Source organism: Sinorhizobium medicae (assembly GCF_007827695.1).
In the GTDB taxonomy this organism is placed as follows: domain Bacteria; phylum Pseudomonadota; class Alphaproteobacteria; order Rhizobiales; family Rhizobiaceae; genus Sinorhizobium; species Sinorhizobium medicae.
In genome coordinates, this window is record NZ_VITA01000016.1 from 1 (window position 1) to 56,002 (window position 56,002).

The 56,002-nt window shown below is 60.3% G+C and carries 56 protein-coding genes (1 of these 56 cut by a window edge); 21 read left to right on the forward strand and 35 right to left on the reverse strand.

What is annotated here, in order from left to right:
- Positions 1-43 precede the first annotated feature (43 nt).
- Positions 44-1,090, forward strand: a complete 1,047-nt coding sequence (locus FB009_RS23445; protein ID WP_145161982.1) for a hypothetical protein — start codon at positions 44-46, stop codon at positions 1,088-1,090.
- A gap of 1,186 nt (positions 1,091-2,276) precedes the next feature.
- Here the strand turns inward: FB009_RS23445 and FB009_RS23460 are convergent.
- Positions 2,277-2,495, reverse strand: a complete 219-nt coding sequence (locus tag FB009_RS23460) for a hypothetical protein (RefSeq protein WP_011975828.1) — start codon at positions 2,493-2,495, stop codon at positions 2,277-2,279.
- 364 nt (positions 2,496-2,859) lie between these two features.
- Positions 2,860-3,033: a DUF3606 domain-containing protein gene (locus FB009_RS23470; RefSeq protein WP_011975829.1), complete on the reverse strand. Its 174-nt coding sequence runs from the start codon at positions 3,031-3,033 to the stop codon at positions 2,860-2,862.
- A 462-nt stretch (positions 3,034-3,495) separates the two neighbouring features.
- On the opposite strand from FB009_RS23470, the gene FB009_RS23475 reads away from it, so the two are divergent.
- Positions 3,496-4,134, forward strand: a complete 639-nt coding sequence (locus tag FB009_RS23475; RefSeq protein ID WP_011975830.1) for a membrane protein — start codon at positions 3,496-3,498, stop codon at positions 4,132-4,134.
- Positions 4,135-4,239: 105 nt separating this feature from the next.
- Here the strand turns inward: FB009_RS23475 and FB009_RS23480 are convergent, their stop codons facing one another.
- Positions 4,240-4,488, reverse strand: a complete 249-nt coding sequence (locus FB009_RS23480; RefSeq protein WP_127581540.1) for a hypothetical protein — start codon at positions 4,486-4,488, stop codon at positions 4,240-4,242.
- Positions 4,489-4,891: 403 nt separating this feature from the next.
- Between FB009_RS23480 and FB009_RS23485 the strand changes: the two genes are divergently transcribed.
- The 4 genes from FB009_RS23485 (at position 4,892) to FB009_RS23500 (ending at position 7,276) form a co-directional block, all read left to right on the forward strand.
- Positions 4,892-5,128, forward strand: coding sequence for a DUF982 domain-containing protein (locus tag FB009_RS23485; RefSeq protein WP_011975832.1), 237 nt, complete (start codon positions 4,892-4,894; stop codon positions 5,126-5,128).
- Positions 5,129-5,600: 472 nt separating this feature from the next.
- Positions 5,601-5,807 (forward strand): hypothetical protein, encoded by a 207-nt coding sequence (locus FB009_RS23490; protein WP_011975833.1) that lies wholly within the window; start codon positions 5,601-5,603, stop codon positions 5,805-5,807.
- Positions 5,808-5,995: 188 nt separating this feature from the next.
- Positions 5,996-6,682: a fumarylacetoacetate hydrolase family protein gene (locus FB009_RS23495; protein ID WP_011975834.1), complete on the forward strand. Its 687-nt coding sequence runs from the start codon at positions 5,996-5,998 to the stop codon at positions 6,680-6,682.
- A 63-nt stretch (positions 6,683-6,745) separates the two neighbouring features.
- Entirely contained in the window at positions 6,746-7,276 is a 531-nt protein-coding gene (locus tag FB009_RS23500; protein ID WP_011975835.1) for a gamma carbonic anhydrase family protein, read from the forward strand.
- A 26-nt stretch (positions 7,277-7,302) separates the two neighbouring features.
- Here the strand turns inward: FB009_RS23500 and FB009_RS23505 are convergent, their stop codons facing one another.
- The 3 genes from FB009_RS23505 to FB009_RS23515 are packed head-to-tail and all read right to left on the reverse strand — an operon-like array spanning position 7,303 to position 9,426.
- Positions 7,303-7,701, reverse strand: a complete 399-nt coding sequence (locus tag FB009_RS23505; RefSeq protein ID WP_011975836.1) for a Fur family transcriptional regulator — start codon at positions 7,699-7,701, stop codon at positions 7,303-7,305.
- Positions 7,701-8,528, reverse strand: coding sequence for a zinc ABC transporter permease subunit ZnuB (znuB, locus tag FB009_RS23510; RefSeq protein ID WP_011975837.1), 828 nt, complete (start codon positions 8,526-8,528; stop codon positions 7,701-7,703). Before znuB ends, FB009_RS23505 begins: the two co-directional genes overlap by 1 nt.
- The gene (locus FB009_RS23515; protein WP_011975838.1) at positions 8,521-9,426 is read right to left on the reverse strand and encodes an ATP-binding cassette domain-containing protein; all 906 of its coding nucleotides are present in this window, start codon (positions 9,424-9,426) and stop codon (positions 8,521-8,523) included. The genes znuB and FB009_RS23515 overlap by 8 nt, the downstream gene beginning before the upstream one ends.
- Before the next feature lie 143 nt (positions 9,427-9,569).
- Here FB009_RS23515 and FB009_RS23520 point away from each other — a divergent pair, with 143 nt between their 5' ends.
- Positions 9,570-10,613, forward strand: a complete 1,044-nt coding sequence (locus tag FB009_RS23520) for a zinc ABC transporter substrate-binding protein (RefSeq protein ID WP_011975839.1) — start codon at positions 9,570-9,572, stop codon at positions 10,611-10,613.
- Positions 10,614-10,626: 13 nt separating this feature from the next.
- Here the strand turns inward: FB009_RS23520 and FB009_RS23525 are convergent, their stop codons facing one another.
- From FB009_RS23525 to FB009_RS23560, 7 genes are all read right to left on the reverse strand, one after another.
- The gene (locus tag FB009_RS23525; protein ID WP_011975840.1) at positions 10,627-11,340 is read right to left on the reverse strand and encodes a PIG-L deacetylase family protein; all 714 of its coding nucleotides are present in this window, start codon (positions 11,338-11,340) and stop codon (positions 10,627-10,629) included.
- An 11-nt stretch (positions 11,341-11,351) separates the two neighbouring features.
- On the reverse strand, positions 11,352-12,419 hold the full coding sequence (locus FB009_RS23530; RefSeq protein WP_011975841.1) for an ABC transporter ATP-binding protein: 1,068 nt from the start codon (positions 12,417-12,419) through the stop codon (positions 11,352-11,354).
- 11 nt (positions 12,420-12,430) lie between these two features.
- The gene (locus FB009_RS23535) at positions 12,431-13,276 is read right to left on the reverse strand and encodes a carbohydrate ABC transporter permease (RefSeq protein WP_145161985.1); all 846 of its coding nucleotides are present in this window, start codon (positions 13,274-13,276) and stop codon (positions 12,431-12,433) included.
- A complete protein-coding gene (locus FB009_RS23540; RefSeq protein ID WP_024311603.1) occupies positions 13,273-14,175 on the reverse strand; it encodes a carbohydrate ABC transporter permease in 903 nt (300 codons plus the stop codon). The genes FB009_RS23535 and FB009_RS23540 overlap by 4 nt, the downstream gene beginning before the upstream one ends.
- Before the next feature lie 27 nt (positions 14,176-14,202).
- Positions 14,203-15,471, reverse strand: a complete 1,269-nt coding sequence (locus FB009_RS23545; protein WP_011975844.1) for an extracellular solute-binding protein — start codon at positions 15,469-15,471, stop codon at positions 14,203-14,205.
- A gap of 282 nt (positions 15,472-15,753) precedes the next feature.
- Positions 15,754-16,953 carry a mandelate racemase/muconate lactonizing enzyme family protein gene (locus FB009_RS23555; protein WP_018208220.1) on the reverse strand — a complete coding sequence of 400 codons (1,200 nt, stop codon included), beginning with the start codon at positions 16,951-16,953 and terminating at the stop codon, positions 15,754-15,756.
- Between the two features lie 12 nt (positions 16,954-16,965).
- Entirely contained in the window at positions 16,966-17,733 is a 768-nt protein-coding gene (locus FB009_RS23560) for an SDR family NAD(P)-dependent oxidoreductase (RefSeq protein WP_011975846.1), read from the reverse strand.
- Positions 17,734-17,834: 101 nt separating this feature from the next.
- Here FB009_RS23560 and FB009_RS23565 point away from each other — a divergent pair, with 101 nt between their 5' ends.
- Positions 17,835-18,470 carry a GntR family transcriptional regulator gene (locus FB009_RS23565; protein ID WP_011975847.1) on the forward strand — a complete coding sequence of 212 codons (636 nt, stop codon included), beginning with the start codon at positions 17,835-17,837 and terminating at the stop codon, positions 18,468-18,470.
- Between the two features lie 83 nt (positions 18,471-18,553).
- Here the strand turns inward: FB009_RS23565 and FB009_RS23570 are convergent, their stop codons facing one another.
- Positions 18,554-18,958 (reverse strand): RcnB family protein, encoded by a 405-nt coding sequence (locus FB009_RS23570; protein WP_011975848.1) that lies wholly within the window; start codon positions 18,956-18,958, stop codon positions 18,554-18,556.
- Positions 18,959-19,086: 128 nt separating this feature from the next.
- Positions 19,087-20,712 (reverse strand): glycoside hydrolase family 43 protein, encoded by a 1,626-nt coding sequence (locus tag FB009_RS23575; RefSeq protein WP_011975849.1) that lies wholly within the window; start codon positions 20,710-20,712, stop codon positions 19,087-19,089.
- Positions 20,713-21,054: 342 nt separating this feature from the next.
- Between FB009_RS23575 and FB009_RS23580 the strand changes: the two genes are divergently transcribed.
- Both FB009_RS23580 and FB009_RS23585 read left to right on the forward strand, forming a co-directional pair.
- Positions 21,055-21,630: a TRAP transporter small permease subunit gene (locus FB009_RS23580; RefSeq protein ID WP_011975850.1), complete on the forward strand. Its 576-nt coding sequence runs from the start codon at positions 21,055-21,057 to the stop codon at positions 21,628-21,630.
- On the forward strand, positions 21,627-23,417 hold the full coding sequence (locus FB009_RS23585) for a TRAP transporter large permease (RefSeq protein WP_011975851.1): 1,791 nt from the start codon (positions 21,627-21,629) through the stop codon (positions 23,415-23,417). The genes FB009_RS23580 and FB009_RS23585 overlap by 4 nt, the downstream gene beginning before the upstream one ends.
- A 154-nt stretch (positions 23,418-23,571) precedes the next feature.
- Here the strand turns inward: FB009_RS23585 and hisD are convergent, their stop codons facing one another.
- Complete coding sequence (gene hisD / locus FB009_RS23590) at positions 23,572-24,870, reverse strand: histidinol dehydrogenase (protein WP_011975852.1); 1,299 nt, start codon at positions 24,868-24,870, stop codon at positions 23,572-23,574.
- A gap of 180 nt (positions 24,871-25,050) precedes the next feature.
- On the opposite strand from hisD, the gene FB009_RS23595 reads away from it, so the two are divergent.
- The 5 genes from FB009_RS23595 to FB009_RS23615 all read left to right on the forward strand — a co-directional run bounded on the left by FB009_RS23595 (position 25,051) and on the right by FB009_RS23615 (position 29,882).
- On the forward strand, positions 25,051-25,599 hold the full coding sequence (locus tag FB009_RS23595) for a cupin domain-containing protein (RefSeq protein ID WP_011975853.1): 549 nt from the start codon (positions 25,051-25,053) through the stop codon (positions 25,597-25,599).
- Between the two features lie 118 nt (positions 25,600-25,717).
- Entirely contained in the window at positions 25,718-26,758 is a 1,041-nt protein-coding gene (locus FB009_RS23600) for an ABC transporter substrate-binding protein (protein WP_145161988.1), read from the forward strand.
- A gap of 99 nt (positions 26,759-26,857) precedes the next feature.
- Entirely contained in the window at positions 26,858-27,922 is a 1,065-nt protein-coding gene (locus tag FB009_RS23605) for an ABC transporter ATP-binding protein (protein WP_024311608.1), read from the forward strand.
- The gene (locus tag FB009_RS23610; protein ID WP_011975856.1) at positions 27,919-29,100 is read left to right on the forward strand and encodes an ABC transporter permease; all 1,182 of its coding nucleotides are present in this window, start codon (positions 27,919-27,921) and stop codon (positions 29,098-29,100) included. Before FB009_RS23605 ends, FB009_RS23610 begins: the two co-directional genes overlap by 4 nt.
- On the forward strand, positions 29,097-29,882 hold the full coding sequence (locus tag FB009_RS23615; protein ID WP_011975857.1) for an ABC transporter permease: 786 nt from the start codon (positions 29,097-29,099) through the stop codon (positions 29,880-29,882). Before FB009_RS23610 ends, FB009_RS23615 begins: the two co-directional genes overlap by 4 nt.
- A 74-nt stretch (positions 29,883-29,956) precedes the next feature.
- On the opposite strand, the gene FB009_RS23620 is transcribed toward FB009_RS23615, so the two are convergent.
- From FB009_RS23620 to FB009_RS23665, 9 genes are all read right to left on the reverse strand, one after another.
- Positions 29,957-31,063, reverse strand: coding sequence for a TRAP transporter substrate-binding protein (locus FB009_RS23620; protein ID WP_011975858.1), 1,107 nt, complete (start codon positions 31,061-31,063; stop codon positions 29,957-29,959).
- 292 nt (positions 31,064-31,355) lie between these two features.
- The gene (mgrA, locus tag FB009_RS23630) at positions 31,356-32,384 is read right to left on the reverse strand and encodes an L-glyceraldehyde 3-phosphate reductase (protein ID WP_024311610.1); all 1,029 of its coding nucleotides are present in this window, start codon (positions 32,382-32,384) and stop codon (positions 31,356-31,358) included.
- An 87-nt stretch (positions 32,385-32,471) separates the two neighbouring features.
- Positions 32,472-33,605 carry a Gfo/Idh/MocA family protein gene (locus FB009_RS23635; protein ID WP_011975861.1) on the reverse strand — a complete coding sequence of 378 codons (1,134 nt, stop codon included), beginning with the start codon at positions 33,603-33,605 and terminating at the stop codon, positions 32,472-32,474.
- A gap of 15 nt (positions 33,606-33,620) precedes the next feature.
- Positions 33,621-34,382, reverse strand: coding sequence for a sugar phosphate isomerase/epimerase family protein (locus tag FB009_RS23640; protein ID WP_011975862.1), 762 nt, complete (start codon positions 34,380-34,382; stop codon positions 33,621-33,623).
- A 49-nt stretch (positions 34,383-34,431) separates the two neighbouring features.
- On the reverse strand, positions 34,432-36,906 hold the full coding sequence (locus FB009_RS23645; protein ID WP_028054171.1) for a beta-mannosidase: 2,475 nt from the start codon (positions 36,904-36,906) through the stop codon (positions 34,432-34,434).
- A 90-nt stretch (positions 36,907-36,996) separates the two neighbouring features.
- On the reverse strand, positions 36,997-38,082 hold the full coding sequence (locus FB009_RS23650; protein ID WP_011975864.1) for an ABC transporter ATP-binding protein: 1,086 nt from the start codon (positions 38,080-38,082) through the stop codon (positions 36,997-36,999).
- Positions 38,083-38,088: 6 nt separating this feature from the next.
- Positions 38,089-39,030, reverse strand: a complete 942-nt coding sequence (locus FB009_RS23655; RefSeq protein WP_011975865.1) for a carbohydrate ABC transporter permease — start codon at positions 39,028-39,030, stop codon at positions 38,089-38,091.
- Complete coding sequence (locus FB009_RS23660) at positions 39,023-39,931, reverse strand: carbohydrate ABC transporter permease (RefSeq protein WP_011975866.1); 909 nt, start codon at positions 39,929-39,931, stop codon at positions 39,023-39,025. The genes FB009_RS23655 and FB009_RS23660 overlap by 8 nt, the downstream gene beginning before the upstream one ends.
- 192 nt (positions 39,932-40,123) lie before the next feature.
- Positions 40,124-41,359 carry an ABC transporter substrate-binding protein gene (locus tag FB009_RS23665; protein ID WP_011975867.1) on the reverse strand — a complete coding sequence of 412 codons (1,236 nt, stop codon included), beginning with the start codon at positions 41,357-41,359 and terminating at the stop codon, positions 40,124-40,126.
- Positions 41,360-41,463: 104 nt separating this feature from the next.
- Here FB009_RS23665 and FB009_RS23670 point away from each other — a divergent pair, with 104 nt between their 5' ends.
- Both FB009_RS23670 and FB009_RS23675 read left to right on the forward strand, forming a co-directional pair.
- Positions 41,464-41,718, forward strand: a complete 255-nt coding sequence (locus tag FB009_RS23670) for a hypothetical protein (protein ID WP_011975868.1) — start codon at positions 41,464-41,466, stop codon at positions 41,716-41,718.
- 129 nt (positions 41,719-41,847) lie between these two features.
- Positions 41,848-42,909, forward strand: a complete 1,062-nt coding sequence (locus FB009_RS23675) for a LacI family transcriptional regulator (RefSeq protein ID WP_011975869.1) — start codon at positions 41,848-41,850, stop codon at positions 42,907-42,909.
- Between the two features lie 63 nt (positions 42,910-42,972).
- On the opposite strand, the gene FB009_RS23680 is transcribed toward FB009_RS23675, so the two are convergent.
- Both FB009_RS23680 and gndA read right to left on the reverse strand, forming a co-directional pair.
- Positions 42,973-43,236 (reverse strand): hypothetical protein, encoded by a 264-nt coding sequence (locus FB009_RS23680; protein ID WP_011975870.1) that lies wholly within the window; start codon positions 43,234-43,236, stop codon positions 42,973-42,975.
- Positions 43,237-43,342: 106 nt separating this feature from the next.
- Positions 43,343-44,773, reverse strand: a complete 1,431-nt coding sequence (gene gndA, locus FB009_RS23685; RefSeq protein WP_011975871.1) for an NADP-dependent phosphogluconate dehydrogenase — start codon at positions 44,771-44,773, stop codon at positions 43,343-43,345.
- Positions 44,774-45,139: 366 nt separating this feature from the next.
- Here gndA and FB009_RS23690 point away from each other — a divergent pair, with 366 nt between their 5' ends.
- The 3 genes from FB009_RS23690 to FB009_RS23700 all read left to right on the forward strand — a co-directional run bounded on the left by FB009_RS23690 (position 45,140) and on the right by FB009_RS23700 (position 46,956).
- Positions 45,140-46,057 (forward strand): helix-turn-helix domain-containing protein, encoded by a 918-nt coding sequence (locus FB009_RS23690; RefSeq protein WP_011975872.1) that lies wholly within the window; start codon positions 45,140-45,142, stop codon positions 46,055-46,057.
- A gap of 118 nt (positions 46,058-46,175) precedes the next feature.
- A complete protein-coding gene (locus FB009_RS23695) occupies positions 46,176-46,622 on the forward strand; it encodes a polyketide cyclase (protein WP_011975873.1) in 447 nt (148 codons plus the stop codon).
- On the forward strand, positions 46,603-46,956 hold the full coding sequence (locus tag FB009_RS23700) for a VOC family protein (protein WP_127581552.1): 354 nt from the start codon (positions 46,603-46,605) through the stop codon (positions 46,954-46,956). The genes FB009_RS23695 and FB009_RS23700 overlap by 20 nt, the downstream gene beginning before the upstream one ends.
- A 271-nt stretch (positions 46,957-47,227) precedes the next feature.
- On the opposite strand, the gene FB009_RS23710 is transcribed toward FB009_RS23700, so the two are convergent.
- The 6 genes from FB009_RS23710 to FB009_RS23735 form a co-directional block, all read right to left on the reverse strand.
- Positions 47,228-48,151, reverse strand: a complete 924-nt coding sequence (locus FB009_RS23710) for a lipid A biosynthesis lauroyl acyltransferase (RefSeq protein ID WP_011975875.1) — start codon at positions 48,149-48,151, stop codon at positions 47,228-47,230.
- 10 nt (positions 48,152-48,161) lie between these two features.
- A complete protein-coding gene (locus tag FB009_RS23715; RefSeq protein WP_011975876.1) occupies positions 48,162-49,190 on the reverse strand; it encodes a zinc-binding dehydrogenase in 1,029 nt (342 codons plus the stop codon).
- Between the two features lie 43 nt (positions 49,191-49,233).
- The gene (locus FB009_RS23720; RefSeq protein WP_011975877.1) at positions 49,234-50,517 is read right to left on the reverse strand and encodes a beta-ketoacyl-ACP synthase; all 1,284 of its coding nucleotides are present in this window, start codon (positions 50,515-50,517) and stop codon (positions 49,234-49,236) included.
- A 12-nt stretch (positions 50,518-50,529) separates the two neighbouring features.
- On the reverse strand, positions 50,530-51,732 hold the full coding sequence (locus FB009_RS23725) for a beta-ketoacyl-ACP synthase (protein ID WP_011975878.1): 1,203 nt from the start codon (positions 51,730-51,732) through the stop codon (positions 50,530-50,532).
- A gap of 2 nt (positions 51,733-51,734) precedes the next feature.
- Positions 51,735-52,211, reverse strand: coding sequence for a 3-hydroxyacyl-ACP dehydratase FabZ family protein (locus FB009_RS23730; RefSeq protein WP_011975879.1), 477 nt, complete (start codon positions 52,209-52,211; stop codon positions 51,735-51,737).
- Between the two features lie 216 nt (positions 52,212-52,427).
- A complete protein-coding gene (locus FB009_RS23735; RefSeq protein ID WP_010969581.1) occupies positions 52,428-52,715 on the reverse strand; it encodes an acyl carrier protein in 288 nt (95 codons plus the stop codon).
- A gap of 531 nt (positions 52,716-53,246) precedes the next feature.
- On the opposite strand from FB009_RS23735, the gene FB009_RS23740 reads away from it, so the two are divergent.
- A complete protein-coding gene (locus FB009_RS23740; protein WP_011975880.1) occupies positions 53,247-53,975 on the forward strand; it encodes a helix-turn-helix domain-containing protein in 729 nt (242 codons plus the stop codon).
- A gap of 55 nt (positions 53,976-54,030) precedes the next feature.
- Here FB009_RS23740 and cbiB read toward each other — a convergent pair whose 3' ends face one another.
- Together cbiB and cobD are read right to left on the reverse strand one after the other, a co-directional pair.
- On the reverse strand, positions 54,031-55,014 hold the full coding sequence (cbiB, locus tag FB009_RS23745; protein WP_018012414.1) for an adenosylcobinamide-phosphate synthase CbiB: 984 nt from the start codon (positions 55,012-55,014) through the stop codon (positions 54,031-54,033).
- Positions 55,015-56,002, reverse strand: partial view of a threonine-phosphate decarboxylase CobD gene (gene cobD, locus FB009_RS23750; RefSeq protein ID WP_011975882.1) — the 3' portion only. The gene runs 14 nt beyond the window's last position; 988 of the gene's 1,002 nt are visible here — the last part of the coding sequence; its start codon lies off the right edge, out of view; its stop codon occupies positions 55,015-55,017.

The window sequence follows — 56,002 nt, forward strand, 5'->3', positions numbered from 1 at the left end:
CTCGCTGATGAATTCGGGAGGCGCAACCAGCCCGCCTCCCTGAATGAAGCCGAAAAACTCCAGCCTCCGCTGGTCCAGAAACCTGGAGCGGTTCAAAAACCGCCGAGGCTCTAATCGCCGCTGGATGAAAGTTCAGTGGCAGGTCACAACCTTGCCGGCGCTCGCACAGGAACCAGAATCTTGTCTGCCTGTTCTGAAGCCAGACATAGTCGACTTAAGCCATAACCTTGAGGTCAATTTAGCCGTACTCGATAAAATGTCTTCCACGGCTGATCAGGCAGACAAGACAAAAATTGGTGCGAAGTACGGGGATTTCGGGTTTGACTTCGGTTCGTCACAGAACGTCAGCAACACACTAAAAAAGCTTCTCAAGATTGAATACTCGCGACGGGAGATGGACACACTGCATCTGTCAACTTTAAGCGACAATGCTGTTGAAGCGTACGTAGAATGCATTCACTCCCGGCAGAAGGAGGAGATCGCGTATTCATTTCCTGGAGAGATCGTTGACGACGAAACATTCTTCGTAAGCATAAACTGGCAGCCCCTTGAGAGGCCGGAAATTGCAACTGCAAAGGTGATAGTTAAGGTGTCACAGGGCCAGGTACTGGAAGGTAGCGGTCCGACGTTTGAGGGTGACATATTCGATCGGAAAATGGCTCTTGTAACGGTCAAACGTGATCCTGATAAAAGTGTTCAGGTTGCTATTATTGTCAACAATGAGGTTAAAACGTTCGAGGTTCCGCCCCGCGCCGCCTTTGAGTTAGGAAAGGGCGTTATTGATTCCACGATGCCCGGCGGAAAATCATACAAAGTGGCTACGAAGGAAAATCGTGGAGATGTCGGCGGGGACGTCTGCGTCCGTTTGCCAGATGAAGCCCAGAATACGGCTCTTATTCCGGGGACATTTCGAATCATTTACGCTGCGAAACGAGGCATTGGTGTGACAATTGCGGAGGGCGACCTTAAGCCGGGGGATCGCCAAGTATGCAAGTTTATATCGGTCGCATTCCAGACTCCTTTTAAAAGCTACGCCGAAGTGGACGCTACGGCGCTGATGGATACATTTATAGCGGTTCCCAAAAAGTAGCGCGTCTTTTTCCGACGCCATGTTGCGCCCCTTCCTGCGGGAATGCTGGGCGCAACTATGGCGACAGGTAGAATGATCTCGTGTATTAAAGGAACCTCCTGCAAGATTCGGTCGGAGGGAAAGGCCGCAATTGGCGCAAGCGCGACCCGAGCCAGCGGCCGCCTGCTTTCGGCTTCTACACAAACCAGTGGCCGCGGGGACACCCGAGCTGCGACTTGGCCCCTGAATGCAGGCACTTAATGTCCCGCTCAAGTCGCCGAGTTGACATCGGCGTGCTACAATTTTGCTACAAATCTGCGGACGCCATTGTTTTTAAATGATTCTATCGCCGTTTCAGTCCAATCGATCATAGGCGCCACGGCGAAGACAGGCGCCTTGAAGTACTTGCCTTCCCCCACGTTTCCAGCCGTTTGCGCCGTTTCCTTCATATCTCGTCAGCTCTCGTTTGATCCCGTTTCAGCCTATTTCCGCTGTGCTACCGCTATATTGACGCAAACGGTCGGGGGCTCGTGGCAAATTCATGGGCACCATCGAACGAAAGCGCCGGGACGGGCAGAAACATATACTGCGCAGATCCGCATAATGCGAGAGGGCGTGACAGTCCACACCAAGATCATGCAGCCCCTCGCCGCCGATCTCCCTCAATCGGTGGCATGAACACGACGGCAATGCGCCTGGACCCACATCGCGGACAGCGGAGGCGACTGGCGAGCATCGCCAGCGGAAAGTCCCGTCCGCGGGTCGCGACCAGCGTCAGCATGTCCAGATCATAGCTCCACGTACACTGCCGAACGGACTTCATGCCCTCACGATTTCCGAACGCACACCTTGCTTTAAGCTGCCATCCCAGGCTGAAAGCTTCGCCAATTGTCTCGACCATGACGACGAGATAATGCAAGAACAAAAGAAGAACAATCAATCGATAGTCGAACTCCCCAGAATTGGGGACCCATCGGAGGTCTTTGGTTAGCGGCGAACAGAGCGCAAAGCCCAATTGGGAGGCTGGCCCCTATCACCACGATTTCGAGCAGCCCGGCAGCACGAAACGGGGCAGCTTTGGTTTCGCGGTCGCTCAGGCGGAGCCGGATGTGTTCGGCTTTGAACATCAGCATGAATGGAAATCGCGCCATGAGGCGCAAACCCGGCATTGACCCCGGGGATCAGGGTTTCGAGGCTCAGGGACCCTCTAGTGCTGGGTGGCTATTGACTCGAGCTCATGCCGTTTTAGCTCATCGATGGCTTCAAGTGCTTCCTCGGCTGACCAGCCGGCTGACACCGCTGCCTCGAGCAGCTTGGCCTCCGCCTCCTGCTCAAGTTTCATGTACAAAGGCTCCAGTGCCTCTTGGACCGTTAGAATGTGCTCATCCGGAGCTACGACATGAACAGATGAAGTTGAGGGCAACATGGCACAAACCTTCCTCCTTCACACGGACGTGTTGCAGCAAAACTCTTAAGGTGGGCGTCTGTTCCACCAGATTCGAACTTTAGGAATTGGATGAACTCGCTCGGCCAGTAGGCGTTGTTCTGGCTCGTCTACTTGCTGCTCATTCGGCGTTTGCTGCCGAGCCGCTCACCCACGCGCAACCATCATCGATGGCGAGTCTGGAGATCAGCGGCGAACACATGGGAGAAATACAGCAAGGGCGCCTATGCCGCTTTTCAGGAGATCTCGAAGTCGCGCGGCGCTGGAATCCGGCGCGGCGACTTCGATCTGCCTTGCCGAGCGCGCGGGGTGCGCGAGAAACGTCGGCCTTCCTGCTGATTCCGGGTCATTGCTTGCCGAGATACTCTATCACCTTTTCTCGGCTTGGCCCGGCCTCCCGGATCGCTCGAAGCGCCTTTTGCCGCGTCACCTTGGCCGTCCTCATTAGATAGGCGACCTCGTGCTCCTGTTCGGAGACCAGGTCTCGATCGCGGCCTTTCTTCTCAGGATTGTCTGCCATGCGGTTCCTCCATGATGAACAATAAAGGATAGGGGCGATTCACGTCGCGGCAAGATCGGAACCTCACGCGGTGTTGACCCGACGAGGACAACCATGGCTCTCTTCAGCTTTCGCTTCACCTCTTCCAGCCGTTTTGCCCTGCCACCGCTACATGCAGCAAACCACGAACGGTTTGCAGCAAAGCCGGCACAATCGCCGAGTGAAAGAGAAATTCTTAATATAACCGATAGAAGAAAAAGCATTATCGGGTCGGTTGGATGTATTGCAATCCGTCACAGAGTACTGCCGATTGTATCTTGTGGCCAAATTTGGGCGGCGGCGGGTACCTATAATCCGATATTCTGTTGCAGATCAGACGTTTATAATATTCTTGCGTAAGCCTGTGCTTTCTGTGCCATCCTTCGCCCCGTTGGAGGCTGAGGTTCGAAACATGTCCAAAACTTCAGGGAAGGAAGCAGGACAATGCGCAGAACAGGAAAAAATCTCATCGGTCCATTGCTTGGTCTCGCCTATGTCGTTGCCACGCCGTTTGCCTCGCTAGCGGCCTTCGATGACGGCCTGCGCCAGAGTACGGCGCTTTCCGGTCAACATGGCGATGTTCTTGTCGTTGCCGACGCCGGCAGCGTGCCAGGCGGCGGCCAGGAGAGCGGCTCAGGTGGCGGTCAGGATAGTGGGTCCGGCGGCGGTCAGGACAGCGGCTCCGGCGGCGGCCAGGACAGCGGTTCCGGCGGCGGTCAGGATAGCGGTTCCGGCGGCGGTCAGGACAGCGGCTCCGGCGGCGGTCAGGATAGCGGTTCCGGCGGCGGTCAGGACAGCGGTTCCGGCGGCGGTCAGGACAGCGGTTCCGGCGGCGGTCAGGACAGCGGCTCCGGCGGCGGTCAGGATAGCGGCTCCGGCGGCGGTCAGGACAGCGGCTCCGGCGGCGGTCAGGACAGCGGCTCCGGCGGCGGTCAGGATGGCGGCTCCGGCGGCGGTCAGGATGGCGGCTCAGGCGGCGGTCAGGATGGCGGCTCCGGCGGCGGTCAGGATACCGGCTCAGGCGGCGGTCAGGATACCGGCTCAGGCGGTAGCGAAAGCCCAACGACCACGCCGAGCAACTGACGCACGACGACTTAAATATGCCTGACCCTTAGAAGCACACCCTCCAGCCGCCGCGTTGCGCCCGCAGCGCGGCGGCTTTCCAATCTTCGGGTATGCCGCTGAAGCTTAATCAAAACCTGCCTGACGGAACCACTCCTGTATGCCGGCAAGAACCTCCGCCTTCGCGCGTTCGAATGTCGGTGCATAGCGGAAGCCTGTTTCACCGGTCCCGTTGCAGTGGGAAATGCGCCAGGCCCAATCACTCAGAGCATGGCGTTTCATGACAAAAGCGACTTCATGCCTGCCAAGCATCGCGCAGAAAGTTCCGTTCTGCAACGGCAGCCAAGTCAAACGGATCTCTGCAACCCTCACCATTCCAGCCTCCAACACCTGAAAATGTATAGGATGAGAGCCAAGTGCTTGAAACCCCGCGATTTAAGGGGATATATCCCTATACGAGTAGCAAATGGAAAAACAACTATCGATAAAGCCCCTCGACGGAGGAGCAAAAGGGAAGTGCGGGAGAGATAACGGCTCGGGTGACGGCGGCGGGCAGAAGGAAACCGTGTTTCAGCAAAGTTGCGGACAAATGGGGATCCCTCGGCTACATTGAAGCGCTCGGACTGGTCCTCCGATCCATATTCGGGAGGGAACCGGGCCGGGTCGACAGCGTTTTTGTAGATGATATCGGCAGCGCCGAATCGCTGCCTCACCGGACCGTGCACAGATTGACGAGGCGAACCTTAATTCGTGTCGTTGCGAATCCAGGAGGAGAAGCATGCAGGTTTTATGGAGAGACCCTATCGAGCTTGGTTTGAACGGAGGTGATGTGCGCATGGTCAAAGGACCTTCCGACGCGCTCGCGTGCCTCGCGGACCATTGGCCATATCGAGGCCCCTACTACGTGGCCGCGCGAAGTGCGTGCCGCGCTGCGATCGACGGGCGGCGCACCTGTGAGGAAGCGCGCAAGCTGTTTCTATCCGCTGCTGAAGAGGCGCGGCTCAAAGCGCACTAGGTCGCGATTTCAGGTCCGGGTCGACCTGAAGTCATGAACGCGATCGATTCTGACAGGCTGGAGCGATGCAGTCGGAAAACCGCGCGCTTTCCTCTTCCGCTCTCGAACCGTTCACGATTTCAGGCAAGCAGTGACATGGAGGTGTTGCCCGGACGCATTTCGGAAGGAAAGGACGTTACCGCGTATGCAGCCGCGCTTGCCTCTATTGTAATATAATCATTGTGCGTCGCAATATTCACGCGCCCTTACAGGCGGAACTATTGCAGTCAATTCAGCGCATATGAGGAGGGGACCACACCAGCAGCGAGATCCCGTCTCGAAATCAATCAAAAATCTTCGCAAAGCAGCCTGATTTCTGTCGCGAAGCCTTCATCTACGGGTGTTACATTCCGGATTGTCTCACAAAAACCAATTTCGAATGTTTTAAGGTCCCAGGATAGAGGGACATAAAGAATAATACGGGAGAGCTATCATGAGAGAGAGTCATCTCTATCGTATCGTGGAAGTCAGTATGAAGCGCGAGAGCGGCCGCAAGGAAATCGGCATCATGACCGTACGCCAGGCCCTCGAACTTCCCGAAGTCCCGCGCCTCGAATACAGCCATCCGGATCTCAACTCGCGCTCCGACGGGCGGTTCCTCACACGCGACCAGCTTGAGGCTTATGCTCGCTGCGCCTGAGCCCCGCCGGAGTGGCTCCAACACATTCTCACGCCCGACCTATTGCAGCAGCCGTTTCGGCTGCTAACGTCCTCTCCAGATTCGCATTCGGAGTCGCTCCAATTTCGCCAGGGCGGAATCCGATGCGTCGATATTGTCGAACCAGCTCTTCGGGCGAAGCCGAGAGAGAATGACGGAGCCGGACGTTCATGCAGACCGTTTTGACACCCCCGCCCCTCGTCCTGCTGCCGATCTCGGGTAGTTCCGTCGGCTTTCCGGTGCGCCGGGTCTATTGTGTCGGCCGCAACTATGCAGCCCATGCTCGCGAAATGGGCCATGACCCGGATCGCGAGGCACCTTTCTTCTTTCAGAAAAACGCCGACAATATTCTGCTGCCGGGCGAGGATTTCCCCTACCCGCCGCTCTCGTCCGACGTGCATCACGAAGTTGAGCTGATTGTCGCAATGCGCAGCGGCGGAGCTGACATTCCCGCTGGAGAAGCAGGCGATCACATCTTCGGTTACGGTGTCGGCATCGACTTCACGCGGCGTGACCTGCAGGCGGAAGCGAAGAAGGCCGGCAAGCCCTGGACGGCCGCCAAGGCGTTCGAACATTCAGCCCCGGTATCCGCGATCGTTCCGGTCACTGCGATAGGCCATCCCGTAAGCGGCAACATATGGCTCAAGGTAAATGGCGAATTGCGCCAGCAGGGGGATCTCGACCAGATGATCTGGAAAGTGCCGGAAATCATCGCCGAGCTCTCCCGCCTTTTCACTCTCGCTCCGGGCGATATCATCATGACCGGGACGCCGGCGGGTGTCGGCCCCGTCACGCGCGGCGATGTCGTCGCCTGCGGCGTCGATGGGATCGGCGCGATGTCGGTCACGATCGTTTGAACGGGCGGAACGAAGAGCGCGCTTGATTAAAGGACACAGCCGCAACTCTGAAAGGACCCTTGCATGCCGCTCTACGCTCTAGGACCGCTTAGACCACAGACCCCGACCGAAGGCAGCTATTGGGTCGCACCGGATGCCAATATCATCGGGCAGGTCGAGATTGGCGAAGATGTCGGCATCTGGTTCGGCGCGACCCTGCGCGGCGACAACGAGCCGATCCGCATCGGCGCTCGCACGAATATTCAGGAATCCGTCGTCGTACACGTTGACCCAGGCTTACCCGTCACCATCGGCGAAGGATGCACGATCGGACACCGTGCAATCATTCACGGCTGCACCATAGGCGACAACTCGCTGATCGGCATGGGAGCGACGGTGCTGAATGGTGCGAAGATCGGCCGCAATTGCCTCGTTGGTGCCAATGCGCTGGTGACCGAGGGAAAGGAATTTCCCGACAACTCACTCATCGTCGGCGCCCCTGCCAAAGTGGTGCGGACCCTGGATGACGCCGCAGTTGAAGGATTGAAGCGCTCGGCCGAACACTATGTGAAGAACTGGCAGCGCTACGCTGCCCAGCTCACGCTGCTGGATTGATCCACACTCCGTCCAATTTCCGGAGCCTATATGGCGCAGCTCTTGCACTGACCCCGGATTTCAATCGTCGTCTTCTCCGTTTTGAACTCCTGCGCACGCGCCAGCGTCGACAGCCGTTCCTCGATCACCTCGTCCTGGAGCTCGGTCACCTGACCGCAGCCTTCGCAGATGGTAAAGGCCGTGACGCCATGCTCGTGCTCGTGTTCATGCGGGCACGCGCACGCGACGAAAGCGTTGAGGCTCTCCAGGCGATGAACCAGGCCGTATTCAAGCAATTTGTCGAGCGCGCGGTAGACTTGCAACGGTGCGCGAAATCCCTGGTCGCGCAGCTTATCGAGGATGGTATAGGCGCTCAGCGGCCCGTCTGAATGGGTTAGTGCCCCCATGACCAGCGCCTGGTTCTTTGTCAGTTGAGGCGTAGCCATCAGTGATGTCCTCCATGCGAAGAATGCGGGGCGCTCTCGATCCGGCGACCGACCGGCAGCAGACTCAGCACGAAAAGAGCCAGCGCCGCAACCACGATAGACGGACCCGACGGCGTATCCCAATGAAGCGAGCCGAAAAGCCCGCCGGCCACGGCGACCGCTCCGATGAGAGAAGCAAGCACAGCCATTGTTTCCGGCGATGAGGAGAAGCGGCGGGCGGTTGCCGCCGGTATGATCAACAGCGAGGTGATCAGCAGGATGCCGACGATCTTCATCGCGATCGCTATCACCAGGGCCATGAGCAGCATGAAGAAGAGCCGCGCTCGCTCTGGCTTGAGCCCTTCCGCCTCGGCGAGTTCCGGGTTGACGGTGGAAGCGAGCAATGGGCGCCACAGATAGACGAGCGCGAAGACGACCAGAATGCCGCCGCCCCATACGATGTCTATGTCGGCTCTTGAAACCGCGAGGATGTCGCCGAAAAGGAATCCGACGAGATCGATCCGGACCCAGGTCATGAAGGCGACGATGACCAGACCGATCGACAGCGCCGAATGCGAGAGGATGCCGAGCAGCGCGTCCGTCGAGAGCGCGCCTCGCTTCTGCAGAAAGAGAAGCAGCACCGAGACGGCGGAGGCGACGACGAAGACGCTCACCATAAGATTGAGGTCCATGAGCAGCGAAAGTGCCACCCCGAGCAGCGCCGAATGCGCCATCGTATCGCCGAAATAGGCCATGCGCCGCCAGATCACGAAACAACCCAGCGGCCCCGCGACCATGGCAATGCCTATTCCCGCGACGAGCGCGCGGATGAAGAAATCGTCAAGCATCACGCTTCTCCGCACCGTCGTAGCCCTGCAGCCGCGTGTGGTGGCCGCAGCCGCAGTCGGGTTCGTGATCATGGATATTGCCGGCTTCACCGTGGTGATGGCCGTCGTCGGGAAAACAGCTCTCGGTGATGCTGCCGTCGGCGTGCAGCACACGCCCGTCCGGCAGGTGCGTATGGTCGTGGTGGTGACTGTAAACGGCAAGAGCGCCGGCTGCCCGACGTCCGAACAGCTTGAGGTATTCCGGGCTCTGGCTCACCACCTGCGGCGTTCCGCGACAGCAGACGTGGCCATTGAGGCAGACGACCGTATCGGTCTCCGCCATGACGATATGGAGGTCGTGCGAAATGAGCAGTATCCCGCAGCCGGTGCGATTGCGGATCTGCTTGATCAGTTCGTAGAGCGCAATTTCGCCGGAAAAATCGACGCCCTGCACCGGCTCATCCAAGACCAGAAGATCGGGTTTGCGGGCGATCGCGCGCGCAAGAAGCGCCCGCTGGAATTCGCCACCCGAAAGATGCTGGACCTCAGCCTTCGCCATGTGCAGCATGCCCGTCGCGGCAAGCGCCTCATCGATTTCCCGGCGCTTCAGCGGCCCGGTCAACGTCATCAGCCGCTCGACCGTCAATGGCAGCGTCCAGTCCACGGCAAGCTTCTGGGGCACGTAGCCGACCCGCAAGCCGGCAACCCGCTCGACATGACCTTCATCCGGTTTGAGCACGCCGATCGCCGTCTTCGCCGTGGTCGTCTTGCCCGACCCGTTCGGACCGATGAGGGTAACGATCTCCCCGCGGCTGATCGAAAAATCGACGCCGCGTACGAGCCATTTCCCGTTTCGACACACCCCCGCATTGGCGAGACTGACCAAGGTCGTCGTTTCTGGTGAGCGGAAATTCAGCATCAAAAAAATCCGGCTGGTGGTTGCCACTGGCTATCGCACACGTTATAGCATAACGCAATTGATGTAATAACATAACAGTGCCGTTTCAAGCAACGCCGGTGCGCAAGAACCGGCACAGCCCTCCCGGACAACTGGAGAAAACAATGAAATCGACGACTGCCCTTCTCTTCGCCTCGACGGTTCTTCTGGCCTCCCCAGCTCTTGCGGAGACGCCCAATGTGGTCGTCTCGATCAAGCCGGTCCACTCGCTGGTCGCGTCGATCATGGAGGGAGTCGGCGAGCCGTCGCTCATCATGGAAGGCGCCGCCTCCCCTCATACCTATACGATGAAACCTTCAAATGCGGCCGCACTGCAGGCCGCGAAGGTCGTATTCTGGGTAGGGCCCGGCCTCGAGGCGTTTCTCGACACGCCGCTTGATGCGCTCAGCACAGGAGCCCGGGTGGTCGAACTCGGCGAAGCCCCTGGGCTCGACAAGCTGAAATTCCGCGAGGGCGGCGCTTTCGAGGGGCATGATCATGGTGAAGAAGGTCACGCTGATGAGGGTCACGCGGGCGAAGGTCACGCGGGGGAAGCCGACCATGACGGGCACGAGGATCACGGCGATGCCCATGCCGGCGAAGCGGCGAGTGCCGAGAACGCAGCCGGCCATGAGCATCACGATCATGGCGAAGGCGAATTCGACATGCACATGTGGCTGGACCCGATGAACGCCAAGGCCATGGCGGCCGAGATCGAGAAGACCCTGTCCTCGGCAGATCCGGACAACGCCGCCACTTACAAAGCAAACCTGGAGAAGCTCAACGAGCGGATCGGCGCTCTCGACAAGAGCCTTGCCGAGACCGTGGCTGCCATCAAGGACAAGCCGTTCGTCGTCTTCCACGACGCGTATCAATACTTCGAGCACCGCTACAAAGTGCGCGTGGCCGGTTCGATCACGGTCAGCCCCGAAGTGCTGCCCGGCGCGGAACGACTCTCCGAAATCCGCGCAAAGATCAAGGAATTGGGCGCGACCTGCGTTTTCGCCGAGCCGCAGTTCGAGCCTAAGCTCGTCGGCGTCGTGATCGAAGGCACGCCGGCGAAATCCGGCACGCTCGACCCGGAAGGCGGCACCCTCGATGCAGGCCCCGACCTCTATTTCGAACTGATGGAAAGCATCGGCGCTTCGCTGAAGGAGTGCCTGTCCTAGGCGACCTGATACGTCATCGCGCTCTGCCGGGCAGCAGGTCGTCGCCTCGAGTGACCGGGTAGGTTCTGAGAGAGCGGAATGCTTCGGCGGCTTCGGCATTGATGGCGAGGCCGCGATGCCTCGCATTTCGTAGCATAATACCGGACAGGCTTTCGCCATAAGCCTGCTGCATCCAGATTTCCTGGCTCTTGTGGCAGGCTAGCATTTCCGCCTTTCGCGGCAAGACCGACGAGATATCGACATAGTGCTCCGGGGAAAAGTCGATGCCGGCGACGTTGTCCATGAAGAAGACATGCGGAATCTTGCTGCAGGCAGGCAGTGCCGTTTCCACCAGCCGCACGCTGGCCGGAATTCGGCAGTCCGTGGCAATCTGGCTGGCCACTCGATGGTCCGCGATATAGTCATTGGGCGAATGCACGAACATGATGTCGGGATCAGCCTGCCTGATGGCGTCCAGAAAGGCCGTGCGGGTGGGACGATCGTTAAACAACCACTCATCCTCGAACCCCATCCAGATCAGTGTCGCGCCCAACAAGGCGGCGGAGGCCTCCTGTTCTTGCCGGCGGATAGCGGAAATCTCGGCTTTCGTCAGGTCCGGTGTACCTACGGAACCGTCAGTGGCAACAGCCGTGAAAATTGAATGCCCCTCCTCGGCATAAAGCGCCAATGTGCCGCCGCAGAGGATTTCGATATCGTCGGGATGTGCTCCGATCGCCAGTACGTTCATGGGTGTTCGCTCTAAACGACAGCTTGAAGAGGGACAGTTTTGCCGCCGTCATCGAACGCAAGCATCTGCTCGAGCGTCAGCAGCAACTGGCAATTTTCGCCAGGCCGAAGCGGCGCGCGGCCATCTGTTCGGAAGACGATGTCCGCGCCCATATTGCAATCGGCATAAACAAAGCTCTCCGCGCCGAAAAACTCGACATTGCGCACGGTGCAATTCAGGTGACCGCCCGTTTCCACCGGGCGGATATGCTCCGGCCGGATACCGACAGCCAGAACGTCGCGGGTGGCGGCCACCGGCAATTGCCGATCGGCGCCGCTCATCAGCAGCATGCCCTCAGGCCCCATTCGCCCAGCCACGATGTTTATCCGGGGGCTTCCGATAAACTCGGCGACAAACCGGTTTGCCGGCTGTTCGTAAAGCTCCGAGGGTGTGCCGATCTGCTCGATACGCCCCTGATTGAGGACGACGATCCGGTCCGCCAGCGTCATCGCCTCGGTCTGGTCGTGCGTAACGTAGATCATGGTTGCGCCGTAGGTGCTGTGCAGCCGTGCCACCTCGAGCCGCATCTCCGCCCGAAGGGCTGCATCGAGGTTCGATAGGGGTTCGTCGAACAAGAATGCCTTGGGCTGCCGCACGATGGCTCTCCCGATGGCCACGCGCTGGCGCTGACCGCCGGACAATTCGCGCGGGTAACGCTCGAGCAGATGGTCGAGATGCAGGCTCTGCGCCACTTCAACCACCCGCTCGCTGGCAACGGTGCGTTCCACGCCGGCAACGCGCAAGCTGAACCCGATGTTCTGCCGCACCGTCATATGCGGATAAAGGGCATAATTCTGAAAAACCATGGCAAGACCACGCCTTGCCGCGGGAAGTGCGGTGACATCCACCCCGTCGATATAGATCCGGCCGAAGCTGATATCGTCGATGCCGCAGATCATCCTCAACAGGGTGGACTTGCCGCAACCGGAGGGACCGACGAATACCAACCGCTCACCATCGGCAATGGTCAGGTCGAACTCTTTGATGACTTCAACGGAATCGAAGGACTTGCGCAGCCCTCGCAGCACGATCTCACTCATGGATTGCTCCTCTAACCTTTGACCGCCGCAGCCGTCAGGCCTTTGACAAGATATCGTTGGAAAAACACGAACAGCACCAGCAGTGGCAGCGTGGCAATTGTCGCCACCGCCATGGCTGCTCCCCACATGGGCTGGCGCTGATAGGGCTGCGTATAGCTGGTAATCCCGGTCGCCAGGACGGCCAGCTCTTCACGCGTCACCGCAACCAAGGGCCAAAGGAAATTTCCCCAGCTCCAGATGAAGATGATGATGGCCAGACTGGCCAGAGCCGGCGTGAGAAGCGGCAGCACGATGAAGAAGAAGATGCGGATCTCGCCCGCGCCATCGGCCCGCGCCGCCTCGATTATCTCATCGGGTATGTCGTAGACGTATTGGCGCATCATGAAGACGCCGAACGCATTCATCATGCCGGGCACGATCAGACCCTGGTAGGAGTTCACCCAACCCAGCAGCTTGATCTCGACGAATAGCGGCACCACCAGAATTTGGGTGGGTATCATCATGGTCGAGATAACGAAGAGGAAGAGTGCCGTCCTCCCGGGAAAGGTGAACTTGGCAAAGCCGTATCCGGCAAGCGCGCTGAACAGAAGCGTCACCCCGACATTGATGGCCGCGACCAGCGAACTATTGAACAGATAAGTCCCCAGAGGGGCGATTTCGGCTGCCCGCTGGAACTGTCCGGGGCCCTGGAAATCAAGCGGCAGGAAGCTGAACCTTTGCGAGATGATTTCTGGCTCCGATTTGAACGCCGAAACCAGCATGAAATAAATCGGAAAAAAGAAGACAATCGCCACCACGGCCGTCATTACGACCGACAGGGCTGCGGAGCGCCGAAGCGGTGAACCGAAAACACTCATTTCTGTCGTCCCAACCATAGCTGCGCCGCCGTAACAAGCAGGATCACGGCAAACAAAAGCACCGAGGCGGCGGCGGCCTCGCCCATGCGGAAATATTGGAATCCGTATTTGAGGATCAGCAGGCCGAGCGTCAGGTTGGCGTCAGCCGGCCCACCCCGGTCGGGGGTCATTTCATATTGCAGCACAAACGCCTGGAAAGCGTTGATCGTGCTTAAAGCTGCGACAAGTACGGCTGTCGGCTTGAGCAAAGGCAGGGTGATCAGAAAGAATATCTGTTTGTCCGAAGCACCGTCGAGTTCGCCGGCTCGCCGCAAATCGTCGGGAACGCCCGCAAGCCCCGCCAACCAGATCATCGAGAAGAACGGGATCATCGTCCAGTCATTCACCACGATCATGACCAGACGAGAGAGAACGGGATCGGTAAGCCAGCGTATTTCCGTGACGCCGAATATCGGCCCCACGAGCCCCGTCACCAATCCATTCGGATGCAGCAGGACCTTCCATATGACGGCGACGACGACCAATGGCGGCAACACAGGGCTGAAGAACAAAGATTTCCATATATTTCGCGATGCAAAGCAGCGGTCGAACCGGAGCGCCAGCCACAGGGAAAGCACCCACACCGGAACAGTCGCCCCGAACACGAAAAGCATGGTATTGCCGATAGCGACGAGGAATGCGCGATCGCGAAACAATCCGGTGTAGTTTCCCAGCCCAATCCATTGCGGCGGCGTCAGCAGATCATACCGCGTGAAGCTGAGATATACGCCGAAGCCGATGGGAAAGATGGCGAAGACGGCAAAGAACAGGACCGCCGGGGCGACAAACAGCAGACCCCACCATTTTCGGTGCCTGGTCAGGGAGGGAGCTGGGAGGTCCGTTACGGACCTCCCAGCCATTTGTCGTATGTCGTTCATCGCCATGCGTCAAAACCGTCCGAGAATGGTCGACGCCTCAGCCTCGAGCTCGCCGAGAGCGGCGGAAGCATCTTCATGGTTTATAACGATCCGGTCGCGGGCGCGAGCCAGAGCGTCGCCAAGCTCGTTGAAACCCGGCACACGGGGCGAAAACACCGCCTTGTCCAGCTCGTCGGTGAAGATCGTGTTACTACCATCGGATGTATAGCTTTCCAGCTCCTGGACTGCCGGCACCGTGGTGAAGAGCCCAGCTTCTTCGAAGAGGGCCTCGCCCTGGCTCGCATAGAACGCGGCAAAGCGCCACGCTGCCTCCTGGCGTTCCGGCGGGGCATTGGCATTGACCATCATGTAATAGGCATAGGCGTTGAAACCGGTATCGACCGTTCCTTCACGCCAGCGCGGTACAGGAAAGAAGGTATAATCGATCCCTGCCGCTTTGAACTGATCGCGTCCCCATGAGCCGAAGGTGCATTCCGTAGCCAGTTCGCCAGCCAGAAAAGCATCGCGGCTCGCGGTATATTGCGGTCCGCCCAGTGCCCAATCATTGGCCCAGGCGCTCCAGAAGTCCATGACCGTGCGGACCTGAACCGAGTCGAAATCCGCAGTCAACGCCGCCTCATCGATGACGGTGCCGCCAAGCTGGTTCACCATCGCGTTGAACGTCAACCACATGAAGATCGGGTCGGACCAGTTGAAGTCGAAGCCGCGTACGACCGGAACATTTCCGTCATCCCGGCGGGTCAGCTTGCGGGCGACTTCAACCATCTCCTCCCAAGTGGCCGGTGCATCTTTTGCGGGATCGAGCCCCGCCGTACGCCACAGCGCATTGTTGGCGACGCACGCATAATTGCTCACCTCCGTCGGCAGTCCGTAAGCGACACCGTCAAACTCGGCGCCGGCGATGCCGATCCCGAATTTCGCCTTGAGTTCATTCAAATCATCGACACCCACCGTCTTCAGATCGACCGGAGCCAACAATCGGGAATGGCGATATTGCCCGATATTGAACGAGCCACTGTTGAACAGGTCCGGCCCGTCGCCGCTGGCGAATCCAATCTGAAGCCGCTGCTCGAACTGAGCGTTCGGGAAAATGGTCAGGTCGACATTTATGTCGGGATTGGCCTGCTCGAATGCGGCGACCAACTTCTCGTCCAGCGCCAGTCTTGGTGGATGTTCATGCATCCATACCGCGATGGTCACGGGCTCCCCAAGCGCCGGCGTTGCCAGCATGGCAATCACCGCCACGCTGCAAATTCTTTTGAGATCGATGCGTATCATTCAGTCCTCCCTCAACATTGGGCGCACCCTGCCATAAGCAGCCGCGTCTTGCAATACGGTATACCGTATTCGCTAGATCGATATTGACCGTCCGCAGTGAAGCGCGCCGGCAATGGTCGGCGCGCGTCGTCAAAGCCTGAATCACCCTTTCGGGCGGTCGTGCGCCCGCGCTCTTCTTGAGATGACCGGCGCCGAGCCGAGGTTGGTGACCTCACCGACGAGGCTGAGGCGCCGGACGCCGGTCAGCATCAGCGGTCGCCAAAGGCGCAGCAAATTCATGCATCAGGCGAGCCGGAGGTCGTCTGCGTCCGGTGCGTAGCGCCGAACTTTCTCGGCATCGATCGCGACGCCAAGTCCGGGAGTGAAGGGAATTTCGAGATAGCCTTCGGCATTCAGTTCGAAAGGCCGGGCGAGGAGTCCGTCGACATAGGCGCTGCCGCCGATATATTCGACAAAGCGGGTATTGGGAAAGGCCGCCGCCATCTGCAGATCCGCCGCCAGTCCAAGCGCCGTATTCCAGCCATGGCCCACATATTCGACACCATGGCAGGCCGCCATTTCGCGGATCAGCTTCTGCTCGGAAATACCGCCGACCTTGGTCACATCCGGCTGTATGATGTCGAAAGCACCGCGCTCGATAAAGGGTTGGAAGGCTTGTCGGCGGGTGAGCACCTCACCCCCGGTGATGGGCAATCCGGCGTTAGCCCTCAAGGTCACGAATCCCTCGACATCGTCGGGAACCAGAGCCTCCTCAAACCAGCCGACCTCATGGGCGCGGAGCATTTCCGCCGTGCGCAAGGCCCATTTCAATCCATTGGGCCAGAAGGCGTCGCTGGCCCCGGCATCAACAAAGAGGTCGTATCCCTCGGGCAATTCCGATCGCGCAGCGGCGATGATGGCTTCGTCGGATCGATAGCTTTCCCGCCGGCCGAACGGACCCCAGCCGATCTTGAAGGCCTTATAGCCCTGCTCCCGATAGCGGGCGAGCGTGTCCCGCATGATTTCGGGCTCGTCCATGAGCAGCGAGCAATAGGGCCTGATCCGCTCGATGTGACGGCCCCCGAGCAGGGTCGAAACGGGTAGGCCGGTAACCTTTCCGAGGATGTCCCACAGCGCGATGTTGATGCCGCTTATGACATGGGTAATTGTTCCGCCGCGCCCCATCCAGAATGTATTCTGATGCAGAATTTCGGTCGTCCGCCCGGTTTCCAGAGCATTCGCTCCTTCAAGGAGGGGTTTCAACACCTGCAGCGCCTCGCGGGCCAGATGGCCATTCGTGAACACCGAGCCATATCCCGATGGTCCATCTTCGGTGTGAACGGCAATCAGAGCATGAATCGAGTCTTCCGGCCGGATTTCAGAGGCCCATCCTCCCTTGGGGGCTTCGCCGACCAAGGGGACACAGGCGACGGAGGAGATGCGCAGCATTGGCGGCGCGTCGAAGCCGGGGACGGATGTGGCGGAAGAAAGATGGGCTGTCATTGGATTGTCCGATCAATAGGTTGCAGTAACCCCACCATCCACCACCAGCGTATGGCCGGTGATGTAGCGGGCGTCGGAGGAAAGGAGGAACGCGACGGGTCCGGCGATATCCTCGGCGGTTCCGGGATGACCCAGCGGGAGCCGCCGGTGCTTCAAATAGACTTCCCTGAATTCTTCGGTAGCATATTCGCTGCTGCCATCGGCAAGCCGCGCCATTCGCGTGTCGATGAAACCGGGGGCGACCGCGTTCACCCGGATGGACTGGGGCGCCAATTCCACCGCCAGATTGCGCGTCATATTGATGAGACCGGCCTTGGCCGTCGAATAAGGAATTGCGTCGCGCAACCCGGCCATACCCATGATAGAGGCGATATTTACGATGGCCGAAGGTGCGGAAGCTTTGATCAGTTCAAGCGCGCTCAATACGCAAAGCAACGCTCCGTCGAGGTTCGTCGCCACTACGCGGCGGTAGCGGTCATAGTCCAGTTCGGCTAAGAGACTTGCGTCAAGCATCGCAGCGTTGTTGACCAGTCCATGGAGGACGCCGAACCGCAGGCCGATTGCGGCAATGAGCCTGTCGATCGAACCCCGATCGGTAATGTCCACCCCGGCCGGAATCCAACGTTCATCCGCGCCTGCCGGCGCCGCACCGGCCAGCGCTTCCTCATCAATATCGGCGGCATAGACAAACATGCCCTCCTGCCAGAGCCGGACAGAAATGGCCGCCCCGATCCCACGCGCCGCCCCCGTTACGAGTACGACTTTGCCAGCCAGATTCATTTCAATCCTCCTATCGACGCGCGCGACGGATCACGTGCAATAGCGATGGCTTCCTATACAGAATACGGTATACTATAGTCAATCACCATGGAAAGACTCCTATGACAAAGCTGCTCAGCCCCATTCAGCGTTCGCGTACCATTTCGGAGGAAGTGGAGGAGCGACTCGTCCTGGCAATCGCAAGCGGCGAGCAGGCCGCCGGATCCCGCCTCACAGAGGGCAGTGTCGCCGAAGCCATGGGCGTGAGCCGGGTTCCGGCACGCGAAGCTATCTTGAGCCTAGCGGCAAAAGGCCTGCTGACATCGGCCGGTGCGCGCGGCTTGAAGGTCGTGGATTTTGGTCGGGGGCAAGCTGCAAAAGTTCGCGAGGTTCGCCTTGCTTTGGAAGCCGTGGCAATCCGCCATGCCATAGCCGCAGTCCGAGCCGACCCGGATGCACTACGGCCGCTGGACGAGGTACTCGCGCGTATGGAACAGCTGACCAGAGCCCCGAGCGCCATCGCCCTTGCGAAGTGCGATCTTGAGTTTCACCGCACCATTCTAGGCTATTCCCGCAACGACGTGCTGGTTCGGTCATGGGAGGCGCTGACGCCGCATTTACTTGTCCTGTTCTGCAAGGACTGGCACACCCACCCCGATGGCGTCGGCGAAGTGAAACTGCACGACGATCTGCGTACATTCATCTCAAAGGGCGGCGAGCGCGACATCGAGCAGGTGCTGGGCAACCATTTCTCCTGAACCGCCCGATAGTCGTGGTCACCCGTGAGCGCCTGAGGGGTCTTCCCCGGATCGGCCACGATCGGGGGAAGACGGGGTATCGCTCAATAAGCCGAGGCAAGGCCGACGATTACACCCGTTGCAAGGCTGATCAGGAGGTAGTCATTGTCGACACGCACCCATTGCTGACCCCGCGGCGGCGGCCGCAGCTTATAATGGCGATAGTTGCGGACATAAGCCATGTGGCGCCGCTCGGACGGGCTCAGGCGGTGGCCTCGCGCCCAGCGGTGCTTCTTGATGATCACGCGCTTTTCGACATGCTTCTCGACATGCCTGTTCCCACGTTTGTCGATGCGTTTCTCGATGTGTTTTTCGACATGACGATCGACTGACCTGTGGCGATAGCGATCATGCGCCTGCGCCAGTTCATAGGAGCCGGCCGGCTGAGCAAGCGCCATCGGCGCGGCAAGGAATGAGCTGGCGACGAGCGCGATCAGAAGGCGTTTCATGGGGTTTCCCTTTCGTTATTACCCGGTGAAACTAGGCCTCCCTTCCTGAACCGAATATGAAAACGGACATTACAATTAGGTAATGATTACTAATGCTTATGAGACAATTCTCATACGCTTTCGAAATCTCATACGGTGAGCGCCTGATACCGGAAGCGGTCGAAGTCCGCAGGGATCGCTCTGCCCGAGATGTCGAAAGCGAACATTCCCGTAAACGCACCGGTAAAGGAACCATGCTCGCCGCGGCCGCCTTCGTCCGAAATGACGCCGGCGTCGAGCACAGGACCGATGGCCGCCCACTCGGCCTGAGCCGTTCCCCGCCAGAAGAACCGGAGATCGTTGTCCCTCACCTCCATGGCAAGCTGAACGGGGCCATCCGCTAAGGCGACACCGCTCCCGATCGGGTACGCCAACCGTCCGTTCGGGAAATCCCCCGGACAGGAGAGTATGGTGATAACGCGCCCAAGCGTCTCGTGATGTGTGATGCCGAGAGCATGAAACTTTTGCCGGTTATAGTAATGCGTGAGCCCCGCCACCTGCTGGTATGTATCGGGCGCAAAGTCGATGACTGTTTCGGCGCGGAAAGAATGATGCTCCTGCCGCCGGGCGACGAGCGCCTGCTCGAACCAGCTGCCGATGCTCTCGCGGCCGAAGAGCCGGAGATGACCGGTCCGGGCGGTCAACGAGAAAATGCGCGAGGGAACAGGGGTACGCAGCCACTGAAACTCCGGTGGAAGCGCCAGCTCGTCGAAGTCAGTTTCGTTCACGACGCGCTCAGCGACGGTTCCAGTGGCTCCGGGCGCCGGCACGGTTAGCTCCGGCACCGGACCGCCATTTTCCAGATAGAGCCAGCCATCCTCCCGCCAGACGCATTTCTGCAGCGCTGTCTCGCGCCCCAGCGTGCAGCGGCGCAGCGGCGGCAGCGGACGGCCGCATAGATGCGTATGATAGGCCTGCCCGTCCGGCGTCTCGACATATTGGCCGTGCCCCGCACGCTGCAGAGCCACCTCCGGGTGATCCTTGGAAGTGATGAGATGAACGTTCGGGTGCATCTCATAGGGGCCATCGATCGTACGGGATCGTGCCATTCCAACGGCGTGGTCGTAACCGGTTCCTCCCTCCGCGACCGTGAGATAATACCAGCCGTCGCGTTTGAAGAGATGCGGACCTTCGACAAGGCCGAGCGGACTGCCGGCGAAGATGTTTTTCACCGGTCCCACGAGCTTGCGGGTCCGCTCGTCCCATTCCTGCAGCAGAATACCGTCGAATGCGGGGCTCTTGGGCGAGCCGCCGAAGCTTTCGGTGCGGTGATTCCACTGCATGTTGAGAAACCACTTGCGGCCGTCATCATCGTGGAAGAGCGACGGATCGAAACCCGACGAGTTCACATAGACCGGGTCGGACCAGGTGGCCTCCACCGCCTCCGCCGTCACGATATAGTTGTGCGCATCCTTGAAGTTGCCGTCCAGGCGCTTGACGTCGGTATAGACCAGCCAGAACAGCCCGTCGCAATAGGAGAGGCACGGCGCCCACACGCCGCAGCTATCGGGATTGCCGCGCATGTCGAGCTGGCTTGCCCGCTCGAGCGGACGACGCACCAGCCGCCAGTTCACGAGGTCGCGCGAATGGTGGATCTGTACGCCTGGATACCATTCGAATGTCGAGGTCGCGATGTAATAATCGTCACCGACCCGGCAGATGGATGGGTCTGGATTGAAGCCCGGCAGAACCGGATTGCGGATTGTCGCGGTCATCTCTGTCTCCGTCCTCGCGTGCTGCATCGAGCCCCATACCCACCGCCTTTTCAAGACATTTCGCCAGGCGCTTCAACCCGGCCTTGGCAGCGATTGTGAAGGGCGAATCGTTTGGAGTTCCGGGCACGAGCTTCATCTTCGGCGAAAGCTGCGGCGGAACATCGGCGGGAATCGCGTTTGGCTGCCTAAGTTTTGTTCATTCGCCGGTGAGCGATATTCGACTTTCGTCTGAGACTTCATCGCTATCCCCGAAAATCGAGTGCCGGACTTGAAAGCAGGCTTGAAATCGGCACTGTGCCTGTGCTTGGCAAAAAACAAAAAATCAATGCGGGGAGGAACTCGATGAAACCGTTACTCGGCTTCAGCCGACTTATCGACACCATCACGGAAAAGATCGGCAAGGCGGTCTCGTGGCTCATCCTGGTGGCGGTGCTCGTGAGCGCCGGCAACGCCATCATCCGAAAAGCGTTCAACATGTCGTCCAATGCATGGCTCGAGGCGCAGTGGTATCTCTTCGGCGCCGCCTTCATGTTCGCGGCCGCTTACACGCTGAGCCAGAATGAGCACATCCGTATCGACGTCGTCTATGGAATGTTCTCGCGCCGCGTACAGCACTGGATCGACCTCTTCGGGCACGTCTTCTTCCTGATGCCGTTCGTGGTTCTTATGCTCTATTACCTCGTGCCCTACGTGCGCATGTCCTATGTCTCGGGTGAACTTTCCTCGAGCGCGGGCGGGCTCGTCATCTGGCCGGCGAAAGCGATCCTGCTGATCGGCTTCGTGCTTCTCGCCCTGCAGGGCGTTTCGGAAATCATCAAGAAAATCGCCATCATGACCGGCAACATGGACGATCCGACGCCTTATGTTCCTGCGCATGCACCGCTCGATGACGTCGTATCGCCGGAGGCGCGTTCATGATCGAGTTCGTCGCTGAAAACCTGGCGCCCATCATGTTCGTGTCGCTGATCGTGTTCCTTCTGCTCGGATACCCGGTCGCCTTCTCGCTCGCCGCCAACGGTCTCCTGTTCTTCATAATCGGCGTCGAACTTGCGCCCTTGTCCGACTCCATCAATCTCTCCTGGCCTCTGCTCAACGCACTGCCGGAACGGTTCTGGGGAGTCATGTCGAACGATACGCTCCTCGCCATTCCCTTCTTCACTTTCATGGGCATAGTGCTCGAACGATCGGGCATGGCCGAGGACCTTCTCGACACCATCGGCCAGCTTTTCGGCCCGGTGAGAGGCGGCCTTGCCTACGCCGTCATCTTCGTAGGCGCATTGCTTGCTGCCACGACCGGCGTCGTAGCGGCTTCCGTCATCGCCATGGGCCTGATCTCACTGCCGATCATGCTGCGCTACGGCTACGACCGCCGCGTCGCTTCAGGCGTCATCGCCGCCTCCGGCACGCTCGCCCAGATCATCCCACCGTCCCTCGTGCTGATCGTTCTCGCCGACCAGCTCGGCCGTTCCGTCGGCGACATGTATGCCGGCGCGCTCATTCCCGGCCTTATTCTGACGAGTCTGTACATGGGCTACATTCTGCTCATGTCGTTCCTGAAGCGTGACTCCATGCCGGCATTGCCGCTGGAAGCCCGCACGCTCGGTTCCGGCGTAACCTCGCTTCTCGTCGCGCTGGTCGTCGCCGCAGGCATAGCCTATGCGGCCCATGTCTATTTTTCCCCGACGCAGGGAGAAAACGCAGACATCCTCGGAGCGACGGTGGGCGTCCTGTTCATCTACCTGGTGGCGCTTGCCGACAGGGCGTTCAAGATCAACGCGCTTTCCCGGCTCGCTCAGCAGGTAATCATCGTCTTGATCCCGCCGCTGGCTCTGATCTTCCTGGTTCTCGGTACGATCTTCCTCGGCATCGCCACCCCGACGGAAGGCGGAGCCATGGGCGCCGTCGGCGCGCTCGTCATGGCGGCAGCCAAGGGCCGCCTGAGCATGGAGGTCATCCGCGCCGCGCTGGCCTCCACAACGAGGCTCTCCGCCTTCGTGCTGTTCATCCTGATCGGCGCCCGCGTCTTTTCGCTCACCTTCTACGGCGTCAACGGCCACCTCTGGGTGGAGCATCTGCTGACTGCGCTGCCTGGCGGAGAAATCGGCTTCCTGATCGCCGTGAACGTGCTCGTCTTCTTCCTGGCGTTCTTCCTGGATTTCTTCGAACTCGCCTTCATCATCGTGCCGCTCCTCGCACCGGCAGCCGACAAGTTGGGGATCGACCTGATCTGGTTCGGCGTGCTGCTCGGCATCAACATGCAGACGAGCTTCATGCATCCGCCCTTCGGCTTCGCGCTGTTCTATCTGCGATCCGTGGCAGCCAGAGTGCCCTATCTGGACAAGGTGACCGGCAAAAGGATGCAGCCGGTAACGACCGGGCAGATCTATTGGGGCGCCGTTCCTTTCGTCTGCATACAAATCATCATGGTTGCGCTGACGCTGATGTTCCCGCAGATGGTCCTGCATTACAAAGGCACCGGCTCGGAGGTCGATCCGTCGACGATCAAGATCGAAGTTCCGGGTTTCGGGTCCGGCGGCGGCGGGCTTACCCTGCCCGACAATGGCGGCGGTCTCGGCCTTCCCGGCGGCCTGCAGCTGCCGGGCGGCAGCCCGCTCGACGAGAGCCGGCAGCCGGCCCAACCGGATACGGCGCCGAAGCAGAACAATACGGCACCCGATCTCAGCGCGCCGCCATCGTTCAACTGATATCGTTCCGCTATTCGCCGAAACAGTGAAGCCATCTGACGCTGTCAGATGGCTTCACTGCAATCATGAGCCTGATAGATTCCAAAAAATTAGAGCGGGATGCGGAAAGCGGCGCAGAGTTTTCATCATCCCGCTCTATACGCCTGGGAGGCGATTACTCTGCAGCGAACTGCTGGGGGCTGAGCCTCAGGGCAGCTGCGCGACGATGGCCTTCGAGCCGCTCCGTAGCGCTTTGCCGCACGGCGGCTGGGGCCACGGCGGCAACGCCGCGTTCATCCAACCATTGGTGCGTGCAGGTCTTGAGGTAGGAACCGACCCAGAGGCCGCCCGTGTAGCGACCCGCCGCCATGGTCGGGAGAGTGTGGTTGGTGCCGCAGCACTTATCCGAGTAAACCACGCTCGCCAGTTCGCCAATGAACAGCGAACCATAGTTGCGGAGCTTCCTGGCTGTCGCCTGCGGGTCGCGGGTGTGGACCTGAAGGTGCTCGGCTGCGATGTAGTCCGAGTAAGCAATCATGGTTGTTTCGTCTTCGCAGACGGTAATCTCGCCATAGTCTTTCCAGGCGACCGAGGCCACGTTGGCAGTGGAGAGATCCTGGAGCTGCTTTTCGACTTCGACCAGGGTCTCTTCGGCGAGTTTGCGATCGGTCGTGATCAGGCCGACGCGGGTGCGAACGTCATGTTCCGCCTGAGCGAGGAGGTCGGTGGCAATCATCGCCGCCTTGCCGGTCTCGTCAGCGACGATGAAGATTTCGCTCGGACCGGCAAGCTGGTCGATACCGACCTGACCGAACACCTGGCGCTTGGCTTCGTTTACGAATGCGTTGCCGGGCCCTACGATCTTGTCGACTGCAGGGATGGTTTCGGTTCCGGATGCCATTGCTGCGATCGCCTGGGCTCCACCCACGCGGAAGATTCGATCAGCGCCGGACAGATGGCAGCCGGCAATCATTGCAGGATGTGCATTCGGCGGGAGGCAGGCGATGACCTGATCGCAACCGGCGACTTTGGCCGGCACGATGGTCATGACCGGAGCGGACAGGAGGGGATAGCGACCGCCGGGTACGTAGCAGCCCACGATTTCGATCGGAATGACACGGTGGCCGAGGTGCAGGCCGGGAAGCGTCTCGATCTCCAGCGGGAGGATGGTCTTGAGCTGAGCCTCTGCAAAGGCGCGGACATTCGCAATAGCGAATTCGGTGTCTTCGCGGGTCTGCGGGTCGAGTTCCGCGACAGCCTTCAGCCTCTCCTCCTGGCTTACTTCGAATTTTTCCAGCTCCACTTTGTCGAAGGCTGCCGAATATTCGCGAACAGCGGCGTCGCCCCGCTCGCGCACGTTCGCGATGATCTCCTTGACCGTCTTCTCAACCGGAGCCGTGTCGGAGACCGCATCGCGGCCAGGTTTCTTGATCTGAGTGAACTTGCCGTCCAAAGCACTGAGACGCGATGCCATTTGAAGCTCCTTTGTGGGTGATGTGCACTCAGCATCGTTGAACCGCTGCGGACGGGCAATTGCCCACAAACCACCTGTTCAGTATTCTCACCACTTTGACCAAGAGGCGAGCGTATCGGGTAGGAGGCGCGTGCCGGGAATGCGATATTCTGACGAACCGATCAGATGAGGAACTGACATATGCCGAAAATCGGAAGCAAACTTCGTGAACTGCGCCGGAGACGAGACTTGGGTGTCAGAGAGCTTGCCGCGCGGTCCGGAATTTCGCACTCCACGATTTCACTTATCGAGCGAGACCGGATGAGCCCGTCGATCGACACGCTCGGCGCGGTGCTCGATGCCCTGGGCACCACATTGCCCGGCTTCTTTTCCGACCTGCAATCGAGCCTTCCGTATACGCCGTTCTATTCCTCGACCGACCTCATCGAGATTGGAAAGGTTGATACAATCTCCTATCGCGTCATCGGACTGGACCACCCCAACAGACAGATGCTCATGCTCCACGAACGTTACGCGATCGGCGCAGATACCGGCGAGGAGTTCACGCATGCAGCCCAGGAGGCCGGCATGGTCCTGTCCGGAGCAGTCGAGGTGACGGTAGGCAATCAGAAGCGTGTGTTGCACCCTGGTGACGGCTATTATTTCGATAGCCGCCTCCCCCATCGTTTCCGGAACGTTCACGACGGCCAGAGCGAGGTCGTGAGCGCCATCACGCCGCCGACTTATTGACGAGCCGGCCACAGGACATCCGTGGTGAGAATAGTAACCAGGGCGGTTATCCCCACTTCCCAAACCTCCTAAACCTGCTTTCTATCCCTCCAGTCGAAATTAATGGGGAGCGCGTCCGTTGAAAATTCTCAAAGCCACTATCATTGTCTCCAGCGTCCTGATGACAGGCACCTTCGGCGCGCAAGCGCGCGACCTCACCGTCGTGTCCTGGGGCGGAAATTTCCAGGATGCGCAACGAAAAATATTCTTCGAAACTTTTGCCAAGGAAACCGGGAAACCTGTCCTCGATGAAAGCTGGGAGGGTGGATACGGTGTGTTGCAGGCCAAGGTAAAGGCCGGTATCCCGAACTGGGACGTAGTCGAAGTCGAAGCCGAAGAATTGGCGCTGGGTTGTGCCGACGGCATCTTCGAGAAGATCGACTGGCAGAAAATGGGCGGTAAGGAAGCATATCTTCCCGCCGCCGTCAGCGACTGCGGGGTCGGCAATATAGTTTGGTCGACGGGCCTGTCTTATGACGGTGACAAGCTTGCAGAGGGTCCGAAGACCTGGGCCGATTTCTGGGATACCAAGAAATTCCCCGGCAAGCGCGGCCTGCGCAAGGGACCGAAATACGCGCTCGAGTTCGCTCTGATGGCCGATGGCGTCGCCCCCGACCAGGTGTACGATGTGCTCAGTGGCGAGGGCGGCGTCGATCGCGCCTTCAAGAAGCTCGATGTATTGAAGGCCGATATTATCTGGTGGGACGCCGGGGCGCAGCCGCTTCAACTGTTGTCTTCCGGCCAGGTCGTGATGACGTCGGCATATAACGGCCGGATCAGCGGTATCAACCGGAGCGAGGGCAAGAAGTTCGGCTTCGTTTTCCCGGGCAGCGTCTATGCGATCGACAGCTGGGTCATCCTCAAGGACAGCCCGAACAAGGACGCGGGCATGGACTTCATCGCCTATGCCAGCAAGGCCGAAAACCAGGCGAAGCTTCCTGAGTTCATCGCATATGGCCTACCGAACCTCGGGGCCACCGAACTTGTCCCGCAACAGTTTCAGGAAGAGCTGCCTACAACGGAAAAGAACCTGAATGGTGCGGTCGCCCTCGATGTGGATTTCTGGACCGACAACTCCGAAGAACTGACCCAGCGGTTCAACGCCTGGCTCGCTCAGTAAGCGGCCTTACCTCGCGCCGCTCTGCCGCCCCTGCTGTAGGGGCGGTATAACCCTTTTGTCAATCAGGGGGCGGCCCTTCTCAAGTTTGCGTGGGTGATGATGGGCAACGCATTTATTCACTTCGACAACGTCAGCAAAGCGTTCGGCGTCATGACGGTCGTCGACAATCTCGAACTGGCCATCCAACAGGGCGAATTCGTCAGCATGCTTGGACCTTCGGGTTCTGGCAAGACGACGCTTCTGATGATGCTGGCCGGCTTCGAGGCTCCTAGCAGCGGCTCGATCTCCGTCAAGGGTAAGCGCGTCGATGCATTGCCCCCTTACAAACGGAACATGGGGGTGGTTTTCCAGAACTACGCTCTGTTCCCCCATATGACAGTTGCCGAAAACGTGGCGTTTCCCCTCAAAATGCGAGGCGTCTCTCGCAGCGAAACCGCCGAACGAGTGGGCAAAGCTCTGGACATGGTCCAGCTCGGGCAATTCCATGAAAGGCGGCCGAGCCAGTTGTCCGGCGGTCAGCAGCAACGCGTGGCGCTGGCGCGGGCGCTCGTCTTCGAGCCCGAAGTCGTCCTTATGGACGAACCGCTCGGGGCCCTGGACAAAAAGCTGCGCGAGCAAATGCAGATGGACATTCGCGACATCCATCATCGCTTGGGTCTGACCATCGTTTTCGTCACGCATGATCAGGCCGAAGCGCTGACGATGTCGGACAGAATTGCGATCTTCAATCACGGGAAGATCGAGCAGATCGGCAAGCCTTCCGAAATCTACGACCGCCCGACGACGCAGTTCGTCGCCGAGTTCATTGGCGAAACCAACCTGCTCAGCGGGAGGGTCACGGCCTGCCGGAACGGCCTTTTGGATGTTGCGGTCGAGGGCGGCCAGCAAATCAAGGTCGCTTCCACCGCGAAGTTCGAACCGGGTGAGCATGTGAAAGTGTCCGTTCGGCCGGAGCGCATCGAACTCGCTCCCGCTGGCGGTTCGGCGAATGAATTGAGTGTCAGGGTGTCCGACGTCGTCTATCGCGGCGATCACCTGCAGGTGATCGCCGCGGCTGCGAGCGGACCACTCGTCGTAAAATCGACCAGGAAAGCAAGCGCGCCTCGTATCGGCGATGAGGCGGTTGCTTCATTCTCCCCCGAACAATGCTGGATCGTCGCATGAAGCAACGATCCTGGCTCCTGCGGCACGCCAAATCCTTCGTCCTGATTGCGCCACTGGCGCTATTTCTTGCCTTCTTCTTCGTTGCCCCGCTGGTAACCATGATGAAGACGGCCGTCTCCGATCCCGTCGCTTCTCGGGCGCTTCCGAATATCGCCGCTGCCCTCGACGGCTGGGATCGTACAAGCGCCCCGCCGGCTGATGCGCAGAGAGCGTTGGTCGCGGATATCCGGGGAATACAGGAGGATGAACTGTTCGGTGACCTGGTTCGCAGGCTGAACAGCGCGAAGTCCGGTTTCCGTACTCTGATGGGCAAGACCAGAAAGGCCGTTGCCGAGAACCCGAACCTCGATGACCTGATTTCCGTCGACAAGCGATGGAGCGACCCGGCATTTTGGATTGCGGTGCAGGATGCGGCGAGCTCGCCCGTCACCGACAGGAACCTTCTTGCAGCTGTCGATCTGACGCGCGATTTGAATGGCAATATCATCGAAGCGCCTGCCGGTACCTCGGCGAACCGCGAAACGCTGATTCGCACCATTGTCATGGCCGGCATGGTAACCATATGCACCGTTCTGATCGGGCTGCCTTTCGCGATGGTTGCGGCCTCGACCACAGGATGGAAACGTCAACTCTTGCTCGGAGCGGTGCTGCTCCCGCTCTGGACGTCGCTCCTCGTCAGGACGGCCGCCTGGTACATCATTCTGCAAGACAACGGCTTGATCAATTTAACACTCCAGGCGATCGGCCTGACCGAAGGGCCATTGCCTCTGATCTTCAATCGGCTCGGCGTCGTCATCGCGATGACCCATGTCCTGCTTCCATTCATGGTGCTGCCGATCTTCAGTGTCTTGATCGGCATCCCCAAGAACCTCATGCCGGCTGCGGCCTCGTTGGGCGCTTCACCTGTCCGGTCATTCCTTTCGGTGCTTCTGCCCCTCAGCCTGCGAGGCGTCGTGTCCGGATCGCTGCTCGTATTCATGAGCGCTCTTGGCTACTACATCACGCCCGCACTGATCGGCGGTGCAAAGGACCAGATGATCAGCGCCGTGATCGCTTATTATGCGACGGGGGCGGCCAACTGGGGCATGGCCGGCGCGCTCGGAATCGTTCTGCTGACCGCCACGATCATTCTGTATGTCGTGTATTTGCGGCTCTCATCCGAGGAGGCAAAGGCATGAAAGCGCTTCCTCTATCCAAGGCAGTATTCGGCTCTGCCGTCGTCGTCTTTCTGATGGCACCACTGTTTGCGATCCTGCCATTGGCGTTCACGGATAGCGTCTTCCTCAACTACCCGATCCCGAGCTTCTCGCTGAGGTGGTTCGATGAACTGTTCACGGCCGATGCCTGGAGGCGCTCGATCATCAACAGCCTGATCATCGGAGCAGGAACGACCGTGCTTGCAACCGTGTTGGGGACGGTTGCATCGCTTGGACTTCGCGGCAGGTCCGTATCGCTGCTGTTCGGCTTCTTCCGCACGGTGTTCCTGCTGCCGATGGTGGTTCCAGCGGTGGTTCTGGGCGTCGGCATGCAGTTGATGTTTGCACAGTACGGGCTCGCGAACACCTATCTGGGGGTGATCGTGGCGCATACGGTCATTGCCATTCCGTTTGTGGTGGTCAACGTCACGGCCGCGTTGCAAGGCATCGATCACCGGCTCGAAAACGCTGCCGCGAGCCTTGGGGCACCGCCGATCGTGGTCCTCAGGAGAGTCACGCTGCCCCTGGCAATGCCGGGCATCATTTCAGGAGCAGTCTTTGCGTTTGCGACCTCGCTTGATGAGGTGGTGCTGACGTTGTTTGTCGCGGGTCCCAACCAGAGAACCGTCGCACGGCAGATGTTCTCCACGATCCGCGAAAACATCAGCCCCGCCATCGCTGCAGCCGCATTCCTGTTCATCGCAGGAACCGTTGTGATCGCGGCCCTGGTTTATCTCGTCCGACGGAGAAACCAGATCGCTTAGGAAGGCTTATGCGCCAAAAAAGGCCCCGGAAAAGCACTCCGGGGCCCTGTCTCGTCAAAAGTTCCGACAGCGGCTCAGATCTTGCCGTTGCGCTGCTGGATCATCATGAAGGTATCGTAGTTGTATTCGGCGATCTGGGCGTTGAGGAAATATTCGGCGCGGAAGGCCTTGATCGAATCCCAGATCTTCTTGAATGCGGGGTTGGAGGATTCCATTTCCGCATAGACCTTGTTGGACTCGTCGAAGCAGGCCGACAGGATTTCCGGGCTGAACGGGCTCAACTTCGCTCCCGCCGCAACAAGACGCTTGATGGCGGCCGGGTTGAGATAGTCGTACTTCTGCAGCATGTTTGCGTCGGTGGCCTGGCAGGCCGTCCGCAGGAGCGACTGATAGGCCTTCGGGAGTCCTTCGTAAGCGGCCTTGTTGAACATGGCGTGCACGGTCGGACCGCCTTCCCACCAGCCGGGATAGTAGTAATAGGGCGCGACCTTGTAGAAGCCGAGCTTTTCGTCGTCATAGGGGCCGACCCATTCGGCCGCATCGATCGTGCCTTTTTCGAGCGCCGGATAGATATCGCCGCCGGCGAGCTGCTGCGGCACGACGCCGAGACGTTCCATGACCTTGCCCGCGAAACCGCCGACGCGCATCTTCAGCCCCTTCATGTCGGCGACGGTCTTGATCTCCTTGCGGAACCAACCGCCCATCTGGACGCCGGTATTGCCGCCCGGAAAGCCGATGAGCCCCTGGGCGCCGAGAAACTCATTGAAAAGGTCGATGCCGCCGCCATGATAGTGCCAGGCGTTCATGCCGCGGGCGTTGAGCGCGAAGGGCACGGCTGCGCCGAGCGCCCAGGTCGGATCCTTGCCCCAATAATAATAGGCGACCGTATGGCACGCTTCGACGGTGCCGGCAGCCGCGGCATCTGCAGCCTGAAGACCGGGTACGATCTCGCCGGCTGCGAAGGCCTGGATCTGGAAATTGCCGTCAGTGGCTTCAGACACGTATTTCGACAGGACTTCCGCACCACCATAGATGGTGTCCAGCGACTTCGGGAAGGACGAGGTCAAGCGCCACGTGACCTTCGGGTTGCTCTGCGCAACGGCTGGCGCAGCCAGTGCCGACGCGGCAGCCGCACCCAGGCCGCCAATGCTCGCATTTTTGATGAATGAACGGCGATCCATAGTTCCTCCCTGTTTCCCGCCATGGGCAGTTTCGGTACGGTTCAGCCCGCCCCGTTACCCACCGAACCTTCGTCCTTCCCATCCGGGGCGACGCAAGGCTCTTCCTCCTTGTTATGGCCGGAGACGCCGAAGCCCGCGAAGGCTGCGCACATCACGGCACCCACGCACCATACCCATTCGCAAATGCATGTCCAGCAGCCGTTTTACGGCGCCGTCTTCGACTTTTGTATGAGACGCCGCAAACCGGTTGAGACTGCTCAAAATGGAGGCAAATCAATGCATTCGAGCAGATTCAAAGCTCCGCAGACTTAGCCCAGAGATTCACGTCGGCCTCGCGCGCGTAAAGATCGATCTCGCTCAGTTCCTCTGCTGTGAAACTGTCGTTTTCCAGTGCCTTCACGCAATCGATAATCTGCGCGGAACGGCTGGCGCCGATCAGCGCCGAGGTGATGCGGCCGCCGCGCAGCACCCAGGCGAGCGCCATCTGGGCGAGTGTCTGGCCGCGCCGTTCGGCGATGGCGCTCAGCTTGCGGATGTTGTCGATGATCGCCGGACGGATGAACTCCTTCTTGAGGAAGTGGTTCTGCGCTGCGCGGCTGTCCTCGGGAATGCCGTTCAGGTACTTTGTCGTCAACATGCCCTGAGCCAGCGGCGAAAAGACGATCGAACCGATGCCGAGCTCCTCCAGCGTGTCCACGAGGCCGTCGTCCTCGATCCATCGGTTGAGCATCGAATAGCTCGGCTGGTGGATAATACAGGGCGTACCCAGCTCTTTCAGGATCGCCGCCGCCTCGCGCGTGCGCTGCGAATTGTACGAGGAAATGCCGACATAAAGCGCACGTCCCGAGCGAACGATGTGGTCGAGCGCTCCGCAGGTTTCTTCGAGCGGCGTTTCCGGATCGAAGCGATGGGAGTAGAAGATGTCGACATAGTCGAGCCCCATGCGTTTCAGGCTCTGGTCGCAGGAGGCGATAAGATATTTGCGGCTGCCCCACTCGCCATAGGGGCCGGGCCACATGTAATAGCCGGCCTTGGACGAGATGATGAGTTCGTCGCGCAGGCCGCTGAAATCACTGCGCATAATTTCGCCGAAGGCGGTTTCGGCGGTGCCCGGCGGCGGGCCGTAATTGTTGGCCAGATCGAAATGCGTGATGCCGAGGTCGAGCGCCGTGCGACACATGTCAACCTTACGCTCGTGCGGCGTGTCGTCGCCGAAATTGTGCCAAAGGCCCAGGGAAATCGCCGGCAGCCTCAAGCCGCTCCTGCCGCAGCGATTATACTTCATCTTCTCGTATCGATTTTCCGCCGGTTGCCAGGCCATGGGTAAATGTTCCTTGTTTCGGGATGGGAGTGAATACCCCTGCCCAACCCCTCCCCACAAGGGGGAGGGACTTGCCGTGGCGCCACTTCAGCGCAAGAGCGCCCTCGCCTCTTCAATTCCAAGCGCCGCCGGCTGGGTGCAGGTCGTCGACAATGTGACGAAGCCTCCCTCCTCGCCCGATTTCAGGATCGAAACCATCACGTCGACCCCGTGCAGCGTGCGTTCGAGCGAGCAGCGAGCGTCGCGGCCCTTGAGGATCGCATCTGCCATGTCCGCGAGCCCCGCCGCGCGATAATTGGCGATCGGGCCGAGCGGATGGTCCCAGTTGTTGACGGCGAACGGATGGTCCCACATTTCGAGCGGCTGTATGTCCTTGTTCCGTCCGCTGGCTTCGACCGTGCCCCCGAAAAAATTTGGATCCGGAACGAAGAGTGAGCCATCTGTGCCGTAAAGCTCCATGTTTGCATGGCGATGCGCCCAGACATCCCAGCTTGCCGAGAGGGTGATGGTCGCACCGTTCTGGAATTCGAGCAGGGCGTGTATGTTGGTAGGTGTCCTGACCGGGATAACCTCGCCCTTTCGGGGCTCGCTGGTGATGGTCCGCGTCGTGCTTGCCATGGAGGACAGTGCAGCTACGCGTTTTACCGGTCCGATCAGGTTGATCAGGTTGGCAATGTAATAGGGCCCGAGGTCGAGGATCGGCCCGCCGCCCGGCAGGAAGAAGAAGTCCGGATTCGGATGCCACATTTCCATACCGGGGCTCATGACGTGACAGGTGCCGGAGGTGACCCGGCCGATCTTGCCCGCGTCGATATAATTGCGGGCGAGCTGGTGTGCACCGCCGAGGAAAGTGTCCGGTGCGCAGCCGACAGTCAGCCCTTTCCTCGTGGCGATGCTCCTGAGCTCTTCCCCCTGCTCCAGCGAGAGCACCAAAGGTTTTTCCGAATAGACATGCTTGCCCGCTTCCAAAATGGCCTTTGAAACCGGGAAGTGCGCCTCCGGAATCGTCAGATTGACGACGATGTCCGCTTCCGGGTTGGCGAGAAGCGCTTCGATGCTCTGCGCCGTGACGTCGAATTCCGCGCCGCGTGCTTCAGCCGCCACCGGATTGATGTCGGCGCATGCGGCGATCCTGATACCCTTGAACAGTGGAGCGAGTTTGAAATAGGTCGTTGAAATATTGCCGCATCCGATGATGCCGACGCCAAGTTCTTTTGTCATGGGCCTATCCGTCGATCAGTAGGATTGAATAGAGGCCAGCGAGCGCTTGGCGAAACGCCGGAAATCGCTGGGATTGTCGTGTTCGGCGATGAAATATTTCGCCGACGTCCTGGAAAGCGCCTGTATCAGTGCCTTCCAGTCGAGCGTCCCCTCCCCGACATCGGCCCAACCGTCCTCGTCCGCCTTCTCGCCCTTAGGCGCGATATCCTTGACGTGGACCGCCGTGATGCGGGGGCCATATTTCGAGATCCAGGCGAATGGATCCGCTCCGCCGCGCACGATCCAGGCGATATCGGCTTCCCAGGAAAGGTCGGGACCGCCTGCCAAGATCTGGTCGAGCGGCACCGAGCCGTCGGCGAGCGCGTGAAACTCGAAGTCGTGATTGTGCCAACCGAAATCGAGGCCGGCATCGCGGAACGGCTTACCGGCCGCCTGCAGACGGCCCCCGAAGGCCCGCCAGCCGGTCGCATCGCTCGGGCGCTGATCCGGCATCAGGTAGGGGCAATAGATAGCGCGAATGCCGAGCGACTCGGCGATCTGCAGAACGCGGGACGGATTGCCCTCCAGCATGTCCAAGCCGAAATGGGCTGTCGGCATGGATAGGCCGTTGCGGTCGAGTCCGGCCTTGAACTCGGCGATCTCCGCATCAGAGAGTGCCGCGTAAAGGGCTCCGTAACCCTCGACCTGCGTGTAGCCCGCAGAACCGATGGCAGAGAGGACTTCGGCAAAGGGCGGGAAATTTCGGGCGCTGTAAAGCTGGAAGCTGACATCTTTCATCGAACTCTCCTGGTGGTTGGAACGGTCGCCTGGGAGTGGGAGTGTGCCTTCACCCTTTTCCCTGGCAGGTTTCGAGATCGTAGGCGCTGAAGCGCGGGCTCGCGCCGGCATCGACCGGCACCCTCGGCCTGAAACGGATCGATTTCGTCTCGCCGGCGGTCAGGTCGAAAGCATTATCCGAATAGCGCCCCTCGATATCGGCCTCTATCATGACGTGCAGGGCAAGCCCGGCCGCCTTCACCGAGACATCGAAGGAACCATCCGGCCGAGGTACTGCCTCGACTGTCAGACCGGAGGGCGCGAGATCGAGCGCTTTATAGGTGCCGTTGACATAATGCCCCTCGCCGGTCGATCCGTTCGAAGCTTCGAAAGACCAGAAGAGAAGCATGTCGGACGGGATGTCCTTTGCGGCAATGGCCACGAGCGTCGCAGCACGATCGGGCGAGCAGGTCCCCGCGACGGCGAGCAGCGGTTGCCGTTCGCCGTCGAGCGAAACGAGGAACGCCTGAAGCTCCACCGTGACCGGCTCGGCCGTGTCGTTTACCATCGATATGGCGACCTCACTGCCTTCCGCGGACGGAATCGCTGCTACGGCAACCGGCTGGAAGAAGCGGCGCGCCATATAGTGCATTGCCTTCCACTGTCCGCCAAAGTCCAGGCTCGACCAGGAGGTGACCGGCCAGGTGTCGTTGAGCTGCCAGTAAAGCGTGCCCATGCAATGGGGCTTCAGCGACCGCCAGTAATCGACTGCGGTCCGGATCGCGAGCCCCTGCTGGATCTGGCTCAGATAGACGAAGCTCGGAAAATCCTTTGGGAAACGGAAATAGCGGAACATCGTACCGGCGATCCGCTCATTGCCGCCGGCATTCTTCTGATGTGCCTCCATGACCGGCGAAGCGATATTGAGGTCCCGTTCCCCGGCGAATTGCCGGATCACCGGCATCGACGTGTAGGATTGAAAGCCGAATTCGGAGCAGAAGCGTGGCCGGACCGTGCGGTAATTGTCAAAGGACTTGTTCTCGTGCCAGACGGACCAGTAGTGCATGTCGCCGGCGCCGTCGGCGTGCCAGGCGTCTCCGAAATCGAGGTAACCGGCGGAAGGGCTCGACGGCCACCAGATCGCTTCCGGGCAGGCCCGCCTCATGGCGGTCTCGACCGTCCGGTTCAGGCGGTCGTAGGAGACGAGATAGCGATCCCGGTCCTTTCGGCTCTCCTCGAACCAGGTGAGCGCACCGACCAGTTCGTTGTCGCCGCACCAGAGCGCTATGGACGGATGGGTCGAAAGCCGCCTGACCTGATAATCCACTTCGTCCGCAACATTCTCGAGAAAATCCGGCGTCGACGGGTACAGATTGCAGGCAAACATGAAATCCTGCCAGACGAGCAGACCGAGCCGGTCGCAGAGATCATAGAACCAGTCGGGCTCGTAGAAGCCACCGCCCCAGACGCGGATCATGTTCATGTTCGCGTCGACTGCCGAGCGGAGGAGGTCTTCCACCGCCTCCGGGGTGACGCGCGACCTCAGCGCATCCGCCGGTATCCAGTTTGCACCGCGGCAGAATACCTCTCGGCCGTTGACTCTGAAAGCAAAACGGCTTCCTGCCTCGTCACTGTCGGTGACGAGTTTTATGGTGCGGAAGCCGATTTGACGCGTAACGGTCTCGCCCGGCACCTCCACCTTAAGCGTCGAAAACGCTTGGTCACCGCTGCCCGCCGGCCACCAGCGCCTCGGCTCCTCTATCGTGAAGACATGGGTAACGCGCGTTTCCCCGGGGCCGACCGCGCAATCCAATCGCTCGCGCACTCCGTCGAGCGTGAAATAGACCGGCACTATTCCGGGATCCCGGGCAAAAAGCTGGACCGTCACCTGCAGATCGACCGAGCCGTCCTCCAGCCAGAGCTGACGCGTCGTGAGATGCTCGATGCGCGCCGTCTCCAACCGGCAAAGCGCGAGAGAGCCGTAGACACCGAGCGGCGCGATCGCGATGTTCCAGTCCCAGCCAAAGTGACATTGCGGCTTGCGCAGCATATTCCCGTTGGCAATCGGCGAATTGCCGTCGTGATAGGGCACGTAGAAAGGTTGCGCCGCCTGCCGCCGTTCACCCTCGGCAATTGCCGAATGGAGTATGATGCGAATACGGTTTTCGCCCGCGACAATCGCATCCGAGACATCGGGGCGGTAACGGCGAAAGCAGTTCTCCGCCGTCAGCACAAGCTGTTCGTTGACGAAGACCGAAGCGACGGTATCGATGCTCTCGAAGTCGAGATACCATCCCCCGTTCAGATCGTCCGCACCGATGACGACGGTCCGCTCGAGCACCCACTCTTTCCGGGCGACCCATTGGATCTCGGCCTCGTTGCGGCCATGGTATGGATCGGCGATGATGCCGGCTCGCTGCAGCGCGCTATGCACGTCGCCCGGCAGCGCGATCGTCAGCGCATGGCTGTTGTCGGCGGAGGCGAGCAGCCAATCGCCGGAAAGATCGATACGGAGTGCATCGCGGTTCGGGGTGTCGGAAGACATTTCCACAGTCCATTCGTGCGGCGGCCTGTACCGCCGCCGTTTCGATCACGCGGACCGGGGCATGCTGCCCCGGCTCCGCTTTGCGGCTCGTCAGAGGCGGTTTTCGCTCCCGGCGTCGAAGATCGATGCGACGCCCATGTCGAAGGAAAGGCGCACGGTGCTGCCAGGTGGATAGCGCCTTTGGCCGGCAATCCTCACCGACATCGATTGGCCGGCAAATGTCAGCCAAAGGAGGTTGTCCGCTCCCATCGGTTCCTCGATATCGACGACCGCCTGATGCGTCGCCTCGCCATCCCTTGCTTCATCGACCTTCACGTGTTCCGGCCGCAGGCCCAGCACGACTTTCTGACCCGTGCGCAGTTTGGCCTGGCCCGGATAGTCGGTCACGTCGAAGGCGACGCCGCCGACCCGGACGAAACTGCGTCCGTCCTTCGTCTCCACCTCCCCACGGAAGAAGTTCATGGATGGCGAGCCGATGAAACCGGCGACGAACAGGTTCTCAGGAGCATTGTAGATGGTCATGGGATCGGCGAGCTGCTGGATCACGCCGCTCTTCATGACAGCGATCCGGTCGGCAAGCGTCAGCGCTTCGATCTGGTCATGGGTGACATAGATCATCGTATTCTTCAGCGACTGATGCAGCCGCTTGATTTCGACGCGCAGTTCGGATCGGAGCTTGGCATCGAGATTCGACAGTGGCTCGTCGAACAGGAAGACGTCGACATCGCGCACCAGCGCCCGGCCGATCGCCACACGCTGACGCTGACCGCCGGAAAGCTCCGAGGGCTTGCGCTTGAGCAAGGGCTGGATCTGAAGGATCTCCGCCGCACGCGCCACGCGCCTGTCGATTTCGGCCGGCGGAATCTTGGCGACTTTCAGGCCGAAGGAGAGATTCTTCTCCACAGTCATCTGCGGATAGAGCGCATAGGACTGGAACACCATACCGATGCCGCGGTCCTTCGGCTCCTCCCAGGTGACGTTGCGGTCCTTGATGAAGATCTGTCCGTCAGAAACGTCGAGCAGGCCGGCAATGCAGTTGAGCAGCGTGGACTTACCGCACCCGGAAGAGCCGAGCAGAACCAGGAACTCCCCGTGATCAATGTCGAGATTGAGCCTGTCGAGCACGGTTACAGCGCCGAAATTCAACGACAGATCCCTGACAGATACGCTTGTCATGCTTCCTTACCCTTTCACTGCGCCGGCGGCGATGCCGCGAACGAACAGGCGGCCGGAGACGAAGTAGACCGTCAACGGCACGAGGCCGGTCAGGATCGTGGCCGCCATGTTGACGTTGTATTCCTTCACGCCCTGCACCGAATTGACGATATTGTTGAGCTGGACCGTCATCGGGTAGTATTCCGGCCGGGTGAAGACCACGCCGAAAAGGAAGTCGTTCCATATCCCGGTCACCTGCAGGATCATGGCGACCACGAAGATCGGCAGTGACATCGGCAGCATGATCTTGAAGTAGATCGTCCAGAACCCTGCGCCGTCGACACGCGCGGCCTTGAAGAGTTCCTCCGGCAGCCCGGCGAAATAATTGCGGAACAGCAGGGTCAGGATCGGCATGCCGAAAATCGTGTGCACGATGATCAGGCCGGTCAGCGTTCCGTAGACGCCCAGTTCCCTCAGCACGATGACGATCGGATAGATCATCACCTGGTAAGGGATGAACGCACCGACGATGAGGATGGTGAAGAACAGATCCGCGCCTTTGAAGCGCCAGTTGGCGAGCGCGTAACCGTTCACCGACGCGATGGCGATCGAAATGATCACCGACGGCACCGTAATGCGCACCGAATTCCAGAAGCCGCGGGAAAGTCCGTCGCAATTGAGGCCGGTGCAGGCCTCTGACCAGGCTTTCACCCAGGGTTCGAAGGTGATCTCAAGCGGCGGCGCGAAGATGTTGCCGACGCGGATCTCGGGCATGCCCTTGAGCGACGTTACGATCATCACATAAAGCGGCAGAAGATAATAAAGCGCCACGAGGGTCAACGTCCCGTAGACGATGATGTTGCGGCGCGAGAGCGTCCTGCGCGGTTTCCTGCCGCGCGCACCGGCCATGAGGCTGGCGGGGGCAGTCTCGTAACCCACGACCATGTTGTTGTCTGCGATGCTATCCACGCTTACGACCTCCTCCAAATTCCAGATAGGCCCACGGCACGATGATGATCGCGACGGTCACGAGCATCATGGTAGAGGCGGCGAAGCCCTGGCCCAGGTTCTGCGCCTGGAACATGTAGTCGTAGACGTATTTGGCCGGAACTTCGGATGCGATCCCCGGGCCGCCGCTCGTCTGCGCCACGACCAGGTCGTAAACCTTGACGATGCCGCTTGCGATGATCACCAGAGTGGTGATGAAGACGCCGCGCATCATCGGGATGATGATCAGCACGTAGGTCTTCCACATCGGGATGCCGTCGACGCGCGAGGCCTTCCATATATCCTCGTCGATGCCGCGCAGGCCGGCCAGCATCAGGCACATGACGAGGCCGGTGCCCTGCCAAAGCGCCGCGATGAGAATGCCGTAAATGACGATATTCGAATTATATAGCGGATCGAAAGCGAAGCTCGTCCATCCGAGAGATCTGACAATCGACTGGATACCGTATTGCGGGTTGAGCAGCCATTGCCAGACAAGGCCCGTGACGATGAACGACAGGGCGAATGGGTAGAGCATGATCGTCCGGAACGTATTCTCGAAACGGATCTTCTGGTCCATCAGGGCGGCCAGCACGAAGCCGATCACCAGGCTGAACATCAGTGACAGCAAACCGAAGACCGCCAGGTTCTGAATCGAGATCAGCCAGCGCGGGGCCGCCCACAGCCGCTCATACTGGTCAAAACCGACGAAGGAAAGCCGCGGCAGAAGCTTTGAATTGGTAAAGGAGTAGACGACCGTCCAGGCCGTGCCGCCCACGAAGATGACCACTGCCGTGAGAATCATCGGGATAGAGGCGATCTTCGCATTCAGGTTTCGCAGCCACTGGTTCGGCCGCGCCGAACCACGTGTTAGACCTGTCATGTTTCCCTCCTCCGGAACTGAAAAGGTTTCGAGTGACGGATGGTACCGCCGGCAACACCCACCGGCGCTGGCCCAAATTGCCGCCCCTCCGGCACCTGCGCTGGTGAAAACCAGCGCAGGCGGCACGATCTAATCGTGCGTTCGGTGGGAGAGATCAGCCTCGCCAGAGTGCGGGGTTCGATAGGGGCCGCCTCAATCCGCGGACGCGATGATGTCGGCGAAACGCTTCTGCGCGTCTTCCGGCGTCATTGAGTGATTCGCGAAGAACTCCGAGAAGAGGTCCTCTTTCTGCTTCTGGCTATCGGCCGACAGAAGCTGATCCGTGCCCTGGATCACATTGCCCTTGGCCAGGATATCGAGACCCTTCTTCATGCAGTCGTTGGCGGCCGCAAGATCGACATCGCCGCGCACCGGCAGCGAGCCCTTCTTCAGGTTGAAGGCCACCTGCGTTTCCGGCTTAAGCAAGGTCGATGCCAGCACTCCCTGCGCCTTCGACTTTTCCTCATCTTCGATAAGCGGGAAGTAGAACGCATCGCCACCCGTCGAAATCACCTCGTTCACGCCGAGACCCGGCAGGCAGGTGTAGTCGACGCCGGCTTTCTGTCCCGCGAGCTGGAACTCGCCCTGGGCCCAGTCGCCCATGATCTGCCCACCGGCCTTGCCGGTGATGACCATATTCGTCGCCTGGTTCCAGTCCTGAACGTTGGTGCCCTTCGACATGCGACGGGCATCGTCGGCTGCCTTGAAGACCTTGGCAATTTCCGGTCCGGCTGCCACTTCGGCGTCCTTCTCGGCAAAGACCTTTTCAAAGGTGTCCTTGCCTGCGATCGCAACCATCAGCACGTCGAAGGCACCGTTTGCCTGCCACGGCTGTCCGCCGACGGCGAGCGGAACGATTCCGGCCTTCTCCAGCGCTGGAGCCGCGGCCACGAACTCGTCCCAGTTTTTCGGGACTTCAACGCCCGCCTTCTTGAACGCGGCGTTAGAGAGCCACAGCCACTGCCAGGAATGGATATTGACAGGCGCGCAGTAGATCTTCCCTTCGATCGTGCAGGAGTCAAGCAGGCTCGACGGCTTCACGATCTCCTTCCAGTTTTCCTGCGTGGCGATGTCGGTAAGGTCGCGCATCAGGCCCGCCTGCACCAGCTCTTCCGCCTGCCGGCCGTGGTTGAACTGGGTTGCGCCCATCGGATCGCCCCCGGTAATGCGGCTGATCATGATCGGGCGTGCCGTTCCGCCGGAGCCGGCGATCGCGCCGTCGACCCACTTGTTGCCGGTTGCATCGAAAGCTTTCGCGAGCTCGGCAACCGCGGCCGCCTCACCGCCGGAAGTCCACCAATGCGTGACCTCGAGATCGGTCGCGTTGGCCGCACCGAAGGGCAAGGCAGCGGTTGCGCCTAAAGCGGCGGCTAGAAAACGTAATTTCATGAGTCTCTCCTCCCTCACTGTAACGTTGCCGTAAAAACTTAGTTCAAAGAATTTCCGGGCGCAACACCCGCAATGGGCATTTCTCAACAAATCGGAAATTACACGTGCTGGAAGCAGATTTCTGCGGGCCGAACCCATCGGTTAAGCATCCGTTCGCCCACCCCGAATTCAAGAAAAATGACGACTATCCGCTTGTTCGTGCTGATTTATTTCCGTCAGGCATTGCCACGCCGTTCAACCATGCCAAAGCGAGAACGACACGACTGCGCTCCGAAGAAAGTTGCAACCGATTCTTTAGACCCTTCGCGGTGCAGCAACGAAAACGCTCGACATTCCAACTGTATCGTTACAGATTTTGAAGTGAGATCCAGACACCTGGGAAGATGGCCAGCAGCCGCAGTTCGTATATAAGGCGGGCGACGGAGCCTGCAGTTGAACAAGAGCGATGGGAGAGCCGTGATCCAGGAGAGCGGATCGGCGTGACGGGCATGGATGACAAGACGAAAAACAGAGCGACGATGGCGCCGCCGGCCGAAGGCGGCAGGCCGACACTGAAGACGATCGCTTTCATGACCGGGCTCGGTATTACCACCGTCTCGCGCGCTCTGAAGGACGCTCCCGATATAGGCGCAGAAACCAAGGAACGCGTGCGTCTCGTCGCAAAACAGATCGGCTATCAACCGAATCGCGCGGGCGTTCGCCTCAGAACGGGCAAGACGAATGTCATTAGTCTGGTGCTGACTCTGGAGGAAGAGATCATGGGCATCACCAGCCCCATGGTCATCGGCATCACCGAAATCCTTGCCGGCACCCAATATCACCTGGTTGTGACACCCTATAGTTCAACCAAGGATCCGCTCGGCCCCATCCGCTATATTCTCGACACCGGCGCAGCCGATGGCGTGATCATTTCGCGTACCGAACCCAACGACCCGCGGGTAACGCTTTTAACCGAGCGTCACCTGCCCTTCGCCACCCACGGGCGTACCGAGATGGGCCTGATCCATCCCTATCACGATTTCGACAATGAGCGCTTCGCCTACGAGGCCGTCCGCAAGCTCGTCGACCGCGGCAGGCGGCGGCTGGTGCTCCTGGAGCCACCGCCGAATCTAACTTTCCACACCCATATGCGCACCGGCTTCGAGCGGGGGCTGCGGGATTTCGGAGCGGAATCGGTGAGCTTTCATCAGGTCAATATCGACTACAGCCTCGTCGCCATTCGCGATGCGTTCGAGAGGCTTATGCACTCTTCGGATGCCCCGGACGGCATCGTTTCCGGCAGTGGATCCGGCGCCATCGCGCTGATCGCGGGCGTCGAGGCGGCCGGCAAGAAGGTCGGCGATGACGCCGACATGGTCTCCAAAGTGCCGAGCGATTTCCTGCGCTGGCTCCGGCCGGAGGTGATGACGATGTATGAGGATATCCGCATTGCCGGGCGCGAGCTCGCCAAGGCAGTGATCGGCCGCATCGAAGGCCACCCGCCGGATAAGCTTCAGAGCCTCAGCCAGCCCGAATTCCAGCCGCCGGTGGCGGGGCCGGCGAGATTGTAGAGAAACCATCCGGATCAAGCCGTTGGGATGAAAAGAGAATCCGCGCCGCAGGCGCGGCAGGGCTCAAAACGCCGCGGCCGGCCAGTACTTGTCGTCGGCAAAATCGCTTGGGACGGGATTGAGCTGCTCGAGCTTTCCGGCAACGAAATCGATCTGCATCTTCAGATATTGAATGGGACCGGGGATAGGGGCGCCGGTTGCCAGGCTGCGCACACGCCACTGCTCATAACCCGCCGCCCTTATGCGCCTCTCCGCCTCGTCTCGGATGGTCATCGATTCGGCGGCCGTCACCACCGCCTTACCCCCTTCGATCACTGTAAATTTCATTGCCTGCCTTCTCGAAGGGCTCCCTTGTTGAGATCTTAAACGCCGTGGCTTGCCTGGACGTGTCGTAAGAGGGACGGCCCAGCCGCCCCTCCTGACGCATGCGAACTCAAGCGCTCAAGCCGCTGCCCCACGGCCCATGATGGCTGTCGGCGCCGTCGATGCGGTCGAAGCCATGGGCGCCGAAGAAGTCGCGCTGCGCCTGGATGACGTTTGCAGTGCCGCGGCCGCGGCGGTAGCTGTCGAAGTAGCCGAGCGCCGAGGCAAGCGCCGGTACCGGAAGACCTCCGAGGACAGCCGTCGAAACCACCCGGCGCAAGGCCCCGTCGGTCTCCTTGACCATGGCCGCGAAGGCGGGCGTGACGATCAGATTCGCCGCATCGGGCGCCTTGGTGAAAGCCGTGGTGATCTCATCTAGGAACTGAGAGCGGATAATGCAGCCGGCGCGCCAGATCTTTGCGATCGTCGGCATCGGCAGGTTCCAGCCGAACTCGTTGGACGCAGCTGACATGACGGCGAATCCCTGCGCATAGGCGCCGACCTTGGCGGCGAGCAGCGCGTTTTCCAGATCTTTGATGAAGGCGTCCCTGTCGGTGACCCGGATCTCGCCGACCGGAGGCAGGCCGAGGATCTTCTCGGCCGCCTCGCGCTCCCCCTTCGCCGAGGAAATGCTGCGGGCTGCGACCGCAGCTTCGATGGCGGTCGCAGGCACGCCCATGTTCTGCGCCTCGATCACCGACCATTTGCCGGTGCCCTTCTGGCCGGCCTTGTCGAGGATCATGTCGACAATGGGATTGCCCGTCAGCGGATCGGCGGCCTTCAGCACCTTCTCGGTTATCTCGATCAGATACGAATTGAGTCGCCCCTTGTTCCAGGCGCCGAAGACCTCGCCGATCTCCTGTGCCGACATCTTCAGCCCGTCACGCAGAATGCCGTAAATCTCGGCGATCATCTGCATGTCGGCATATTCGATACCGTTGTGGATCGTCTTGACAAAGTGTCCGGCGCCGTTCTCTCCGAGCCAGGCGACGCAGGGGTCGCTGTCATATTTCGCAGCGATCGAAGTCAGAACCTTCTCCACGCGCCGGTAGGATTCCTCCGTGCCTCCGACCATGATGGAGGGCCCATGCCGCGCGCCCTCCTCGCCACCGGAAACACCCATCCCGATAAAGGTCAGGCCGGAGTCCTTCAGCGCATCGAAACGGCGCATCGTGTCGCGGAAATTGGCGTTGCCCGCATCGATCATGATGTCGCCCTTAGCGAGATGGGGTTTCAGCGCCTCCATCTGCTGATCGACCGGGTCGCCGGCTTTGATCATGATGATGATCGGACGCGGCGGGCGGATCGCGGCGACGAATTCCTGAATCGTTTCGCAGGGGACGATCTGATCCTTCAGAGCGCCGGCCTCCGCGTAAAATCTGCGCGTCGCATCAACCGTGCGGTTGAAAACGGCGATCTTGTTGCCTTTTTCAGCAATGTTGAGCGCCAGGTTCGAGCCCATGACTCCGAGACCGATTAGGCCGATTTCCGCCTGTGACACGTGGTTGCCTCCATTGGACAGGAGAGGCGGCCACAGGGCGCGATTGCGCGCGTGCCGGCCCCTCGAATTGATCTGCGCATGTCTGCCGACCCCGTGAAAAACAGGGCCGGACGGGCACGCGGCGGCGGAGGCTGTTTTGGCACTCAAATCGATTTACGACAAGCCATTCCTGACGAAATTGATCCATTTCCGGCCCCGCCTCTCCGCCTAGAGCACGCGCCGGGAGACGCCCTTAACGTTCCGGAATGCATCTGGAACGAGCCGCAGGGGCAGATCGACCGCGAGATCTGGTCGCGCGATCAAAATCCCGCTCACAACGCCGGTGGATGGCATTGACGCAGCGGCCGGGCGGCGCAACAAAAGGGAATGGCAAAGCGCTGCCCCACAAACGAGGAGAGTTTCCCTGTCGCGCCCGAACGGCTTCAGCTGGGTGGCTTGGACAACAGCGGAAGCGTTGATTCGGTGCGGCTCCCGCCGCATTCTCTCGCGCAGACGAGCGGCGTCTACTGGGAGCAGCCGCCCCCGGAGGCGCTTGCCTCTCATTTCAAATGTCTTTGGGTTCATCGGATGCCGACCGGGAGCCCGGCGAACATAGCCATCGTACCCGATGGTTGCAGCGACATCATCTGGTCTTCGAAGGGGCTTGCTCTTGTCGGGCCGGACAGAGTTGCCGCCCTTATAACGGTTCCTGCCGGCGAAACGATTATCGGTGCTCGCTTCCGGGTCGGCGCGGCGGCATCGTGGTTGCGGACCCCGCTGCATGAGATCACCGGACGGACGGTGCCGTTCGATGAGCTCTGGGGTCGAAGTACGGACGAGACCGAGACGCGAATGCGGGAGGCAGCGGACGTGCCTGAGCGGCTCCGTGTTCTTGCCGCCGACCTGCTCCAGCGCCGCGCCACCTCCCACTCCCCGCCGGCGGACCTGGCTGCTTGCATCGCCCGGATTGAGGCCGATCAACTGACATCGGGCGATCCCATCCGCGCCCTCCTCCAGGAGATCGGTATCAGCGAACGCACTCTGCGCCGTCACTGCCATGAGCATCTGGGTTACGGCGCAAAGACCCTCGACCGCATTCTTCGCCTGCAACGCTTCCTGACCGCCTGCCGCTGCGGGCCAGCGAACACGCTGGCAAGCCTCGCTCTCGAGGCCGGCTACAGCGATCAGGCCCATCTGGCCCGCGAGGCAAGAACCCTCACATCCTTTACGCCGCGCGAAATCAAGCTGCAGTTGACCGGGCGCCCTGGCAGCGGGCAGGTGGGGAATCTTCGTTCAACGATTTGATGAGCTCATCACATAGCCGGCCCTGCATCATCGGCTTCAGCCTCGCGCCAGATAATGGCCGTTTGGTTCAAGACCGGTGCCCGGCGAAATGCTACAAATCGCTTCGATGGAGGACTGCATGACGACGATGACATCCCGGATAATACATATCTCGATCGAGCGCGACTGGCGCGAGGTCTATGCCTTCATGGCCGATCACGAGAGGATGCCATTGTGGGCCACGGGTCTCTCCTCCGGGCTCACGCGCGACGGCGACGACTGGATCGCACCGGGCCCTCTCGGAAATGCCCGTGTCCGCTTCGCCGCCGACAACGAATTCGGCGTCGTCGATCATCTCGTGACACTCGACAACGGCGCTCAGATTAACAATGCGCTCCGCGTCGTGCCGAATGGCGAAGGCGCGGAAGTCATGTTCGTCCTTCTCAGACAGCCCGAGATGAGCGACTCGCAATTCGCCGAGGATGCGGAATGGGTCGAAAGGGACCTTGCCGCGCTCAAATCCATTCTGGAAACCGGCAGCCACAAGCAAGGAAGCGGTGAGGAACATGGCAAGCAAAGGCAATGACAGTCGGATCGACTATGTCGAACTCGACGTTACGGACATCGCCGCGAGCAAGGCCTTTTACGGCGGTGCTTTCGGCTGGACGTTCACGGATTACGGCCCCGAATACTGCGAATTCTCCGACGGCCGCTTGACCGGCGGCTTTACCACACTTGGCGCGGTTCGCACCGGCGGTCCGCTCGTCATCATCTATGCCGACACGATCGAGGACGCTCAGCGCCGGGTCGAATCTGCAGGAGGCAAGATCGTAAAGCCAATTTTCACCTTCCCGGGCGGCCGGCGGTTCCATTTTGCCGACCCGGACGGCTATGAACTGGCCGTTTGGTCTGCCCAGTAGGTGGTTGGCCGCGCGCGCCTCTTGAGTGCCGGCATCGCCGCAGTAGTGTTCATTCGCCGAAGCGGATGAACAGGGCGCCGACGAGCCCGAAGACGACGATGCACTGCAGGATGAACATGGGCCATTCCTGTGACATGTCGTTTCCTCCTCTCGGTCGGATGCCGTCACGATTCTCTTTGCGCGCCCGCGTTCGCAGACAAGCCTACAATCGGCGCCAATTTAAGGAGACGGCAGTTTCGGAGGGAAAGCGATGTGCTTTTGAAGATCCGGCTCAAAGAGTCCGCTTGATGTGCCAGCGATCATGATACCAGAGCCACTGGCCCGGATATTCGCGAACCCAGCTCTCGACCTTGTCGTTCAGCATCTGCGCCGTTGCCGTGACATCGACGCTGCCGTCGGTTCTGCGGGGGATTTCGACCGCCGGCTCGAGCTCCAGCCGGAAGCGGTTGCCGGGTAGCCGAATGCAGCGGGCCGGGTAGACCTCGCAATTGAACTGGCGGACGAGCTTGGCTAGCAGCGGATTCGTCTGCACGTCCTGCCCGAAGAATTTCGTCTTCAGACCCTTGCGAAACTTCTGGTCGACGAGGACGCCGACGCCGCCGCCGCGTTCGAGCTGCCTGGCCAGGGCGAAGGAGGAGCCGGCGTGCGACGGCACGAGGTTGCCCATGCGCTGCCTGCGGAATTCAAATACCCGGTCGGCGAGGTAGGGATTGTTCGGAGGACGGAAGAGCACCGTCACGTCCAGACCGAAAGCGGAGCCTGCGACCGGCAGCATTTCGAAATTGCCGCTATGGGCCGTGAAGACGATGAAGGGCCGCGGATTGTCGCGCAGTTCCAGGAAGAGCGGGATGCCGGAAACATCCACCCTGCCCGCCTCAATGCGCGCCGGATCGAAGTCGAAGAGCCGATCGAGAAAGACATACTCGGCAGCGAGGCGTCCCATGTTGCCCCAGCTTTCCAGCGCGATCTCTTCGATCTCGGCATCGCTCTTCTCGGGAAACGCATTGCGCAGATTGATCAGCGTCAGCTTGTGGCGACCGGTCTTCGGACCGATCCAGCGGGCAACGCGATCCATGAAATTGATCGCTTTGTCCGGGGGGAAAAGCTTGAGGATCGTGAGAAGCAGCAGGACGAACTGCGCGATCAGCCACTGGCGGAAACGATCCGCAGCAAGCACCAGCCTTGTGATCAGCATCCGCACGCGATCAGTCCATCCGCAGCACGATCTTGCCGAAGATCTGGCGCGACTCCATCCGCTCCAGCGCGCGGTCGATGTCGTTAAGTCCGACCTCGGTGTCGATCACCGGATGCACGAGCCCGCGCGCCATTTTCTGCATGGCATTCGCCATGTTCTCCATGCGGCAGCCGAAGGAGCCGAGCAATTTCAGCTGCTGCTGGAAGAGCATCATCAGGTTCATGTCGGTCGAGACGCCGGAGGTCGAGCCGCAGGTGACAAGGCGCCCGCCCCGTTTCATCGACAGCATCGAACCCGCCCAGGTATCCTTGCCGACATGCTCGAAGACCACATCGACGCCCTTTTTCTTCGTCAGCTTCCGTACGACGCCCTCAAAACGATCGGTCCGGTAGTTGATGACATGGTCGGCGCCGAGCGCCTTCGCCCGCTCTATCTTGTCGTCCGAGCCCACGGTGGTGATGACCGTGCAGCCAATCTTCTTGGCGAGCTGGAGCGCCGCCGAGCCGATGCCCGAGCCACCCGCATGGACGAGGATCGTCTCGCCCGGTTCGAGCCTGGCATTGTCGAACAGCATATGCTCGACGGTACCGAAGGTGACCGGGGCGAGTGCCGCACCAATTTCGTCGACGCCCGGAGGCGCCGGTACCAACAGGCGCGCAGGAAGGTTGACCTTCTCCTGCGCGAAGCCGTCCAGATGGAATCCGTGCACGCCGCCCACATGCTCGCAGAGGTTGTCGCGGCCCTCACGGCACGGACGGCATAGGCCGCAGGTGCGCGCACCGTAGATCGAGACGAGCTGACCGGGAAGAACATTGGCGACACCCGACCCGATGCTCTCCACGACCCCCGACGCTTCCGCGCCAATGACGAGCGGCATTTTCCGCTTGGCGAAAGCCATTCCGCGCCAGCCCCAAACGTCGATATGGTTGAGGGCGACCGCCTTGACCCGCAGCGTCACCTCGCCGGGGCCGGGAGCCTCCGGCTCCGGCAGATCGGTGATTTCAAGTTTGCGGTCATCGAGCAATTGCAGGGCGCGCATGGTCTTTCCTTTGCGGAAGGCAGATATTCGGTCTTCGAGCGGATCAAGCCGGCTCGGCGGTCATGACAAGGCTGGCGTTCTGCCCGCCGAAGCCAAAGGAATTCGACAGCACTGCGGTCACCTGCTGACTGCGCTTCACGTTCGGCACGACATCGAGAACGATCGCCGGGTCCGGGTTCTGGTAGTTGATCGTCGGCGGCAACGTGCCAGTGAGCATCGTCTGCAGCGAGAAGACCGCCTCGACCGCGCCGGCTGCCGTCAACGTGTGGCCGATCATCGACTTGTTCGACGAAACCGGAATCGACGGCAGCCGCTCGCCGAATACCGCAGACATCGACAGATATTCCATCTTGTCGTTTTCGGGCGTTGAGGTGCCATGGGCATTGATGTAACCGATCCCGCCCTCGTCAATACCGGCATCGGCCAATGCCGCGCGGATCGTCGCGATCGCCGGCCCGCCATCGGGCGAGGAGCGCGTGCGGTGGAAGAGGTCGGCCTTTTCGCCGCAGCCCTTGAGAATGCCGTAGATGCGGGCGCCGCGTGCGACCGCCGCCTCCAGTGATTCAAGCACCAGCGTGGCAGCACCTTCCGCGATCACGAATCCGTCGCGGTCCTTGGTGAATGGCTTGGAGGCTTTTTCCGGTGGATCGTTCTGGGTGGAGAGTGCCGACAGCAGCGAGAAACGGATGAGCGCTTCCGCGCTGACGGAACCGTCGGTCGCGACCGTGAGCGCCCGGTCGGTCCGACCCTGACGGATAGCCTCCACGCCAAGCTGAATGGCTGTCGCCCCCGACGCACAGGCAGTCGAAAGAGTCACCGGAAGGCCGCGTGTGCCGAAACGATCTGCAAGGCGCTCCGAGATGGAGCCGAAGAGCACGGCCTCGTGGAAGACCGGGTCGGCCTTCTGCCGCATCGCCGCGAGGAAGCGGTTATAGGCATCTCCCGGCTGGCTCGATGGCGGCGAGCGGTCGGCAAGCTCGAAGCGGGCATTCCATTCGGGCTCGATCGGAGGGGCCGCCAGGAAAAGCGGCCCGTTGAAATCGCCGGAAAGACCGGCCTGCGCCAAAGCCTCCAGCGTCGTCTCGCGCGCCATGGCATAGGAGCGCTCGACGGCATTTTCCGCAGGAATCTCGATGAAATCGACCGTGCCGCTGATGCGGGTGGAAAGTGCGTCGGTCGGGAAACGGGTTATCTTGTGAATGCCCGAAACGCCCCCGGTCAGTGCCGACCAATTGTCTTCGAGACCTTGCCCGAGCGAAGTTATGACGCCCATGCCGGTGACGGCAATGATCGGACGGCCGAGATGGTCCTTATACGCCTTGCTCATTATTCGAGCTCCTTATTCCGCGGCAAGCACGGCGATGCCTTCGCCGCGGGCGTGGCCAATGGTGGTAACGACCGCCGCCTTTGCTGGCGCCAGCATCGGGTTTTCGCCCGCGGGATCGAACGGCGGAACCTTGGCTGCGTGACCGAGCGAGAGCGCGGCCAAAGCCATGCCGACCGGAAACTGCGCCTCGATGCCGTGACCGACGAGCCCGCCAAAGGCGCGGACAGGGCGATCCGCTAGTTCCGTCTCCAGAAATGCCCTTTCCCGCCCGGCAAGGTCATGGAAACCCGAAGTGCCGGAAAAGACGACGGTCGACTGCGGATCGAGTTCCAGAGCCGGCTTTGCCAGATATCTGAGACGGCTTTCAAGCCGCCCGTCCTCGCGGCTGCCGCGGTCGCCGCCGATCGCGTTGATCACCGCATAGATTCGCGCACCACGTGCCTCGGCATAGTCGCGAGACTCGAGAACCAGGAAAGCGCCGACCGAGCCGAGAATCATGCCCCCGCCGTCCTCTGGCTTGCGCGACCAGATCGGGTGCCACTCTCCGAGAGCATGGCCCTGGACCGCTTCGATCATCAGTAAGATATCGAGACGTTCCGCCGAGAATGCACCACCGACGAGCGTGTGGGTCGACTGACCCGCTTTGATACGGGCGAAAGCCGTCTCGATGGCGGATATTCCGGCCGCCTCTTCACCCATGAAAGTGCGCGACGAGCCCGTCACCTTGTGGACGATGGAGATGTTGCCGGCCAGCAAATTGGACAGTTGCGCCAGGAACAGCGTCGGGCGAAGTTCCGTCGTGAGCTTCTCGTTGAGAAGCCGCTCGCGATCGTTGCGCTTCAACGCCTCGTCCACGATGAGAGAGTCGACATTGATGTCGCGTTCACCGCCGCCGGCCGCGACGATCATGTCCATGCTGCCGCAGGCTTCGAGATCGTCCTTGAGACCGGCGTCGTCAAGCGCCAGGCCGGCAGCGAAAACGCCGAGGCGTTGCCAGTTCTCCATCTGACGCTGATCGCCGCGCTTCGGAATCTGTTGCGACCAGTCGATTTCCGGCAAGGGGTGGACCGGATAGGGGGCAAAGCGTCCGGTTTCGACGCGGACCTTGGGCGGCTCGGTTGCGCCGAGCAGCGCCACATGAGGCTCGGTGCCGACGCCCTGGCTCGTCACGATGCCCACTCCGGTGATCACCACATCATTGGCGGATTTCGTCATGTTCATTTCTCCGAACCGGCCGTCCTGGCCATCAGCCCCAGCTCTTCCGCACGCTTGCGCACGATGTCGCCGAGCGGCACCTGGTCGAACGGAATCGTTCTCAGTTTCAGCTTGGCATCGCAAATCTTCTTGCCGCCCGACGCAATCCGGGCCTTCGTCACGGCAAAGCCGGACCCCTCGTGCTCGAGCAGGGCCTCTATCTCAAGCTCGGCGTTCGGTTCGACGAAGCTGCGCATCTTCGCACCATCGACTGTCATCAGAAACGGCATTGCGGCGAAATTGGTGGCGGCCAGCACCAAAAAACCGGATGCCTGCGCCATCGTTTCGATAAGCAGCACGCCGGGGACCAGGGGATAGCCGGGGAAATGCCCTTCGAACACCGGGCTCTTTTCCGGCACGTTCGAGCGCGCCACCAGACGGCCGGCTGCCAGATCGACGCTTTCGATCCGGTCAATCATCTGGAAATATTCAAGGAGCATGAGGGCTCATCCCATTCGTTTCGCGCTCAAGTAAAAATGCCGATGCCGCCTGTCAAGCGCGGGGCGCGACAGGCGGCATCGGGAAAAGGAACCGAACCGTGTCAGCGGAAGGTCGCTCAGGCTCCGATCACGGTGATCCTGGCTGTCGCCAGAATCGCAACGCGGCCGGTTCTAGGAGAGTCGAGTGCGCGCGGAAAAACCGCTTCACCCGTTTGCTCAACCCGCTTTGGCGGCCCGAAGCTCGTCGATCTTGGCACAGAGGTTCTTCAATACGAAGTATTCCTCGGTCGAGACCTTGCCTTCATTGACTTCCTGCGTCCACTGCTCAAGCGGAATCTTGATACCGAATTCCTTGTCGATCGCAAAAACGATGTCGAGAAAGTCGAGACTGTCGATGCCGAGATCATCAATCGTGTGGCTTTCCGGCTTGATCGTCTCGCGATCGATCTCGCTCGTTTCCGCGATAATATCGGCAACCTTGTCGAATGTAGCTGTCACGCGCATACCTCTTAAAATTCAAGTCTTGGCGAACCCTATAGAAAAATGCACCGCAAAAGCCAATGCCCCACGGCTTTTTGCCACCGCATTTGAAAAAGGTGTTGCTAAACAGCGACCGGGTGCCGTGATCGGCCTGAGCGAAAATGCGCGCTCCACCACGTGCAGCCGACATCGCATCTCGGGTACGGCGCACTCAAAAATGCCTCGTCCCGTTGAGAAATGCACCCGGAAGCTCGCATGACGTGTGGATTTGCGGCGTATTTCAGGATAAATGCATCATCCATCATCGCCCATGTGTCAATGGCCGGGGCCGAGCAGCGTGCGCGTTCAGCGCCTGCGGCTCCGGGCGTTCGCGGCAAGTGTAATCGACGGGTGACGGGGCTTTTTTGATCTCGATCAAGGCAGCCGTCACGAAGTGCGCTAATTGGCCTCCGGATCGGCATATCGTTTCGCGCTTCGCATCAGAGCAGCCCGGCAAGTCTCCCTTCGGCTGTCTTTGCGCCGGACAAACGAGGAGGAACATAGAAATTGCAGATCATGACCCAACCAAACCAAAAAAATTCCCATTCGGAGATCCCGATCGCATGTGTCGCCTGCCATGCCCGCGAAGGCGGCGTTTGCGGCACGCTCTCGCCGAGCCAACTCGCCCAAGTCGTCCGTAAAACCGCGCGGCGCCGCGTTCAACCGCAGATCGAAATAATTGGACAGGGCGACGGAATAGAGCATTGCGCGGCAATCGTTCGCGGAGTCGTGAAGCTGAGCAAGATGCTGGCGGACGGCCGTCAGCAGATTGTCGGGCTGCAATTCGCCCCCGATTTCCTGGGCACGCCCTTCCTTCGCGAGTGCTCGCTCAGCGCCGAAGCGGTCACGAACGTCGACCTCTGTGTCTTTCCGCGTGCGCTGATCGAGCGATTGGCCGCCGAGGCACCCGATCTGCAACGCCGCCTGCACGTGGAAACGCTGAAGAAATTATGCGCGGCGCGCGACTGGATGCTGACCCTCGGGCGCAAGACGGCGAAAGAGAGGGTCGCGAATTTCCTCTATCTCGTTGCCACGCGCATCAACTTCGAGGACGGCCCCGCAAGGGAATTCGACCTGCCTCTCTCCCGCGCCGATATCGCCGACTACCTCGGCCTGACCATTGAGACTGTCAGCCGCCAGATTACCAGACTGCGCAAGGAAGGCGTGATCCGCGTCGAAAACAGGCGCCGCATCATTGTGCCGGATATCCGCCGGCTGATGAAGAATGCCAGCATCGACAGTTGAGTGCATCCGTAAGCGTCATCATTGCAGGCAGCAGGCCACGACGGCACTCGGATCGCTATAGAGCCGCCAGAAGCAGAAAACCGAAGGCAAAGGCAGACGTCATCACCAGGCAGGCCGCATAGAAGACAGTGACGGCAGCGTCGATATCCTCGATGGCTGCGGCCGCACGACCGGCGGCGTTCATCATGGGCTCGTCCACCTTTACGCCGCCATAGACTCTCGGACCGGCAAGCTGAATGCCGATGGCGCCGGCCATCGCGGCCTCCGGCCATCCGGAATTTGGCGAACGGTGAAACCCGTGATCGCGCCGCGCCACCCGTATCGCGTTTTTTGCCTCTTCTTCACCGCACTTGAAATAGGCCCCGGCGGCGATCAGGAGTGCCGAGAGCCTTGCGGCGGGCAGGTTCGCCAGATCGTCGAGCCGCGCCGATGCCCAACCGAAGCGAAGATATTTCGGGCTTCTGTGGCCAATCATCGAATCGGCCGTGTTCAGCATCTTGTAGGCCAGAAGACCGGGCAGACCAGCAATTGCATACCAGAATGCCGGAGCAACGACGCCGTCCGAAAAATTCTCAGCCAGGCTTTCGATTGCTGCGCGGCATATCCCGGGCTCGTCGAGCGTGCTCGGATCGCGTCCGACGATCATGGACACTTCTTTGCGGCCGCCCGAAACTCCACCGCGACGTAAACCGACGGCAACCCTGGAAACGTGATCCGCGAGGCTCTTTTGCGCGAGGAAGATGGCAACGGTGACAACTTCGAGCAACGAGCCGAGGGCGCCAAGCACATCGAAGAGCCGGGCAAGCACGATACCTGAGCCGATGGCTGCGGCGAGCAGCATCAGAATACCGACCGCGCCGCGCACCTTCAGCCAGGTATTGGCAACCTCTCCGGTGTTCAGGGCCTTTTCGACGAACCCGATCGCCTGGCCGAAAAACACCACGGGATGCGTGATCCGCGACCAGAGCCAGTCCGGATCGCCAATGAGGCGATCCAAAAGCAGTGCCATGACGAGAAGAAGAAGTATTTCTGACGACACTTAAAAACCCATTCGATTAAACGCCTCTGCGAGCCGGCGGTCGCTTGCCGGGTTCGGTGACAGCCCGATTCGCAGCCAGCGCGGAGCATAGTCGAATTTGCGCGTCAGGATGTGCGCCTCGCAGAGTGCGGTATGAATATCGTGCGCCCGCTCGTGATCGACGAGTGCGAAGAGGCCGGTGCCGCCGACGATGTGAAGGCCCGCGCCAAAAAGCAGGGCGTCGAGCGCAGCTTTGCGCTCCGCGATACCGGCTTTGATCCGGTTCGTATCACCCTCCATCAGCTTCGCCGAGATGGCGAGTGCCGGCCCCGAGACCGCCCATGGGCCGAGCCAGTTGCGGAGCGCTTCCTCGATCGGGCGGTTCGCGACCACAAAGCCGAGGCGAAGCCCCGCAAGACCGAAGAACTTACCGAAGGAGCGGAAAACGATAAGATTGTCATGAGCCGCTACATGTCCGGCCACGCTTGCCGCCGGCTCCAGATCGCCGAAAGCTTCGTCCACCACGAGGAGTCCGCGATGAGTTCTCATCGCCTCCGCCATCGCAAGAATTTCATCCGGCGGAAAAAAACGACCCGTCGGATTGTTGGGATTGACGATGACGGAAAGTCCGTGCGCTGCCTGAAGATCATCGGCGTATCCGACAGTATCGACGGCAATGCCGGCGGCTCTCAGAACGCGTGCATACTCCCCATAGGTTGGAGCGAAGATGGCTGCCCTCTTCCCCGGATCCGCGATCCGCGGAAGCAACTGAATGACCGCCTGCGTTCCCGGCACCGGCAAGGGCATCAGCCCGCCGGTCCGGTAATAGCGGCTGGCCGCCGCGCGCGCTGCCTCTTCCACATGCCGGTCCGGCAGCCGATGCCAGGCCCGGGCATCGATCTCCGGCAGCGCCGCGGGACAGGGATTGATGCCCGTCGAGAGGTCAAGCCAGTCCTCCGGCCTGCCGCCGAAGCGCGCTGCAGCTTCCGAGATTCCGCCGCCATGGGTG

Excerpts from the sequence above, each read along its gene's own strand:
- FB009_RS23445 (WP_145161982.1), top strand. The coding sequence starts at position 44 with ATGAAGCCGAAAAACTCCAGCCTCCGCTGGTCCAGAAACCTGGAGCGG.
- FB009_RS23460 (WP_011975828.1), bottom strand. The coding sequence starts at position 2,495 with ATGTTGCCCTCAACTTCATCTGTTCATGTCGTAGCTCCGGATGAGCAC.
- FB009_RS23470 (WP_011975829.1), bottom strand. The coding sequence starts at position 3,033 with ATGGCAGACAATCCTGAGAAGAAAGGCCGCGATCGAGACCTGGTCTCC.
- FB009_RS23475 (WP_011975830.1), top strand. The coding sequence starts at position 3,496 with ATGCGCAGAACAGGAAAAAATCTCATCGGTCCATTGCTTGGTCTCGCC.
- FB009_RS23480 (WP_127581540.1), bottom strand. The coding sequence starts at position 4,488 with ATGGTGAGGGTTGCAGAGATCCGTTTGACTTGGCTGCCGTTGCAGAAC.
- FB009_RS23485 (WP_011975832.1), top strand. The coding sequence starts at position 4,892 with ATGCAGGTTTTATGGAGAGACCCTATCGAGCTTGGTTTGAACGGAGGT.
- FB009_RS23490 (WP_011975833.1), top strand. The coding sequence starts at position 5,601 with ATGAGAGAGAGTCATCTCTATCGTATCGTGGAAGTCAGTATGAAGCGC.
- FB009_RS23495 (WP_011975834.1), top strand. The coding sequence starts at position 5,996 with ATGCAGACCGTTTTGACACCCCCGCCCCTCGTCCTGCTGCCGATCTCG.
- FB009_RS23500 (WP_011975835.1), top strand. The coding sequence starts at position 6,746 with ATGCCGCTCTACGCTCTAGGACCGCTTAGACCACAGACCCCGACCGAA.
- FB009_RS23505 (WP_011975836.1), bottom strand. The coding sequence starts at position 7,701 with ATGGCTACGCCTCAACTGACAAAGAACCAGGCGCTGGTCATGGGGGCA.
- znuB (WP_011975837.1), bottom strand. The coding sequence starts at position 8,528 with ATGCTTGACGATTTCTTCATCCGCGCGCTCGTCGCGGGAATAGGCATT.
- FB009_RS23515 (WP_011975838.1), bottom strand. The coding sequence starts at position 9,426 with ATGCTGAATTTCCGCTCACCAGAAACGACGACCTTGGTCAGTCTCGCC.
- FB009_RS23520 (WP_011975839.1), top strand. The coding sequence starts at position 9,570 with ATGAAATCGACGACTGCCCTTCTCTTCGCCTCGACGGTTCTTCTGGCC.
- FB009_RS23525 (WP_011975840.1), bottom strand. The coding sequence starts at position 11,340 with ATGAACGTACTGGCGATCGGAGCACATCCCGACGATATCGAAATCCTC.
- FB009_RS23530 (WP_011975841.1), bottom strand. The coding sequence starts at position 12,419 with ATGAGTGAGATCGTGCTGCGAGGGCTGCGCAAGTCCTTCGATTCCGTT.
- FB009_RS23535 (WP_145161985.1), bottom strand. The coding sequence starts at position 13,276 with ATGAGTGTTTTCGGTTCACCGCTTCGGCGCTCCGCAGCCCTGTCGGTC.
- FB009_RS23540 (WP_024311603.1), bottom strand. The coding sequence starts at position 14,175 with ATGGCTGGGAGGTCCGTAACGGACCTCCCAGCTCCCTCCCTGACCAGG.
- FB009_RS23545 (WP_011975844.1), bottom strand. The coding sequence starts at position 15,471 with ATGATACGCATCGATCTCAAAAGAATTTGCAGCGTGGCGGTGATTGCC.
- FB009_RS23555 (WP_018208220.1), bottom strand. The coding sequence starts at position 16,953 with ATGACAGCCCATCTTTCTTCCGCCACATCCGTCCCCGGCTTCGACGCG.
- FB009_RS23560 (WP_011975846.1), bottom strand. The coding sequence starts at position 17,733 with ATGAATCTGGCTGGCAAAGTCGTACTCGTAACGGGGGCGGCGCGTGGG.
- FB009_RS23565 (WP_011975847.1), top strand. The coding sequence starts at position 17,835 with ATGACAAAGCTGCTCAGCCCCATTCAGCGTTCGCGTACCATTTCGGAG.
- FB009_RS23570 (WP_011975848.1), bottom strand. The coding sequence starts at position 18,958 with ATGAAACGCCTTCTGATCGCGCTCGTCGCCAGCTCATTCCTTGCCGCG.
- FB009_RS23575 (WP_011975849.1), bottom strand. The coding sequence starts at position 20,712 with ATGACCGCGACAATCCGCAATCCGGTTCTGCCGGGCTTCAATCCAGAC.
- FB009_RS23580 (WP_011975850.1), top strand. The coding sequence starts at position 21,055 with ATGAAACCGTTACTCGGCTTCAGCCGACTTATCGACACCATCACGGAA.
- FB009_RS23585 (WP_011975851.1), top strand. The coding sequence starts at position 21,627 with ATGATCGAGTTCGTCGCTGAAAACCTGGCGCCCATCATGTTCGTGTCG.
- hisD (WP_011975852.1), bottom strand. The coding sequence starts at position 24,870 with ATGGCATCGCGTCTCAGTGCTTTGGACGGCAAGTTCACTCAGATCAAG.
- FB009_RS23595 (WP_011975853.1), top strand. The coding sequence starts at position 25,051 with ATGCCGAAAATCGGAAGCAAACTTCGTGAACTGCGCCGGAGACGAGAC.
- FB009_RS23605 (WP_024311608.1), top strand. The coding sequence starts at position 26,858 with ATGGGCAACGCATTTATTCACTTCGACAACGTCAGCAAAGCGTTCGGC.
- FB009_RS23610 (WP_011975856.1), top strand. The coding sequence starts at position 27,919 with ATGAAGCAACGATCCTGGCTCCTGCGGCACGCCAAATCCTTCGTCCTG.
- FB009_RS23615 (WP_011975857.1), top strand. The coding sequence starts at position 29,097 with ATGAAAGCGCTTCCTCTATCCAAGGCAGTATTCGGCTCTGCCGTCGTC.
- FB009_RS23620 (WP_011975858.1), bottom strand. The coding sequence starts at position 31,063 with ATGGATCGCCGTTCATTCATCAAAAATGCGAGCATTGGCGGCCTGGGT.
- mgrA (WP_024311610.1), bottom strand. The coding sequence starts at position 32,384 with ATGGCCTGGCAACCGGCGGAAAATCGATACGAGAAGATGAAGTATAAT.
- FB009_RS23635 (WP_011975861.1), bottom strand. The coding sequence starts at position 33,605 with ATGACAAAAGAACTTGGCGTCGGCATCATCGGATGCGGCAATATTTCA.
- FB009_RS23640 (WP_011975862.1), bottom strand. The coding sequence starts at position 34,382 with ATGAAAGATGTCAGCTTCCAGCTTTACAGCGCCCGAAATTTCCCGCCC.
- FB009_RS23645 (WP_028054171.1), bottom strand. The coding sequence starts at position 36,906 with ATGTCTTCCGACACCCCGAACCGCGATGCACTCCGTATCGATCTTTCC.
- FB009_RS23650 (WP_011975864.1), bottom strand. The coding sequence starts at position 38,082 with ATGACAAGCGTATCTGTCAGGGATCTGTCGTTGAATTTCGGCGCTGTA.
- FB009_RS23660 (WP_011975866.1), bottom strand. The coding sequence starts at position 39,931 with ATGACAGGTCTAACACGTGGTTCGGCGCGGCCGAACCAGTGGCTGCGA.
- FB009_RS23665 (WP_011975867.1), bottom strand. The coding sequence starts at position 41,359 with ATGAAATTACGTTTTCTAGCCGCCGCTTTAGGCGCAACCGCTGCCTTG.
- FB009_RS23675 (WP_011975869.1), top strand. The coding sequence starts at position 41,848 with ATGGATGACAAGACGAAAAACAGAGCGACGATGGCGCCGCCGGCCGAA.
- FB009_RS23680 (WP_011975870.1), bottom strand. The coding sequence starts at position 43,236 with ATGAAATTTACAGTGATCGAAGGGGGTAAGGCGGTGGTGACGGCCGCC.
- FB009_RS23690 (WP_011975872.1), top strand. The coding sequence starts at position 45,140 with ATGGCAAAGCGCTGCCCCACAAACGAGGAGAGTTTCCCTGTCGCGCCC.
- FB009_RS23695 (WP_011975873.1), top strand. The coding sequence starts at position 46,176 with ATGACGACGATGACATCCCGGATAATACATATCTCGATCGAGCGCGAC.
- FB009_RS23700 (WP_127581552.1), top strand. The coding sequence starts at position 46,603 with ATGGCAAGCAAAGGCAATGACAGTCGGATCGACTATGTCGAACTCGAC.
- FB009_RS23710 (WP_011975875.1), bottom strand. The coding sequence starts at position 48,151 with ATGCTGATCACAAGGCTGGTGCTTGCTGCGGATCGTTTCCGCCAGTGG.
- FB009_RS23715 (WP_011975876.1), bottom strand. The coding sequence starts at position 49,190 with ATGCGCGCCCTGCAATTGCTCGATGACCGCAAACTTGAAATCACCGAT.
- FB009_RS23720 (WP_011975877.1), bottom strand. The coding sequence starts at position 50,517 with ATGAGCAAGGCGTATAAGGACCATCTCGGCCGTCCGATCATTGCCGTC.
- FB009_RS23725 (WP_011975878.1), bottom strand. The coding sequence starts at position 51,732 with ATGACGAAATCCGCCAATGATGTGGTGATCACCGGAGTGGGCATCGTG.
- FB009_RS23730 (WP_011975879.1), bottom strand. The coding sequence starts at position 52,211 with ATGCTCCTTGAATATTTCCAGATGATTGACCGGATCGAAAGCGTCGAT.
- FB009_RS23735 (WP_010969581.1), bottom strand. The coding sequence starts at position 52,715 with ATGCGCGTGACAGCTACATTCGACAAGGTTGCCGATATTATCGCGGAA.
- FB009_RS23740 (WP_011975880.1), top strand. The coding sequence starts at position 53,247 with ATGACCCAACCAAACCAAAAAAATTCCCATTCGGAGATCCCGATCGCA.